The 57,671-nt window shown below is 68.3% G+C and carries 44 protein-coding genes and 1 pseudogene (1 of these 45 running past the window's edge); 27 read left to right on the top strand and 18 right to left on the bottom strand.

The genetic code is table 11. The features are described from left to right. The 14 genes from Q664_RS44490 to Q664_RS44425 all read left to right on the top strand — a co-directional run. Positions 1 to 841, top strand: the 3' portion of a protein-coding gene (locus Q664_RS44490; protein ID WP_043411162.1) for a type VI secretion system protein IglI family protein. The gene continues 179 nt to the left of window position 1, outside the view; only the last 841 of its 1,020 coding nucleotides appear in the window; its start codon lies off the left edge, out of view; its stop codon occupies positions 839 to 841. A gap of 4 nt (positions 842 to 845) precedes the next feature. Next, on the top strand, positions 846 to 1,715 hold the full coding sequence (locus Q664_RS44485; protein ID WP_043411159.1) for a hypothetical protein: 870 nt from the start codon (positions 846 to 848) through the stop codon (positions 1,713 to 1,715). Positions 1,716 to 1,855: 140 nt separating this feature from the next. Further along, complete coding sequence (gene tssB, locus Q664_RS44480; protein WP_043411157.1) at positions 1,856 to 2,431, top strand: type VI secretion system contractile sheath small subunit; 576 nt, start codon at positions 1,856 to 1,858, stop codon at positions 2,429 to 2,431. Between the two features lie 42 nt (positions 2,432 to 2,473). After that, the gene (gene tssC, locus Q664_RS44475; protein WP_043411153.1) at positions 2,474 to 3,967 is read left to right on the top strand and encodes a type VI secretion system contractile sheath large subunit; all 1,494 of its coding nucleotides are present in this window, start codon (positions 2,474 to 2,476) and stop codon (positions 3,965 to 3,967) included. Positions 3,968 to 4,041: 74 nt separating this feature from the next. Next, positions 4,042 to 4,590, top strand: coding sequence for a hypothetical protein (locus Q664_RS44470; RefSeq protein WP_235217123.1), 549 nt, complete (start codon positions 4,042 to 4,044; stop codon positions 4,588 to 4,590). Positions 4,591 to 4,844: 254 nt separating this feature from the next. Further along, the gene (gene tssK / locus Q664_RS44465) at positions 4,845 to 6,098 is read left to right on the top strand and encodes a type VI secretion system baseplate subunit TssK (protein WP_043411148.1); all 1,254 of its coding nucleotides are present in this window, start codon (positions 4,845 to 4,847) and stop codon (positions 6,096 to 6,098) included. Between the two features lies 1 nt (position 6,099). Next, entirely contained in the window at positions 6,100 to 6,492 is a 393-nt protein-coding gene (locus Q664_RS44460) for a GPW/gp25 family protein (protein ID WP_043411144.1), read from the top strand. Beyond that, a complete protein-coding gene (locus Q664_RS44455; protein ID WP_235217122.1) occupies positions 6,489 to 8,144 on the top strand; it encodes a hypothetical protein in 1,656 nt (551 codons plus the stop codon). Before Q664_RS44460 ends, Q664_RS44455 begins: the two co-directional genes overlap by 4 nt. Positions 8,145 to 8,186: 42 nt before the next feature. Continuing rightward, positions 8,187 to 8,789: a hypothetical protein gene (locus tag Q664_RS44450; RefSeq protein WP_043411139.1), complete on the top strand. Its 603-nt coding sequence runs from the start codon at positions 8,187 to 8,189 to the stop codon at positions 8,787 to 8,789. A gap of 10 nt (positions 8,790 to 8,799) precedes the next feature. Beyond that, the gene (locus Q664_RS44445) at positions 8,800 to 10,449 is read left to right on the top strand and encodes a type VI secretion system baseplate subunit TssF (RefSeq protein ID WP_043411136.1); all 1,650 of its coding nucleotides are present in this window, start codon (positions 8,800 to 8,802) and stop codon (positions 10,447 to 10,449) included. Then, complete coding sequence (locus tag Q664_RS44440; RefSeq protein WP_043411134.1) at positions 10,446 to 11,084, top strand: DotU family type IV/VI secretion system protein; 639 nt, start codon at positions 10,446 to 10,448, stop codon at positions 11,082 to 11,084. Before Q664_RS44445 ends, Q664_RS44440 begins: the two co-directional genes overlap by 4 nt. Then, complete coding sequence (locus Q664_RS44435) at positions 11,081 to 11,392, top strand: hypothetical protein (protein ID WP_043411132.1); 312 nt, start codon at positions 11,081 to 11,083, stop codon at positions 11,390 to 11,392. The genes Q664_RS44440 and Q664_RS44435 overlap by 4 nt, the downstream gene beginning before the upstream one ends. 3 nt (positions 11,393 to 11,395) lie before the next feature. After that, positions 11,396 to 15,250 (top strand): type VI secretion protein IcmF/TssM N-terminal domain-containing protein, encoded by a 3,855-nt coding sequence (locus Q664_RS44430; RefSeq protein WP_043411130.1) that lies wholly within the window; start codon positions 11,396 to 11,398, stop codon positions 15,248 to 15,250. Continuing rightward, positions 15,247 to 15,774: a hypothetical protein gene (locus tag Q664_RS44425; RefSeq protein ID WP_235217121.1), complete on the top strand. Its 528-nt coding sequence runs from the start codon at positions 15,247 to 15,249 to the stop codon at positions 15,772 to 15,774. Before Q664_RS44430 ends, Q664_RS44425 begins: the two co-directional genes overlap by 4 nt. Before the next feature lies 1 nt (position 15,775). Here Q664_RS44425 and Q664_RS44420 read toward each other — a convergent pair whose 3' ends face one another. The 6 genes from Q664_RS44420 to Q664_RS44395 form a co-directional block, all read right to left on the bottom strand. Next, the gene (locus Q664_RS44420; RefSeq protein ID WP_043411128.1) at positions 15,776 to 18,211 is read right to left on the bottom strand and encodes an apolipoprotein A-IV repeat region-like domain-containing protein; all 2,436 of its coding nucleotides are present in this window, start codon (positions 18,209 to 18,211) and stop codon (positions 15,776 to 15,778) included. Continuing rightward, on the bottom strand, positions 18,212 to 18,436 hold the full coding sequence (locus Q664_RS44415) for a hypothetical protein (protein WP_043411126.1): 225 nt from the start codon (positions 18,434 to 18,436) through the stop codon (positions 18,212 to 18,214). A 28-nt stretch (positions 18,437 to 18,464) separates the two neighbouring features. Next, positions 18,465 to 20,393 carry a hypothetical protein gene (locus Q664_RS44410; RefSeq protein ID WP_043411123.1) on the bottom strand — a complete coding sequence of 643 codons (1,929 nt, stop codon included), beginning with the start codon at positions 20,391 to 20,393 and terminating at the stop codon, positions 18,465 to 18,467. A gap of 115 nt (positions 20,394 to 20,508) precedes the next feature. Beyond that, positions 20,509 to 21,912: a type VI secretion system contractile sheath domain-containing protein gene (locus Q664_RS44405; RefSeq protein WP_043411121.1), complete on the bottom strand. Its 1,404-nt coding sequence runs from the start codon at positions 21,910 to 21,912 to the stop codon at positions 20,509 to 20,511. Positions 21,913 to 21,922: 10 nt separating this feature from the next. Beyond that, positions 21,923 to 24,193, bottom strand: coding sequence for a sensor histidine kinase (locus Q664_RS44400; protein WP_084610882.1), 2,271 nt, complete (start codon positions 24,191 to 24,193; stop codon positions 21,923 to 21,925). 17 nt (positions 24,194 to 24,210) lie between these two features. Next, positions 24,211 to 27,009, bottom strand: coding sequence for a YncE family protein (locus tag Q664_RS44395; RefSeq protein ID WP_043411119.1), 2,799 nt, complete (start codon positions 27,007 to 27,009; stop codon positions 24,211 to 24,213). Between the two features lie 175 nt (positions 27,010 to 27,184). Here Q664_RS44395 and Q664_RS63095 point away from each other — a divergent pair. Both Q664_RS63095 and Q664_RS61795 read left to right on the top strand, forming a co-directional pair. Next, a pseudogene (locus tag Q664_RS63095) lies at positions 27,185 to 27,418 on the top strand (hypothetical protein); the annotation flags it as partial. 58 nt (positions 27,419 to 27,476) lie between these two features. Beyond that, positions 27,477 to 27,575 carry a glyoxalase/bleomycin resistance/dioxygenase family protein gene (locus tag Q664_RS61795; protein ID WP_235217120.1) on the top strand — a complete coding sequence of 33 codons (99 nt, stop codon included), beginning with the start codon at positions 27,477 to 27,479 and terminating at the stop codon, positions 27,573 to 27,575. 1 nt (position 27,576) lies between these two features. Here Q664_RS61795 and Q664_RS44385 read toward each other — a convergent pair whose 3' ends face one another. Both Q664_RS44385 and Q664_RS44380 read right to left on the bottom strand, forming a co-directional pair. Continuing rightward, a complete protein-coding gene (locus Q664_RS44385) occupies positions 27,577 to 30,006 on the bottom strand; it encodes an efflux RND transporter permease subunit (RefSeq protein ID WP_063934873.1) in 2,430 nt (809 codons plus the stop codon). A 144-nt stretch (positions 30,007 to 30,150) separates the two neighbouring features. Further along, positions 30,151 to 31,293 carry an energy transducer TonB family protein gene (locus Q664_RS44380; RefSeq protein ID WP_152622694.1) on the bottom strand — a complete coding sequence of 381 codons (1,143 nt, stop codon included), beginning with the start codon at positions 31,291 to 31,293 and terminating at the stop codon, positions 30,151 to 30,153. Between the two features lie 335 nt (positions 31,294 to 31,628). On the opposite strand from Q664_RS44380, the gene Q664_RS62455 reads away from it, so the two are divergent. The 3 genes from Q664_RS62455 (at position 31,629) to dusA (ending at position 33,465) form a co-directional block, all read left to right on the top strand. Then, complete coding sequence (locus tag Q664_RS62455; RefSeq protein WP_268811451.1) at positions 31,629 to 31,763, top strand: hypothetical protein; 135 nt, start codon at positions 31,629 to 31,631, stop codon at positions 31,761 to 31,763. Then, positions 31,760 to 32,335, top strand: coding sequence for a hypothetical protein (locus tag Q664_RS44370; protein ID WP_200883855.1), 576 nt, complete (start codon positions 31,760 to 31,762; stop codon positions 32,333 to 32,335). Before Q664_RS62455 ends, Q664_RS44370 begins: the two co-directional genes overlap by 4 nt. A gap of 89 nt (positions 32,336 to 32,424) precedes the next feature. Next, positions 32,425 to 33,465: a tRNA dihydrouridine(20/20a) synthase DusA gene (gene dusA / locus Q664_RS44365; protein WP_235217119.1), complete on the top strand. Its 1,041-nt coding sequence runs from the start codon at positions 32,425 to 32,427 to the stop codon at positions 33,463 to 33,465. Between the two features lie 7 nt (positions 33,466 to 33,472). On the opposite strand, the gene mltG is transcribed toward dusA, so the two are convergent. Continuing rightward, the gene (gene mltG / locus Q664_RS44360) at positions 33,473 to 34,489 is read right to left on the bottom strand and encodes an endolytic transglycosylase MltG (protein WP_043411111.1); all 1,017 of its coding nucleotides are present in this window, start codon (positions 34,487 to 34,489) and stop codon (positions 33,473 to 33,475) included. 140 nt (positions 34,490 to 34,629) lie between these two features. Here mltG and Q664_RS44355 point away from each other — a divergent pair, with 140 nt between their 5' ends. Continuing rightward, on the top strand, positions 34,630 to 35,946 hold the full coding sequence (locus Q664_RS44355) for a M24 family metallopeptidase (protein ID WP_043411108.1): 1,317 nt from the start codon (positions 34,630 to 34,632) through the stop codon (positions 35,944 to 35,946). Between the two features lie 27 nt (positions 35,947 to 35,973). On the opposite strand, the gene Q664_RS44350 is transcribed toward Q664_RS44355, so the two are convergent. Genes Q664_RS44350 through Q664_RS44340 form a run of 3 tightly spaced genes read right to left on the bottom strand, consistent with a single transcriptional unit; the run spans position 35,974 to position 39,074 of the window. Next, entirely contained in the window at positions 35,974 to 37,065 is a 1,092-nt protein-coding gene (locus Q664_RS44350) for a DUF2891 domain-containing protein (protein ID WP_043411106.1), read from the bottom strand. Positions 37,066 to 37,071: 6 nt separating this feature from the next. Then, a complete protein-coding gene (locus tag Q664_RS44345; protein ID WP_052519461.1) occupies positions 37,072 to 38,718 on the bottom strand; it encodes a sensor histidine kinase in 1,647 nt (548 codons plus the stop codon). 41 nt (positions 38,719 to 38,759) lie between these two features. Next, positions 38,760 to 39,074, bottom strand: coding sequence for a PadR family transcriptional regulator (locus Q664_RS44340; protein WP_043411103.1), 315 nt, complete (start codon positions 39,072 to 39,074; stop codon positions 38,760 to 38,762). A 274-nt stretch (positions 39,075 to 39,348) separates the two neighbouring features. Between Q664_RS44340 and Q664_RS44335 the strand changes: the two genes are divergently transcribed. Then, positions 39,349 to 41,130: a thiamine pyrophosphate-requiring protein gene (locus tag Q664_RS44335; protein WP_043411101.1), complete on the top strand. Its 1,782-nt coding sequence runs from the start codon at positions 39,349 to 39,351 to the stop codon at positions 41,128 to 41,130. 55 nt (positions 41,131 to 41,185) lie between these two features. Here Q664_RS44335 and Q664_RS44330 read toward each other — a convergent pair whose 3' ends face one another. The 6 genes from Q664_RS44330 to Q664_RS44305 all read right to left on the bottom strand — a co-directional run bounded on the left by Q664_RS44330 (position 41,186) and on the right by Q664_RS44305 (position 50,072). Beyond that, complete coding sequence (locus Q664_RS44330) at positions 41,186 to 41,635, bottom strand: hypothetical protein (RefSeq protein ID WP_043411099.1); 450 nt, start codon at positions 41,633 to 41,635, stop codon at positions 41,186 to 41,188. 220 nt (positions 41,636 to 41,855) lie between these two features. Then, positions 41,856 to 43,889: a hypothetical protein gene (locus Q664_RS44325; RefSeq protein WP_043411097.1), complete on the bottom strand. Its 2,034-nt coding sequence runs from the start codon at positions 43,887 to 43,889 to the stop codon at positions 41,856 to 41,858. Next, a complete protein-coding gene (locus Q664_RS44320; RefSeq protein ID WP_043411094.1) occupies positions 43,886 to 45,010 on the bottom strand; it encodes a VWA domain-containing protein in 1,125 nt (374 codons plus the stop codon). The genes Q664_RS44325 and Q664_RS44320 overlap by 4 nt, the downstream gene beginning before the upstream one ends. Further along, a complete protein-coding gene (locus Q664_RS44315; protein ID WP_043411187.1) occupies positions 45,007 to 47,319 on the bottom strand; it encodes a DUF5682 family protein in 2,313 nt (770 codons plus the stop codon). The genes Q664_RS44320 and Q664_RS44315 overlap by 4 nt, the downstream gene beginning before the upstream one ends. 10 nt (positions 47,320 to 47,329) lie before the next feature. Further along, a complete protein-coding gene (locus Q664_RS44310) occupies positions 47,330 to 48,466 on the bottom strand; it encodes an AAA family ATPase (RefSeq protein WP_043411092.1) in 1,137 nt (378 codons plus the stop codon). A gap of 43 nt (positions 48,467 to 48,509) precedes the next feature. Then, positions 48,510 to 50,072 (bottom strand): sensor histidine kinase, encoded by a 1,563-nt coding sequence (locus tag Q664_RS44305; protein WP_052519460.1) that lies wholly within the window; start codon positions 50,070 to 50,072, stop codon positions 48,510 to 48,512. A gap of 330 nt (positions 50,073 to 50,402) precedes the next feature. On the opposite strand from Q664_RS44305, the gene Q664_RS44300 reads away from it, so the two are divergent. From Q664_RS44300 to tnpA, 6 genes are all read left to right on the top strand, one after another. Continuing rightward, positions 50,403 to 51,380: a HEAT repeat domain-containing protein gene (locus Q664_RS44300; RefSeq protein ID WP_043411088.1), complete on the top strand. Its 978-nt coding sequence runs from the start codon at positions 50,403 to 50,405 to the stop codon at positions 51,378 to 51,380. Positions 51,381 to 51,727: 347 nt separating this feature from the next. After that, positions 51,728 to 53,272, top strand: coding sequence for an IS21 family transposase (gene istA / locus Q664_RS44295; RefSeq protein WP_043411086.1), 1,545 nt, complete (start codon positions 51,728 to 51,730; stop codon positions 53,270 to 53,272). A 127-nt stretch (positions 53,273 to 53,399) separates the two neighbouring features. Beyond that, positions 53,400 to 54,002: an ATP-binding protein gene (locus Q664_RS44290; protein WP_052519459.1), complete on the top strand. Its 603-nt coding sequence runs from the start codon at positions 53,400 to 53,402 to the stop codon at positions 54,000 to 54,002. A 572-nt stretch (positions 54,003 to 54,574) separates the two neighbouring features. After that, a complete protein-coding gene (locus tag Q664_RS55765; protein WP_075207684.1) occupies positions 54,575 to 55,735 on the top strand; it encodes a S8 family serine peptidase in 1,161 nt (386 codons plus the stop codon). Positions 55,736 to 55,757: 22 nt separating this feature from the next. After that, entirely contained in the window at positions 55,758 to 56,846 is a 1,089-nt protein-coding gene (locus tag Q664_RS58550) for a hypothetical protein (protein ID WP_152622692.1), read from the top strand. Positions 56,847 to 57,197: 351 nt separating this feature from the next. Beyond that, the gene (gene tnpA / locus Q664_RS44285) at positions 57,198 to 57,575 is read left to right on the top strand and encodes an IS66 family insertion sequence element accessory protein TnpA (RefSeq protein WP_052519458.1); all 378 of its coding nucleotides are present in this window, start codon (positions 57,198 to 57,200) and stop codon (positions 57,573 to 57,575) included. The last annotated feature ends 96 nt before the right edge of the window (positions 57,576 to 57,671 follow it).

The following is a 57,671-nucleotide window of genomic DNA, read 5'->3' as shown; positions in this document are numbered from 1 at the left end:
CCAGGGCCTCTACGACGTGCGGCTCGTGGGCCCCTACCTCCTCGGCCTCTTCATCGAGGGGGGACTGGAGGCGATGCCCACCGTCTTCCAGGGGCTCTCCCGTACGCTGCTGATCAACTGGCAGTACTTCGGGCCCCGTGATCGCAGGGACGTCTTCGCCGATGGAGGCCTGCGCTGGATGCTCAAGGTGCTCAACAAGCACCTCGAGCACCACGAGCGCCTCAAGGACGAGACGTGGCAGCGTTGGAGCGCCCCCACCAACCGCGAGTCCCTGGAGCAGGCCCTCACGCTCAGCGAGGAGATCTTCTCCGCGTTCGGCAGGGTGATGCCGCGCAACGGCTGTGAAGCCCCGTTCCGCCGCCTCACCCAGTGGCTGGAGAACCACCTGCGGTCGCTGCCCGCCCCGGAATCGTTGGAAGAGCCCGAGCCGGAGCCCGCCGACGAGCCCGAGGAGGAGGAGCCCGAGGCGCAGTCGCGGCCCGCCGCGTCCGCGCGCTCCGTGTCCGCGTCCGCCGGTCCCACCATGCCGGTGTCACCCGCGCTGGCCCAGTTGATGCTCAAGCTGGCCGCGTTCGACACCCTCGTCGCGCGCCAGGACTTCCAGCGTGCCAGCGTGGTGGCGGCCGACGTGCTGAACGTGGTGGAGCACTTCGATCCGCGCGTGTATCTGCCCGCGATCTTCTCCCGATTCTTCGCTGGGCTGAGCATGAACGCGGAGCAGGTGGAGCCCATGTTGCAGAGCACCGAGACGCTGTCCTTCCGCGCGCTGGAGCAGCTCTACAGGGTGGACCTGGAGGCCTTCCTCGCGCAGGGGGAGGGGCCGGAAGGGGAAGGGGAGTAGCGCCATGGACGTGGCGCTCGAGCGGCGCATCCGCGAGCGCATCCGCGGCTTCGATGTCCCGGCGCTGCTGGACGTGCTGAGTGCGTCCGGCTACGGCGACGCGGAGATCGAATACCGCAGTCATCGCACCACCGTGTACCAGTCCCACCTGGTGCACGACATCCAGTTCATCCACCAGCCGCGCAAGCGCATCGTCATCACGGTGAACGTGGGACTGCTCAGCGCGCAATCCCCGCTGCCGTCCTTCATGATGCAGACGATGGATCAGCTCGATCATGATCGGCTCGAGCGCTTCATCGGCTTCTTCGATCACCAGTTGTTGCGTGAGTGCTTCGCCGGGCTGTACCCGGAGCGCGAGGGGGCCCTGCTGCCCGGGTGGCCGGAGGCGGCGAAGGACCGGTTGCGCCTGCTGCGCCCCACCTGTCAGAGCACCCTGCATTGGCTCTTCCGCAAGGTCTTCCCCGAGCCGGAGGTGTCGGTGCGCCGCGACGTGCGCCAGCAGAAGGTCGCCGCGCCCGAGATGCGGCTGGGCGCCAGCGCGCTCGGTGAGGGCGGGGCCATGGGTGGCTTCGCTTCCATCCCCACCGGTGGGATGGAGGTGAAGATCTTCTGCGACGAGCCCATCTGCAGCAGCGGCGTCCCCTGGGCCATCGAGGCCCGCCGCCGCCTCGAGACGGAGCTGCTGCCGCTGCTCTCCGAGACGGTGCTGATGCTCACCGTCATTCTCGTGCTGCGAGATCAAGAGGGTTTCCTGCGCATCGAGAATCAGAGCCATCTCGGCTACGATCCCCTACACGGCGCTCCAGTCGAGACCCGACACGTCCTCTTGTTTTCGGGAGACACGTCGCGTTCTTCGTCGCCTGGCAGCTCTTGACGCGGGGGGCACCTCCCTTGACCCTTGTAATCGCTTCTTTCTAAACTGTCGGACTAGAACGCAGTCGGCTGTGTCCTGCGGTGGTGGGGGAGTCGCAGGGGCTTCCAGAGGACGCAGATCGCTCGGTGTAAGGAGAAGCCGTGCCCATTCAGGACAAGCTGCCCAAGTCTCGCATCACGCTCGTCTATCGTACCAAGATCAACGGCCAGCAGGAGGACGTGAAGCTGCCCTTCCGCGTCGTGGTCCTGGGTGATTTCTCGCAGGGGAGCTCCAAGGATCGGCAGCTGGACCTGGAAGAGCGCACCATGCGCTCGGTCACCGGCTCCAACATCAACGAGCTGATGAAGGACATGGGGATGTCCATCTCGTTCGAGGTGGACGACAAGATCAGCGCGGACGGCGAGGGGAAGATGCAGATCGCGCTGCCCATCGATCGCATGAAGTCCTTCCACCCGGACGAGATCGTCCACCAGGTGCCCAAGCTCAAGGCCCTGCTGCTGCTGCGCAAGCTCCTGATGGAGATGCAGTCGGACATCGACAACCGCAAGGAGCTGCGGCGCACGCTCTACGAGCTGTTCTCCAACAAGGAGCAGCTGCAGAAGGTGCTCGAGAGCGACCAGCTCAAGAGCTACGCGTCCATGCGCCTGCCCAAGCAAGCCCTGCCGAAGTCCGATCAGCCCGCGCTCGCCGCTGGCACCTCGGCCGCCAAGGCCTGAGTTCTCCACGCACCCTTCTCCACGCCGAGGAACCTTCTTCCCATGGCCGTCGAAAAAAACTACCTGAATGAGCTGTTCAAGGTCCGCGGGCTCGACATGCCCACCAGCGCCCAGCCGATGATTGGCACCGGCCTGGTCCCTGTCTCCTTCAATGAGGTGCAGGTCCCGGGTGACGAGCGCTTCATGTCCTCCCTGGCGGCGCTGCTCTACAACGTCGAGCCCGTCCAGGACGAGGCGGGGCAGATCCGCTTCGACAAGGGCGAGGTGCTCAAGGCCGTCGCGCACATCGACGAGCTCATCGAGGGGCAGCTCAACGAGATCCTCCATCACGAGAAGTTCCAGCAGCTGGAGTCCGTCTGGCGCGGTCTCGAGGATCTCGTCAACAACACCAACTTCCAGGCCGACATCACCATCGACATCCTGGATGTGGCCAAGGACGAGCTGGCCGAGGACTTCGAGAAGAACTCGAGCAGCCTCTTCTCCAGCGCCCTGTTCGACAAGATCTACATCAAGGAGTACGACCAGTTCGGTGGCCGTCCCTACGGCGTCATGCTGGGTCTGTACGACTTCACCGCCTCGCGCTCGGACCTCACCTGGCTGGAGCGCATGGGCACGGTGGCCAACGCCGCGCACTGCCCGTTCATCGCCTCCGCCAGCCCCAAGTTCTTCGACTGCGACACCGTCGAGCAGCTCGAGTCGCTCAAGAACCTGGACGGCGTGCTGAGCCACCCGCGCTACAGCAAGTGGCACGAGCTGCGCGACAAGGAGGAGGCCGCCTACATCGGGCTGACGCTGCCGCGCTACGTGGTGCGCCTGCCGTGGGATCCCGAGCGCAACCCCTGCGACGTGCTCAACTTCAAGGAGCAGGCCCAGGGCGACTCGAAGAAGTACCTGTGGGGCAACACGGCCTATCTCATGGGCCGTAACCTGGTGAAGGCCTTCGAGCTGTCCGGCTGGTGCCAGTCCATCCGCGGCCCCAAGAGCGGCGGTCTCGTCACGGGCCTGCCGGTGGACAGCTTCACCATGCGCGGGCAGAACATGATCCAGGCGCCGGTGGAGATCGCCATCCCCGACTACCGGGAGTACGAGTTCGCCCGTAACGGCTTCATCCCCCTGGTGTACCGCAAGTCCACCGGCGAGGCGGCCTTCTTCAGCACCCAGTCCATCAAGCAGGCCAAGAAGTTCAAGGACCCCAAGGACTCGGAGAACGCGCAGCTCGTCACCAACCTGGCCTACACCTTCTCCATCACCCGGCTCGCCCACTACGTGAAGAGCATCCAGCGCGACAACATCGGCAGCACCGCCGATGCGGGCTACGTGCAGCGGCAGCTGGAGTCCTGGCTGACGGGGTACGTCACCACGGTGACGAACCCGGACGATGTGACGCTGCGGCGCTTCCCCTTCAAGGCGATCAACGTGCAAGTCGAAGCACGCGCCGGGGAGATTGGGTGGTATGATTGCAAGGTGGCCGTGCTGCCGCACATCCAGTTCGAGGGTCTCAACGTGGAGTTGATGTTGGAGTCGCGCCTGGGATGACCGGGTTTCCATCGTAGTCCCCATCCAAGAAAGAGGGAAAAATGTCTGGAACTACCTTTTCGCGTTCCCTGGACGTGTCTCAGGGCTTCAACTTCAGCAAGACCGAGCAGGCCTCGGTGGGCTTCGTCACCAAGCTGAAGCTGGGCGATGTCGAGCTGAACGCCGATCAGGCGAGCATCAAGGATCCGGAGCAGCCGGGGCAGAACATCGGCAGCAAGGTGGTTGGCGTGCTCAGCCACTACATGTGGGAGACGCGCACCACGGACTCCATGTACCTGTCGATGCAGGTCTCCGAGGCGAACAAGAACGAGCTCTCCGCGAAGCTGCTCTCCGACTGGACCAACATGGAGGTCGTGTTCAGCTACGTGATCTACGAGTACGACCCGAAGGCCAAGAAGTACTTCAAGTCCAACTGGAGCGAGCCCGAGCTCAAGGGCATCCTCGAGAAGAACGGGCGGTCGCTGAACCTGACGGTGGGCAACGAGCCGTCCTCCGAGGTGCAGTCTCCGGAGAACTTCACCCTCCAGGTCGGCATCAAGCCGCAGCCCGAGGAGCAGACGGTGCACCTGGCCACCGCCGCCGCCAAGAACGTCTCCAAGCTGTGGGGCATCACCAACGAGTAGTGCCGGGCGTCGCACCCCAGCCATTCTTCGAGCTCCTGGCAGCGGGGAAGCCCGCTGCGGGGGCAGTGCCGATGTGGGGCACACGTTGAACTCCCGCTCCGGGAGCAGCGGGTGCCCCTCATCGTCTCCGAGCAGTCAAGCGGATGCTGGAGCAGGTGTTTCACCCGTTCAGGGGCCAGACCCGGAACGTCGCCAGGCCGTGGGGGGCATCACCGGGACGCCCTCCTGGCTACTTCACACCAGGAATCGATGCCATGCAGCGCCACAAGCTCGCCAGGGTCCGGTGGCAGGTCGGCCAGACGATCCTTCCCGAGCACTTTCGCGCCCAGGACGAAGCCCTCTCGGCTGAGGCGAAGCTGCATGCCGAACTCTCCGGGCTGCCTCAGATCGGTATTGCTTCCCTGGCCTGGAGCGAGGCCCTCCTGGCGGAAGGCAGTCTCTCCATCTCGTCGTTGACCGCCGTCATGCCGGGAGGCTTCCTGGTGGACGTGCCGGGCAATGCGTCTCTCTCCTCCCTGTCGCTGGAGGCCACCGGCCGCGCGGAGGCCACCGTCTTCCTCCACCTGCTGGAGGACACGCGGGGCACCGAGGGCGTGCCGCTCTACGCGGATGAGCCGCCCAACGTGCAGCGCGTGCTGCGCCGGTTGCAGCTCTCCAGCGAGCAGTCCGTGGACCGGGCCCTCTCCTCCATGGAGCTGGTGGCCTTCTCCAAGGATCTCCGGGGCGCCTGGCGTCCCTCGTCCCGGAAGGTTCCGCCGTTGTTGCTGGTGGGTCCCAACCCCTTCCTCAACGAGCTGCTCTTCGAGCTGGACTCGTTGCTGGAGAAGGCCCATGGCCAGCTGCGCACGCTCCTGCTGGACAGCTACCAGCGCAGCGAGCGGCTCGCCAGCGCCCGCCGGACGCTGCTCGAGGTGCGGCGCCTTCAGGCCATGCGCGACGACATGCGCGTGGGCATCTGCCCCCACCCGTACCACTTCTTCGACGCCCTGCGCCGGTTCTACTTCGAGGTCTGCTGCTACCTGGAGCTGGAGCCCGCGGACTCCATGCCCACCTACAGCCATGACAACCTGGGCGAGGGGCTGTGGGGCTGGATGCAGCTGCTCAACCGCGCGTTCCGTCCCGAGGACACGCGGCTCACGTACAAGCCGTTCGATTGCCGGGAAGGGCAGTTCATCCTCACCCCCCTGCCCACGTTGGAGGAGGGGATGCAGAGCGAGATGTACCTGCTGGTGCGCAGCGAGGACCCCAGCCAGCCACCCAGCCTGGAGGGGGTGAAGGTGGCGAGCCCCTCCCGTCTGCCCGTGGTGCGCCGGATGGCGCTGCGCGGCATCCCCTTCCAGCACGTGCCGCACCCCGCCTTCCCCCACGCCTTCGGGCCGGAGATCTCCTGGTACAAGCTCACGCTCGGCGAGGAGTGGCAGTACGCCCTGCGCGACAACGGCATCGCCTTCTACGTCACCCCGGCGCTTCAGGGCACGCAGGTCTTCCTCTTCTGGCGCAGGGCTTGAGATGGCTCCCTCCTCCTTCCTCGACAAGTTCACCCCCGCGTGGCAGCGCTCGGGCTCCCAGAGCGAGCTGGCCCAGGTGCGGCAGAACCTGGAGGCCGTGCTCAACACCAAGGAGGGTTACGGCTACTTCGTCCAGGGCTTCGGGGTGGGCAACTACCTGGAGAAGCTCGGCACCCGGCAGTTGATGACCACCCTCAACGACGAGCTGCTGCACACCGTGGTGCGGTTCGAGCCGCGCCTGCGGGAGCCGGAGTTGAAGCTGCGCGGCCGGGACTCGGGGCTGTGGCTGCACTTCGTGCTCACCGGTGAGCTCAATGGCGAGCCCTGTTCGCTGCGTATCCTCTTCCACACCGTGAGCGGCCGCGTGCGGGTGGAAGAGGATGAGGAGGGATGATGGAGCGCACCTTCGACGAGCGGTTGACCGTGTTGCTCACCCTCACCATCGGGGGAAAGTCCCATAAGATCGTCGCCGGCAACATCAAACGCTTCGCACTGGACCTGTGGAGCTGGGGCCTGGAAGGCGAGGTGGAGTTCCTGCTGACGGACAACCAGGCTCGTGGTGGCAAGGAAAAGGACGCCCTGCTGGCGGACTTCCTCAAGCCGGACCTGGTCGAGGTGTCGCTCGAGGTGAAGGCCGTCCTCGCGGAGGCCTCGAGCCGGCCCTCCTATACCTCGCTGAAGGTCAAGGGCTTCGTCTCCGACAAGACGCTCGTCGAGGAGGTCATCCCCACCCAGGGCGCGAGCGATGTCATCCTCCACCGCCGTTATGGCATCCGCTTCCAGGACGCCGCGCGGCTGCTGTGGCGGCAGCACTACCCCTGTGCCCTCTACACCTCGAAGACGGTCCAGGACGTGCTGGACGCGCACAAGGGCGACAAGATCAGCCTCGCCTATGACTGGTCCGCGGGCCTGGGCACCACGCACCCCATCCTCTTCGTGGGGTTGGATCCCGCGGCGCCGGCCAGCTTCTACGACTGGGTGCTGTGGTACGTGCACGGCCACGCGGGCGTGTTCACCTACGACTACGCCACGCAGGGCTACAAGTTCGCGGGCGCCAAGGACGCCTCGGGCACGCCGCTGGAGCTGGAGAAGGACAACCTGGCGGGGTTGGAGATGGTGTTTCCCGAGATCATCCGCCACGACGTGACGGTGCTCAACGCCACGGCCGAGAGCCCCCAGACCCAGCCCGTGACGCAGAAGCAGGCCGTTGCCGGCATCCGCCAGGACGTGCTGCTGTGCACCCCCATCTCGGACGACGTGCAGGCCCGGGTGGAGCTGGAGACCGGGCGGCTGAAGTGGCGCGGCCCGGAGATGGATCTCGTCTGGCGCTCCTTCCCCGAGAAGGCCTTCGCCCCGGGCGCCCTGGTGAAGCTGCCGTCCAACGAGGCCTGGGGCGCCGCGGGCGTGGCGAAGGACCAGGTCCTCCGCGTCCGCGAGCTGCACCTGTCCGGCGAGGTGCTGGACGAGCAGGGCTCGGAAGAGGTGTACAACGATCCGGATGCGCTCTTCTCCTTCAGCATGAGCACCCGGCTGGAGCCCAAGGACGAGCCCCACGTGGATCTGCCCGCCTGGCAGCCTCCGGCCTGGCCCCGCTACGTGGAGGGCTTCATCGTCAGCGAGCAGGGCGCCGACAAGGACGAGACCTGGCAGGCCTATACCGACTCGAAGACGTCCCTGGACGGGTACAAGGTGAAGATCCCTCTCTTCGCCGATCAGATCATCCCCGCTCCCTTCAACCCCAATCTGCTGCCCGGCCACTTCTACTTTCCCGCCTACAAGGGCGAGCGGGTCCTGGTGGGGCTCGACTTCCAGCGCGCGTGGATCAAGCGCTTCCTGGACTGGCGCACCGGCGCGCGCATGCCGCAGGATGGGCAGGGCGTGCAGCTGCTGGTGGGCAAGACGCCCGAGAATGGCACCGCGATCAAGCATTTCTACACGGACGACAAGCCCGTGTTGCTCATGCAGCGCACCAGTGCCAAGGACACGCAGAAGATCCAACTAGACGAGGGCACGCTTCTCATCCAGGTGAAGGAAGAGAAGTCGTGAAGCCGCGGGGGCCTCGGCTCCCCACCAGGAAGGCGAGGAACCATGGGCAAGCTCGTCTGCACCGTTGAGCTGGACAAGGAGAAAGGCGTCACCGTAAAGGTGGAGAACGCCGATGATCAGATCACCCAGACGGTGGTGATGGACGGTACCAGCATCACCATCACCGTGAAGGGCTCCGAGGAGACGAGCACCTACGTCCAGAAGCAGGACAGCGTCACCATCACGTGCAAGGATTTCACCGTGGACGCCACTGGGACGCTCACCCTCAAGTCAGCGAAGGCCTCGAGCTGGGCGAGTCAGGACATCCTCAAGGTCGAGAGCACCAAGGACATGACCTTCACCTCCAGCGCGAAGCTCACCCAGAGCGCCACGCAGGACGCCGCGCTGTCCTCCAACGCCAAGGTGGCCATCGAGGCCGCCACCAACCTCGATCTCAAGGGCATGCAGACCAGCTTCACGGCCTCCGGCGGCGACAACAAGATCGAGGGCGTCAACCTGAAGATGTCCGGCAAGGCCCAGGCGGAGCTGGCCGCGCCCATGATCAAGGTGGCCGCCCAGGCCAAGCTCGGCCTCGAGTCCTCGGGCATGGCCGATCTCAAGGGCTCGATGACCTCCGTCGGCGGCTCGCTCGTGAAACTGGGATGATGAGGGCGCGGTGAGCGATTCGTCGGACCGGATCTACCTGGACTACCTCAACGAGCTGGATGCGCTCGAGCGCTTCCGGCAGCGTTTCCTGGGCTCGTACCCCACCGTGCCCATGGACCGGGAGGACCCGCACGTCCGGCGCCTCATCGAGTCCATGGCCTTCTTCTCGGTGCAGACGCGCCTGGCCACGCAGCACAACCTGCGCTCCACCTGGCTGCGGCTGTTCTCCTCCTTCTTCGACTTCCTGCTGCAGCCGCTGCCCGCGGTGGCCCTGGTGCAGGCGCTGCCGGCGGAGAAGATGACCGAGACGCTGTCGCTCCCGCGCGGCACCGAGCTGCGGCTGTCTCCCAGTCAGGGCGTCGCCGGCACCTTCCGCACCCGGCACCACCTGCGCATCCTCCCCATCTCCCAGGCGGGCACCGAGGTGGTGCGCCTGCCGGACGGACGCTGGCGCCTCATCCTCCGCTACGAGTCCAGCTTTCCGCGCAGGGATCCGGTGGGCCTCTTCAGCCTGCTCGTGCGCCACCTGGATGAGTTCCGCCCCTCGCTGGCCGTCTTCCACGCGCTGCGCCAGCACCTCACGCAGGTGGGCGTGGTGTACGACGCGCAGGCCAACGACTCCTCCCAGCCACTCCCGTGTGAGTTCTCCCTGGGCACCGCCCCCGCCGAGCTGGATGACGCGGGCGCCTACGCGCACCCGCTGCAGCGCGTGCGCGCCTTCTTCCAGATGCCGGATCAGGGCCTCTTCCTCCATGTCTCGGTGCCCTCGCACCGCAAGGAGTGGAGCCGCTTCAGCCTGTGCCTGGACCTGGACAGATCCTGGTCCGTGGGCCGCTCGACGTACCCGGACTTCCTCCACCCCTTCGTCGTGCCGGTGGAGAACCTCAAGGCCGAGCCCGCCCAGCCCATCACCACCGACGGCACCCGCTCCGAGCATCCCATTCGCGGCATGACCGCCGGGCGCGATCTGCAGCTGCACTCCGTCACCGGCGTGTACGTGCTGGACAAGTCGGGGCGCACGCCCATGCGTCCGGCCTTCCTCCCTGGCGAGGGGCCCAGCTACGAGCTGGACGAGTCGCTCGACGAGGAGCTGCGCGCGCGCCACAGCCTGCTGGTGCGCATGCCCGAGGCCTTCCTCGAGCCGCGCAAGCTGCTCGTCGAGGCGCTCTGGTACCAGCCCCAGTTCGTCTCCGAGGCCATCGGCCGCGTGAGCATCTCCACCCCGGGCCGGCACGTCGAGGGGTTGGGATGGCAATTGGTGGGCCGGCTCGAGGCGCACCGCGACAGCACGCTGCGCAGTGATGTGGCGGGTTTGACCCGGTTGCTGGCCTGGAAGGTCAAGTCCACGCTCGAGCGCAACGAGCTGGTCGCGTTGTTGAACTACCTCGGCACCCCCGCCGAGGAGCCCTTCCGCCGCGTCATCCCCTGGGTGCGCGAGCTCAAGGCCACCGTGGCCCCCGATGGGGCGCTGCGTGGATCAGGCCTGTTGCACATCTACGAGCTGCTGCTGGAGCCTTTCGAGCCTGGCGCCGAGCCCCTGGTCGCCTGCTTCCTCGAACAGGTGCAGCAGCTGCTGGAAGCATGGAATGGTGAGGCCTCCGTGGTGCTGCGTCCCACCGTGGCCGGGGCAGGGCCATTCCAGTTCAAGGTATCCTCATGAAACTCGAGCACTGGCAGAACATCCTCCGGACGCACCGGCAGGTCCGTTCGTTGTTGGATCAGTTCCTGCCCGCCGAGCCGGTCGCGGGGGGAGAGCGCACCCAGGTGCGGGTGGGCGCCATGGGCCTGGCCCAGCTCCAGCAGCTCCTCCTGGCCGATGTGGCGGGTCTCCAGAAGACCCTGGGCGGCACGTACCGCGACGAGGAGATCGACGAGGCGATGCGCCCCTTCGTCTACCTCGTGGATGAGCTGGTGCTGCGCCGGCTCGCGGACATGGAGCAGTCGGAGTGGCCCCTTTTGCAGTACAAACTGTACGGCATCGACTCGGGCGGTGACCGCTTCTACGAGCAGGCCGACGAGAAGCTGGTCCAGCGTGGGGCCTCGCCGCTCGTCTTCGAGCTGCTGCACTTCTGCCTCACCGCGGGCTTCGAGGGCCGCTACGCGGGCAACACGGCCCGGCTGCGCGAGTACAAGGAGCGCCTGGCCGCTCGCATCCCCACGCCCGAGGCCATGCCCGCTCTCCCGCCCGCCGTGTCCCAGCAGCCCCTCGTTCACGCCTTCCCGTGGCGTTATTACGCGGTGTCCGGATTCGTGGTGGTGACCGTCCCGGTGCTACTGTGGTGGCTATCGCGATGAGGGCCGAAGCGCAGATCATCAAGGACCTCCAGGGGGCTCGGACACAGTTGGGCCGCCTGGAGAAGCTCATCCAGTCCGAGCTGGGGGGACTGAGTGCGGGCGTGGAGCCCCTGCTGGGAGAGGTGCGCGCGGGCGTGGCGGCGCTGTTCCCGGAGCCCGGGGGCACGCGGCTGGCGCCCAAGGAGCACGAGGCCCGGCACGAGAAGCTCCTGCAGTCGCTGGATGAGCTGGAAGACGTGGTGGAGGCACTCCAATTGGCCGCGCGCTCTGGCCGCTCCAAGGCGGGCGCCGCCCGCGGGGGGAGATGAGCCGTGGGGCCGCAGCTGCTGAAGGTTGTGACGGCACAGGTGCCGGATCCGACGAAGGCATTGAGCGCGGGAGTCAAGACGCTCGATGGGGGCGCCAAGTCCGTCAAGGCGAGTGCGACGACGCTCGGCAAGCTCTGGGCGATGGTGAGCCCGTACATCGTCTGGATCCTGGCGATCGTCCTCGTGGCGTTCCTCGTGTACGCCACGGTGAAGTGGCTCGTGCCGTGGTGGCGCCGCCGGCGCGCGGGAGCTCCGGCCTCCAGCGGCCCGCCGCCCATGGACTCCAACCGGCTGCTGCGGGTGCGCCAGGCCTTCCTCTCCGGGCTGCCCTGGGCCAACCGCGCCGCCGTGGTGGATCTGCCCACCGTAGTGGTGCTCGGGCCCGCCGGTAGCGGCAAGACGGAGCTGATTGGCCTGGATGTGGACTGGCAGCGCCAGGCCCGCCAGTTCCTCCCCAGCTACACCGCGGACGCGCTGCTTCAGGTGTACCTGGGGCCCGACTGCGTGGTGCAGGAGGTGTCGGCCCCGCTGCTGGAGGATGAGTCGCTCGCGGCCCGTGGCGCCCTGCGCAAGATGTGGCGCAAGTGCTTCAGCCACCGGCAGAAGGGCCTGTCCGTCATCGCCCTGGACGTGCGCTGGCTGGCGGACACCCCGCCCGACGAGCAGCGCCGCATGGCCCAACTGCTGCGCGGCAAGCTCAACATCATGTCCGAGACGCGCGGGGCTCCGGTGGAGACCCGCCTGTGCCTGACGCACATGGACGGGCTGGAGGGCTTCGAGGACTTCGCCCGGCTGCTGAAGAAGCACGGCGTGCCGCTCTCCTTCGAGATCCCCAGGGAGGGACAGGAGGGCCAGCTGGCGTCGCTGCTGGAGGGGCAGGAGCAGTACCTGGCCCTGGGCCTCACCTCGCTGCCGGTGGACGACTTCGAGCGCCTGGAGCACTTCTACTCCCAGGGCGGACGCTCGTTCTCCGCGCTCGGACGCTTCGTCTCCGCGCTGCTGGAGGGCGACACGCTCTCCTACAAGCCCCGGCTCACCCGGGTGTACTTCTCCTCCCGCACGCCCGAGGCGCGCGCCAGCGACACCCTGTCGGTGTTCGTCGAGGAGAGCTCCACCCAGTCGCTGCGCCAGCACTACCTGCGCACCCACATGCACCGCGCCGCGCTGATCGCCGCGGTGGGCTGTCTGCCGGTGGTCGCCGCGTACACCCATTTCTACTCGCTGCTGGGTGAGGCGCAGGAGGAGTTGCAGCGCTTCGAGAATACGGTCACCGAGCTGCGCGAGCAGGGGCTGGAGGGCAGGGGAGAGGTCGTCGAGCAACAGGTGAACGAGGCGGCGGAAGCGCTGCTGCATCTCAACCAGGCCACGCGCTGGTGGCCGCCGCTCAGCACCAGCTTCCCGGATGAGATGCTGGATCTGCGTCAGCGGCTGGCCCGTGGCATCCGCGAGAGCCACCTGCGGCCCGCCCTCACGCAGTGCCGCAAGCGGCCCCAGGACTGCCGCCCCGAGCAGGTGCTCTACCTGCTGGCCACCCTGCACGCGTCCAGTGGGGACAGCCTGGGCACCTTCGTGAGCTCCAGCGTCCAGCCCCAGCACACGCGCCTGTTGCGCCAGCTTCGCGATGGCGAGGACGGCACCACGGCCTCCTCCAGCATGGAGAAGCGCCGCACGTGGATCTCCGCGCTGGATCTGCGCGAGCCCCTGGTGGCCACCTACGTCCTCGCCAGTGACGAGCCCTGGGAGCGCTCTCCGCCCTGCCGCCGCGGGGCCGTGCAGCTCTCCAACAACGCGGACGAGGACTGGTCCTGCTGGCCCTACACGCAGCGGCTGACGTTCGAGAGCCAGCTCAAGCCCTGGGTGGATCACTTCCTGTTCCTGCGGCAGACCCTGGAGTCCGGGCCCAAGGGGCTGGCGGATCTGGAGCTGCGCCGCGAGGAGCGCGAGCGGCTGCAGGCGCAGCTCGCGGACCTGGACGTCTATGTCGCGCTGCCCACCGTGCTCAACCTCTTCGATGCCTCGGCGGTGCAGGTCAACACGCGCCAGTTCGAGGGCATCGAGACCACCGTGCAGGTGCTCGACTGGCTGAGGACGAACCGGGACACGCTCGCCGCCGTGCTGCGCATGGAGGAAGAGGCCTACGCGGGCTTCCAGGCCGTGGAGAAGATGACGCCCTCCGAGCTGCTCACCCGCGATGGCCTCTGGCTGACGGGCGAGAACAAGGGCCCGTACCGCATCGAGCTGCTCCAGCAGTCCTTCGAGTTCCGCCCGCCCCAGCTCTCGCGGGATCTCCTGCAGGCCCTGCTCGACTCCTACGAGAAGAGCGGCCGGCTGTCGGTCGCCGCCCATGCCTCCGTGCGCGATGGGCAGATGGTGCTGACCCGGACGCCCTTCGAGGCGGATCTCAAGCCGCTGGTGGATGACTTCACCCAGCGCCTGAAGAACGCCCAGCTCCCGATGGAGGAGGCCGCCAAGCGCGAGGCCTACGTGCAGAAGCGGGTGAACATGTTCTCCCAGGGCTACCGCGACGGGCTCTTCCACACCATCCGCGGCTACCACTTCAACGTGCCGCGCAGGCAACTGATCGACTCGCTGGCCCGGCTCACCCAGCCCTCGTCGGAGCAGGTGGACATGCTGCGCGACGTGGCCACCCGGGCCAACCTCGAGCCGCTCGAGGGGCCGTACTACGAGCCGCTGCGCAATTCCGTGGCGCCCTTCCGGCCCATCGTCCAGCTCATGACGGCGGACAAGAGCGGCTTCTATGCCGCGCTCGCCCCGTACCAGGCGCTGGTGGCGCAGATGAACGACGAGCTGGACGCCGTGTCCAGGAAGCCCGGCCAGGACAAGGCCGCGGGCGGTGACAAGGCGGCGGCTGGTGCCGCGGCGGCCCCCGCCAAGGACAAGAAGGCCCCGGCCGGGGAGGGAGAGGGAGAGGGAGACGCGGCGCCGCAGGACGGCACCGCGGAGCTCGCGGACATGATCACCCCGCTGGAGAAGGTGGCCCTGTCCATGCTGCTCGAGGAGGAGGGCTCCTACCTGCGCAAGGCCCAGGAGTGGCTGGACACGCAGGGCATCACCGGCGAGCTGCGCCAGCCCTTCCTCGAGCCCTTCCTCCAGGTGCAGAAGCTGGGCAAGCAGGAGCTGGAGGCCACCCTGGCGCGCCAGTGGGAAGAGGCCACCGGGCGCATGCTGCGGCCCATGCTGGAGCGCTACCCCTTCAACCCCGATTCCAAGGAGGACGTGGATCCGGGCGAGCTGGAGGTGCTGCGCCGCAAGGACGGTGCCTTCTGGCACTTCGTGGACCAGATGTTCTCCCGCGTCGCCATGGAGCGGGGCACCCAGTGGTCCCTGCGCGGCCCCCTGCGCGAGAAGCTCACCATGCCGGACGAGCTGCTGCTGTCCCTCAGCCGCCTGTCCCGCCTGTCCAAGCTGCTGTGGGACGAGGAGGGCCGGCCCCGGCCGCTCATGTTGAAGGTGCAGCCCCAGCCCCTGCCCGCGCCGCCCATCACCGGCGTCTTCGTCACCATGTCCTCCCTCAAGTGTGGGAAGACGACCGCCTATGGCTTCAACCAGAGCCCCACCTGGCAGGAGTTCCCCTTGAGCTGGTGGGATCAGCAGGTGTCCTCCATCGTGCTGGAGATGCGCTCGCCCGCGCGCGACGCGCCCCAGTACCTGTCCTTGCCGTGGAACCGCTCGGCCTGGAGCTGCTTCCGCCTCTTCGAGGAGGCCACCCTCACCAGCGATCAGCGCCGCCAGTGGAGCCTCGCCCTGCAGGGCAACGGCGTGGGCAAGCGCGGGTTGGAGATCAGCTTCGGCCTCAAGGGAGACCCCTGGGTGCCTTTCCGGGAGGTGCCGCGATGAGCGCACGCATGTATCGGCTGACGGCCCTGGCGGCACTGGCCCTGCTCAGTGGCTGTGGGGCCAGCAGGATCAACCTCAACGTCAAGTCGCCTCCCGGTACCAACCTGGGCCGGCCCATGTACATGCTCGTCCGGCAGGTGGACCCCAAGCAGTACGCCAACGAGGCCTACTCCGAGGTGGCCTCCAAGGTGGGCGCCCCGGACAACACCGTGCTGCAGACGTCCGTCATCTATCCGGGCACCATCCAGCGCTTCCAGGTGAAGGCGCCGGCCGAGGGGGCGTTGGCCGTCTCCTTCCTCTTCACCGCGCCGGACGGCAACTGGCAGTTGCTGCTCAGCCCGCCGGTGACGAGCTCGGTGGACATCGAGCTGACCGTGAGCCGCATCCTCAGCGACTCCAGCCCTCCCGCGCTGCCTCAGGATCAGCAGGCCGCCGCGCCCGAGGCGAAGCCGCCCGAGGGCCCCAAGCTGCCGGAGCTGCCCAAGGAGATGCCCAAGCTGCCCGGCCTCCCCGGCGGCAAGTAGCTCAGGCGGCCAACGCGCGCACCTGGGCGTCGAGCCCGTCCATCAGCTTCTCCACCCAGGTGCGGGCCTGATTCAACGGCTCCTCGAAGAGGGTGGTCTCCGCCAGGGACTGCTCGATCTTGTCCATCGGCGCGAGCAGCTGCTCCCGGGCCGCGTCCACCCGGCCGGCCATGGCGTCGATCTGCTTCGCCGCCTCGTCCATCAGCGTCCCGGCCTGCGTCGTGAGGGGAGAGAGCAGCTGATCCACCCGCTGGGACAGCTCGGTCTCGATGCGCTCGCGGGCCTTGTGCACCTCGCCGAGCGCCTGCTCCACCGACGTCCGGGCCGTGTCGAGCCCTGTCTTCATCTGCTCGCGGGCCGCCGCCACCTGCTGCTCGACCGCCTCGCCCACCTTCTTCATCTGCGCGGCGGCTTGTGTCACTCCCGCCTCGAGGTTGTCCTGGAGGAGCGTGAGCTTCTCCTTCACCTGCGTCTTCAGCTCCTCCACGCGCGCGGAGACCTTCTCCACCATCGCCTCCACCTGCTTCACCACCTGATCCCGGGCGGTGGCGATCTGCGCCGTCACCTGCACCACGAGCTGCTCCACCTGCGTGACGGCCTGATCGATGGTGCTCCGCACCGACTCCAGCAGGGTGCTGATCTGCTGCACGAGCTGATCCTGCAGGGCCTGCACCTGTGTGACGGCCTGCGTCTGGAGCTGCTCCACCTGGGTGATGAGCTGATCCTGCAGCGTCGTGATCTGCTGCCCCACCTGGTTGGAGATGGTCGTGAGCTGGGTGGAGATCTGTGACACCACCTTGCCAATGGCCTGCATGGCCGGGTCCACCAGCGGCTTGGGCAGATCCGAGGCGGGGATGGCCTCCAGCATCTGCACGGCCTTGGCCAGCACGGACTCCAGCGTGCCCACCAGCGTCTTGTAGAGCGTCTGCAACTGCTCGAGCTTCTCGGGCAGCAGGGCGAAGAGCGCCGACAGCTGCTTCTCCAGCTGGGCGATGGTCTCCATCAGCTGATCCAACACCGAGAAGGCGGTGTCGATCGTCTGCTGCACGGGCTTCTGGATGGACTCGAAGGTGGCGAGCGCCGTTTGCATCAAGGTGTCGATGGCCTGGCTGCCCTGGGTGATGAGCGTGTCGATCTGCTGCTGGATCTGCTCGATGAACTGCTCCACGGCCTTGATGCCGTTGGCCAGTTGTTGCACCTGGTCGGCCAGGGCCTTCTCGAGGGTGTCGAGCACCTGGTTGAGCTGATCCCTCCCGGTCGCGAGGGTGCCGCCGACAGTGGTTTCCAGCACCTGGAGGAGCTGATCGGCCGTCTCGGTGGCGCTCTTCATCGTGGTGCGGACCGGCTCCAGTCCCGCGCGCACCTGCCCGATGAGCCGCCGGGCCTCTTCCTTCGAGGACTCGCTCGTCGCGTGCACCGTGTCGTGCAGCCGTTGCAGGGCCGTGGAGGGCTGGGCGATCACCGTGTCGATGGCCTTGTCGAGCCGCTCGGCCTCCTGGCCCACCAGCTTGCGGACCTGCACGGCCGGGGCGAGCACCAGCGTCGTCACGCTCTCCAGCTTCGTGGCCACGCCCTTCAGCTCCTCGCTCACGCGGGTGCGGACCTTGTCGAACTCCTCCTGGAGCTGTTTCTCGCGGGCCTCGAGCTCCTTGATCGGCTTCTCCAGCTCCTGCTCCGCCTGGGTGCGCAGCTTCTGGTAGTCCTCCTGGAGCTGCTTCTCGCGCTCCTCGAGCTTCTTCGTCTGCTGCTGCACCTGATCGCGCAGCTTCTGGATCTGCTCCTGGAGCTGCTTCTCGCGGGCATCCAGCTGCGCGGTGGCCTTCTTCACCTGCTCATCCACCTGCGCGCGCAGCTTCTGGAGCTCCTCCTGGATCTGCTTCTCGCGGGCCTCCAGCCGCGCGGCCGCGCCCGGATCCGTCTGCGGCGCCTGGGCCCGCAGCTTCTGGAGCTCCTCCTGGAGCTTCTTCTCCTGGGCGTCGAGCCCGGCGGTGAGCTTCTTCACCTCCTGCTCGGCCACGGCCCGCAGCTTCTGGAGCTCCTCCTGGAGTCTCTTCTCCTGGGCCTCGAGCTCGGCGGTGATCTTCTTCACCTCCGCTTCCACCTGGTCGCGCAGCTTTTGGTACTCGCCCTCGAGCTGCTTCAAGCGCTCGTCGAGCTTCGCCTCGAGGGCGTCCTTGCGCTTCTTCAGCGTGGCGAGCAGCTCGGTGGAGAGGGACTGGCAGCGCGTCACCACGTCCTGCCCCAGCGAGTCGAGCTGCTGCACGAAGGACTGCTCCTTGTCCTTCACCGTGTTCTCCAGCGCCTGGAAACGGGAGGAGACCGCGGGCTCGATGGCCTTCACGGAGCCGCGCACCCGGCCTCCGGAGGACTCGAGCTTCTCGCGCAGGGCGAGCACGTCATCCGCCGCCTTGTCGAACCTGGACCACAGGGCCTTCACTCAGGGCTCCATCTGCGCCAGCTCGGCGTCCAGTGCATCGATCTGAGTCGAGAGCTCGCCACCGAACGCCTCCACCTCGGGACGCAGCGAGCCGATGGCCGCTTCCACCTTGCCCGTGAGGGCCTCGACCTCCGTGCGGATCGGCTCCAGGCGGGCCACCACGCCCGTGCTGAAGGACTCCAGCTCTCCGCGAAGCTCCGCTACCTTGCCGATCAGTTGCTTCATGGGTCCGCTCCGTCCCCCGGATCCTTGCTCACCGCAGCTTCTCGAGGGCAGCCTTGGCCTGCTCCGCCGCGCTCCCCAACTCGCTCACACCCTGGGACAGCCGGGAGGTGGCTCCCTGCAGCCCGCTCTTCGCCTCGGCCACCTTGGCGCCCACCTCCGTGCGCGCCCCGGTGAGCGCCGCCTTGGCCTCGGCCTGGGCACTCTTCATCTTCGCACGCACCGAGGTCATCGCGCCCTGGTAGGCGGCGGACGTCTCGCCGATGGCCCCTCCCACCGCCGTCGTGAGGTCCCCCTTGGCGGCCTCCACCTGAGGGGAGACATCGTAGGTGGGGGTGGGGGCCGCGCCGCTCTGCGACTCCTTCACCTGGATGAAGAGGTTGCCCTCCTTCATGCGAATGACCTGGGTGTCGCCCCCATTGGTGCGGAGCATGCGCCACACCGGCTTGTCTTCCTGGAAGTCGTGGGTGAAGGCCGTCTGGCTCGACTTGTTCCAGCCCAGGAGGATCTGATCGCCCTGTCCGTCCTGGGGCGTACGCACGCCTTCCTTCCAGTCGAGGAAGCGATCGAACTCGGCATGCGCGAAGTGCAGCGCCACCAGCACCCGCGTGTTCTTGTACGGCGGGAAGAAGAACTGGCCCGGGAAGTGGATGGGCTCGGCGGGCACGCTCACCGTCTGGTTCCACAGCGGCACCGTCATCCGGAACCAGGCCAGTGATGTCTTCTCGTCCTCGACGATGAGGTAGCGCCTGTCCTGGGGCTCGCCGCCGGGGCTGTGCACCAGGGCCTCCACGTGGATGGGGTAGTGCGGCGCGCGGAAGGCGGGCAGGGTGACCAGCGGCTCCGAGGCGGACTCCAGCCGCGCCGACATCGTCATCTGGTACTGGGCCTGGAGCGTCTGCTGGTTGTCGTGCTGGCCCTCGCTCGTGGCATGGGCCTCCAGCTCCAGCTCCAGCACCCGGTGGTCCTCGTCGAGCCCCGTCATCGTCGCGGGCCACAGCGGGCCCTCCATGCGCACCAGCGCGCCGGGATGGACGGGCACCGAGGGGAAGTCCTTGAAGGACAGGTGCAGCTGACGCTGGCGCACCTGCAGGCGGGTCTTCTCCAGCTTCTGCCGCTGCTCGACCTGGGAGGTGATGGGGTTGCGCAGCATCACGTCATGGGACACGCCCGTGATGGCCTGCGGCTGCTCGATGGGCGTGGTGGTGGGCCCGTTGGCCAGGGCGTTGAGCACGCGGGTGCCGTGGCGGATGGGCGGCGGCAGCTTCGTCTCCACGTGCGCCACCTGGTGCCGGTCGAGCGGAGCCGCCGTGCCCGAGGGCTTGCTGTCGGCCAGCAGGTACTCGCTCTTCTGGGTGTCGTAGGCGAAGACGCCGTGGTGCGCGTGCACGTACCAGAGGACGAAGTCGTAGAAGCTCACCCCGGGGGCATCCGCGCCCACCGCGAGGCACAGCATCTCCTGCTTCTGCCGCAGCGCCGCCCAGTCGTAGGAGAGCTGGAGGCTGGCCTTGTGGGCCTCGAGCACCTCCTGCATGGACATGTCCGTGTGCAGCTCCACGGGGCGGTGCTGGCGCCAGAGCACCTGGGCGGCGTCGGCGAACTCGAAGGTGTAGCGGCGGAAGACGCGCTCGGACTTCTTGTCCTTGCCATGGGGCTCGGCGATGAGCCGGCGGCTGCGGGCGAGGCCCTGCACCACGAGCGGCGCGGGCGGCGTGTCGAGCGCGTGATCCACCGCGGCCACGGCCAGCCGCACCTGGACGAGGTCCGGCTTCTGGAAGGCGGTGAAGAGCGGCGCGTCCTTCTTCTCCATCGAGGTCCAGAAGGTGACCGAGGCGGTGAAGCCATGGCTGGCCAGGCGCACGGCGAGGTGCGTGAGCTGGCCCCCGGGGATGGAGAACGACTTGCCGCCGATGGTGAGCGTCAGCTCGGGCTTGAGCTCCTCCTGGAATGCCGTCCTCACCGGGTGGTCTCCTCCCCTCGAGCAGGGTGCCTGGGCCCATCATCGCACATCCCCGCCACATCCGTCAGGACCTCACCGAGGGCCTGCCCTGGGCGGGCTGAGCCCCGGGTCCGACTCAGCCGCGCAGCGGCAGGGTGAACTCGAGCTGCACGTGCGTGCCCGCGAGCTCGGGCCGTAGCGCGGCGAATACCTGGACGGCGCGCCCGCCGTTCCCCGCGGGCACCACCTTCCCCTGGAGCTGACAGGCCCGCCCGGCACCTCCCGTGGGGAGGAACGCCTCGGCGGCCCGGGTGAAGACGGCGGACACCGCGTCCTGGTTGGCGCCCGCGGGGAGACGCTCGGCGATCTCCTCGGCGAGGCGGACGATGCGGCCGGTGAGCAGTTGAGCGGGCAGCGGCGTGGCATCCCGGCCGCCGTACACGGTGGGCGCCGCCGCCAGCAGCACGGCGTTCGAGTCCCACCAACCTCCCACTCCCCCCACGCCCCGCGCGGCCAGTTGCTGCTGTTCCCGCAGGGAGAGGCCCACCTCGGTCGCCACCGGCGAGCGTCCTCCGGGCCGCCACACGGCGGGGGCCCGCGTCCCGCTGCCCGGTCCCACCAGCCGGCCGAAGGTGCGCGTGTCTCGGAAGCTCGCAGCCAGCAGGGCCGCCAGGGCGAGCGCGGGGCTGGTGAAGCATTCGCGCCGCACCTCCCCGTGCTGCTCGGCCATCATCACCACGGGATTCTGGGCGGCGCACAGCCAGCGGGAGGTTTCGTCCGCGCGCAGCCGGTTCCACGCCTCCGACGCGGGTGCCTCGCGGACCGCCACCACCATGGGCAGACAGGCCTGCTCTCCCAGCGCCGCGAGACGATGCAGGGTCTCCACGTCGTCGAGGGTGTCCAGGAGGAAGCACGCATCGGGGCGCTGAAGGGCGGGCACGTCGATGCACCGCGTGAGCGCGTCCACCACCTGGTGGGGCTCCACGTCGAGCACCTCGATGTCCATGCCCGAGGAAGTGGGGCAGTGCGCCCACAGCCAGTGCAGCCCGCGCCAGGCGGACTCCAGCCGCGCCACCCGGGGGTGCTGGAGGATGTCCCGCGCGGTGCCGAAGAGGGCCTCCTCGATGACGGCGAGCGCGGCGTCGCGGGCCTCCTGGGGCGAGTCCGTGTTCCGGAGGGCCTCGGCCAGCGCGGAGGACAGCAGGCCCGGGCCCAGGCCCTGCTCGAGGCGGGCGGCGTCCTGGGGACCCAGGCCCCTGGCGTTGGAGAGCGCCTCGCGGACGGCGTGCAGGGTGCGCAGATCCGGCAGGGCGTCGATGACGGCGGAGAGCTGGAAGGCCTCCAGCCCGTCGAAGGTGAGGGTATGGGAGCACGCGTCGCCGGAGCCGAGGCGATCCCGGATCGTGACGCTCAACCCGCTCCCGGCGTGTCCGAGCTGCTCGGTGAAGGAGGCCTCGGTGAGGAGGAACCGGCGGCCCGAAGGGGAGGGGAGGAACGCCCCGGCGACGAGCCAGCGCACACGTACAGGGGTTGCGTCCATGAGACCTCCGCTACGCGCTCGCCCGCTCACTCCGCTGCTCGGGGACGAGGGGCAGCTCCAGCGTGAACGTGGCCCCCTGGCCCGGTCCAGGGCTGTTCGCCCTCAGCGAGCCCCCCAGCTCCTGGGCCGCCAGGGCACTGGAGTGCAGGCCGAAGCCGTGCCCCTCGCTTCGGGTGGTGAAGCCATATTGGAAGATGCGCGTGAGCATCTCCGGCGCGATGCCCACGCCATTGTCCCGCACCTCGATGTGGATCCGCCCGGGTGTCGAGCTCGCCAGGCTCACCGTCAGGAGCCGCTGCGCCGGGGGCACCGGGTCCATGGCGTACTTGGCGTTGCTGATCAGGTTCACCAGGATCATCAACACCTTGTGCTTCTCGGTCTCCACGGGAGGCACCTCCGCCAGGTGGCGCTCCACCTGGACGGAGTGGCGGCCGAGCGCGGCCTGGTTGATGCGCAGGGCGTCCTCCACCAGCTCCCCCAGCTGCACCGGCTCGAACATCTGCTGGGGCGTCCGGGCGTAGCGCTGCTGCAGCTTGACGATGGCGCCAATGTGCTCGGTGTGCCGGCTGATGTCGCCCAGCAGCGTCTGGAGCTCCTGGCGCTCCTCCTCCATGTGCTTGCCCAGCCGGATGAGGAAGGGAAGCGTGTTCTTCCCGCGCTCGTCCTGGGTGAGGAAGGCGGAGAGATCGGAGCGGTGAGACTCGAGCAGCTCCGACAGCTTCTGCAAGCTCTCGAGCTTCAGCGAGGCCAGCCGCTCCCGGGCCAGCAGCGTCGAGGTGAGGACGCTGTTGAGCACGTTGCCCACGTTGTGCAGCACGTTGGTGGCGATCTCCGCCCGGCCCACCTGCCGCGCGGTCTCCACCAGTTGCCGGTGCACGTCCTGGAGCTCCCGGGTGCGCTCGTCCACCCGCTGCTCCAGTCCCTCGTTGGCCTGGCGCAGTGCCTCCTCGCGCCGGTGGATCTCCCCGGCCATCCGTTGGAAGGCGTTCGCCAGCTGTCCCAGCTCGTCGCCGCGCGTGGTCTCCAGCTGGACATCGAAGTCACCGGCCTCCAGCCGGGCGGTGGCCCGGGTGAAGCCGAGCAGCGGGCGGGTGATCTGCTGCTTCAGCACCCAGTACATGATGGCCAGCTCCAGCAGCAGCGACGCCACGCCGAACCCCAGGACGTAGCGTGCCGCCTGGAACGCGCCCGCGGACACCACCTGCTCGGACAGCACCGTGACCATGAACCACTCCGGGCCCTTCAGCCGGTCCACGGCGAGCAGCTCGTCGTACTTCGGGAACTCCAGCACGGACTGGTCCCGAGGATGTTTCTTCACCCCCTCGAAGATGGCGTGCAGGTGGGCCCGCTGTCCCGGGGTGCCCACGTACGCCGCGGCGTCCTCCGGAGTCCCGGTGTTCTTCTGGATGTCGTAGACGCCCTCTCCGCTCCTCATCTTCATCTCGGGGTGGGCGATGAGCTGGCCATCGTCGCGGAAGAGGATGTTGTAGGCCCCGGGCATGTGGTTGTTGATGGTGCGGGCCATCAGATCGTTGAGGAGCAGATCATGGGTGATGGTCGCCACGTGGCGGCCGTCCACGTCCAGCGGGGTGGCGAGCGTGACCATCCAGGTCTGGGTGGGGGGATCCTCGTAGATGCTCGTCCAGGCGGACACCCGCCGCGGGTTGTTCTCAGGCAACCCGAGCGTGTAGTACTCGAAGTCCTTGAGCGAGAAGGTGGCGTCGAGGTCCTGGAAGTAGTTGGCCCCCTCCGGCCAGTACCCCGCGATGGCTCCCTCCGTCAGGATGACGCCCGTGGTGGAGAAGCGGACGTGGAAGGCGGGGGCGTACTCGGCCGTCACCTCGTAGGCGGCCACGAGCCGGCGGCGGAAGTCGGCATCCACCTTCACGCCCGGGGGCACGAAGACGCCCGGCATCCGCGTGCCATCGAAGCGCTCGGGGCGGTTGCGGATCGTCCCATCGGGGCGGAGGGCGAACAGGCTGGCGAACCGGGTGTCCACCTCCTCCTGACTCAGGGTCTGGAGCCGCTCCGCCAGGGCCTTCTTCATGGCGGCGTGGTTGTCCTCCGCCAGCACGAAGAGGGCCTGCTCCCGTTGGCTGCGCTCCGTGACGTTGCGCTTCAACTGCGCGAGGGCTTCCTCGCGCAGGGTGTAGAAGATGTGGAGATAGCTGAAGAAGGTGGTCAGCGCGATGATCACCGCGATGCGCACCCCCATGCTGATGAGCGTCGAGCGGGCCAGGGAGGACCGGGCGGGGAGGAGGGACTCGTGCTGTCTGGCCATGGGGGTGCTCGGCCTGCTCAGGGGGTACTGAGGGGATCGGCCGGGTTGCTTCCCGCCGCCCGCTCGTCGCCGTCGAGGAAGCCGTCCAGATCGCGATCGATGCCGATTCGCCGGCCCGAGCCCGGTGGCGTACAGGTGAAGGTCAGCGCCGAGTCAGCCGTGGACACCTGCAGGCGAAGGGCCGAGTCCGTCAGCAGTGCCGTGAGCTTCCGGTCGGGTTTGAAGTAGCCCCCCTGGTAGAAGAAGCCCACCTCGCGCAGGGCGATCCGCCCCTTGGCCACCAGGTCGCACTCGCCAGCGTTCGCGCGTGCCACCAGCAGAGCGATTCGCGGGGCCACCACGGACGCGTTGTTGAGTGTGAGCGTCACCTGCTGGCCGACGATCGGCGCCAGGTTGCTGTCGAAGGCCAGCAGGAACTGCTCCATGTCCAGCTTGGCCTGGCGGCCCGCGGGCGTGTCCGGGATGCCCACCGAGTTGAAGATCGGGTGGAAGTCGAAGCCGCTGTTGAAGCGGAACAGCGTGTCGAGGGAGCCGTCGCTGTTGAAGCCGAAGCCGCGGATCTGATCACCCAGGAAGCCATCCGCCGGGATGAAGCCGAAGTCGTAGCCCACGCCGAACATGCCGATCTTCTGGTACATGTTCCGCAGGTGCGGCGTCTTGGGGAAGATCGCCGTCGCGACGAAGGCCGGGCGGCCGTCCGTGCCGAAGAAGCCCTTGCCCACCGGGCCCTCGCCCGGGTTGGCGTTGGGATCCAGCGTGTGGCAGGAGTTGCACGAGCCGTGGAAGAAGCTCGTGGTGTTGAAGAAGAAGTCCCGCCCGGCCTGCTGCGCCGGCGTGAGCGAGTTGTCCAGGTTGCGCACCGGGTTGGGCGGGTACCTCACCTGGAGCATGAAGTCGGTGAACTGCTGCATCTCCGCGGGCGAGAGCTGCGCGTTCCTGCCGAGCAGATCCACGAACGCCGGGTTGAACTGCTTGAAGGCCTCGGCCTCGTTGAAGGCGCCGCTGTCCGGCTGGGTGCTCGGCGCGGTGTAGCCGCCGGTGCGATCCCCGCGCCAGTGCATGGGCCCGTGGTTCGCCATGCCGCGCAGGCTCTGCGTGGAGAGCGGCCCCTTGATGGGGTGGAAGTTGGGATCCTGGCCAAAGGTGGGATCGTTGCCGAACTCGGGCGGCACCGGGATGATCGGGTTCGGGTTGACCTTGTAGAGGCCATCCGGGTTGCCGAGGTTCCACACCAGGCTGTCGAAGTCACCGAAGATGTGGCAGCTCGCGCAGGACGAGTCGCCGTGGCTCGAGCTGTTCTTCGCGTCGTAGAGGAACGGGCGTCCCGCCACCACGCTGGCCGGCTCGGGGTTGTACATCTTCAGGTGGGCGATCTCCTGGCGCGTGGTGGTGTTGATGACGGAGATGCCGTTGTCGAAGCGCGTCAGCACGTACATGCGCCCGCTGCTCTCATCCAACACCATGCCCGTGGGCCCTCCACCACTCACGGAGATCTGGTTCGTGGTGCTCGGCACGAAGGTGTCCGCCTCGAGCGCGGCGGTGGAATAGACGCCGATCTTCGAGGAGCCGAACGCGGCCACGTACAGCGTGGTGCCGTTGGAGCTCACCGCCATGCCGAGCGGCTGCGCGAGGCTCTTGTCGTTCTCCGCGTTGGGAAGGGCGGCGCAGCAGGCGGCGTAGTTGATGTGCTTGTTGAGGTGCCGCGGAGCGACGCCCGTGGAGCTCAGCACGGAGATGCGGCTCTCGTGCAGGTGGCCTCGGAGCGTCTCGCCCGCGAATGTGCCGGGGCCCTCGAAGCGCAGATCATTCCGGGCCTCGGTGTTGCTGACGTACACCTTCCCGTTCACCGGGTTGACGGCCATGTTGAAGAGGATGGTGCCCACGCCGGTGTAGAAGCCGGCCGTGCCCGCGAGCTGCGCCGGCGGGTTGGCGTTGGCGTCGATGACGAACACGTCCTTGTCCGGCAGGGAGAACTTCACCTGGTCCGTCCACGAGCGGCCCAGGCTGTCCACCCAGTCCGTGCCGTTGAAATGGACGATCACGGAGGACTCGGGCGCCGGCTTGCCCTCGGCGTTGACGTTGGGCCCCGGGACACCGCCGTCCGCCTCGCCCCCGTTGGGCACGAGGATCTCATGCACCACGGTGGAGCGGTTTCCGGAGTGGAACGCGGCCGCGTAGACGCGCGAGCCATCCGGCGTCGCCGCGAGCGCGCGTGGGGTGTCACTGAAGAGCGTGATGATCTTCAGCGGGTTGCCGGCCAGCGAGGTGCCCAGGTTGTTGGAGTCGAAGACCCAGACGTCGGCGCGGCCCACGCCCGGCGTGGTGAACTGCGGATCGAACGGGACGTTCTGCCCACGGTGGGCGGCCGTGATGAAGGCGCGGCCCTTCGACGGTCCGGCGAAGACGATGTCGCGTGGCTCGTCACCGACGAGCAGCGTCCGCGCCACGTAGCCGGCGCGCCCGTACGCGTTGTGCCGCACGATGCTCACGCTGTCGGACAGGTGATTGACGACCCAGACCTCGCCGTCGCTCCGCGCCGCCACCGCCACGGGCTCGAGCCCCACGGGCACCGAGGAGACATGAGAGAGGGCTCCGGCCGTCACCTTGAAGATCTCCAGGCGGTTGTCCGGAGTGTTGACGGCGTAGAGGAACCCTCCATTGGGAGACAGCGCGAGCGGCCGCACCTGTCCACTCTCGAAGAGGGTGAACGATGAGGCGGACGCCTCGTGACCCGCCACCGCTCCCCCCAGGAGCACCATCGCGACGAGAGCTGCTCTCAGACGATTCCTGCGTGATGCCAGACGGTTGGCTTCCATGACTTCCCCCTACAGGTGGACTGAAAGAATCCTTTCCAACAGGAACCCGCTCGACGTCAAGTCAGGTTACCAGAGCACACTTGACAGCGCCTGTGTCCCTTGAGACCCGGGAGTGAGATGACCCGGGGGAACCCGTCATGGGCACATTGGAGGGCGCGGGCTAGCCTCGGCGCGCATGAGCGCCCGGCGCATGTTTCCCATGCTGTCCACCGAGAACCTGGAGCACGCCCTGGGCTTCTACCGGGGGCTGCTCGGTGGCACCGAGACGTACCGCTTCCCCGAGGACGGGCCACCGGCGTTCGTCGTGCTGAGACTGGGCGAGTCGGACATCGGACTGGGAGCGATGTCCCCGGACAGCCGGCCCCTGCATGGCCAGGCCCAGCGCCCGGCCCTGGGTCACCGCATCGAGTTGTGCGTCTACGTGGACGACGTGGATGCCACCGTCGAGCGCATGAGGGCGGGGGGGGGTGCCCATCCTGCTCGAGCCCATGGAGCAGCCGTGGGGCGAGCGGGTGGCCTACGTGAGCGACCCGGACGGCAACCTGGTGATGCTCACCCGCGAATAGCTCACGCCGAGCGCCGGGGCTCCTCGTCCGAGGGAAGGGGCAGGGGCTCCTCCTGCTCCGGGAGGCCCGGCGCGCGGCGCTCGAGCAACGCGAGCACGGCCGGGAACAGCACCGTCGTGCCCAGCGAGGCGCACACCACCCCCAGCAGGGCGATCTCCCCGATGGAGCGCAGCCCCGGGTGACGGGCGGTGAGCAGCGCCCCGTAGCCCGCGGCATTGGACAGCGTGGCCACCACCGCCGCGACGCCCGTGGTGCGCACCACGTGGGACAGCGAGCCTGGCCCCTCCTCGCGGTAGCGGTGGTAGAGATGCACCGCGTTATCCACGGCGATGGCCAGCAGGTTGGGCAGCACCACCGCGTTGATGAAGTTGAGCTTGAGCCCGTACAGGTGCATGGCCGCCGGCAGACACGCGAGCCCGAGGTACAGCGGCCCGGCCACCAGCGCCGCCCGGCGCACGCCGCGCAGGCTCAGCGCCATCATCGCGAACACCGCGAGCGCGGCGGCCAGCAGCAGCCAGGGGCCATCCACCCGCACCAGCTCGAAGATGCGGTAGGCGATGAGGTTCGGGTCGAGCACCTGCACCACCAGGCCCCGGGCCTTCGCCACCTCGCGCAGCTCGTCCATCTGCACGCCGAAGCGGTGCAGCGCGTCCGTGTCGGAGAGGGACTCCCGCTTGAAGGCGAGCACGAAGGTGCCCTCGCCATCCAGCGCGGTGAAGCGGCGGCGCACCTCGGCGGGCAGCTCCTCCACGCCGTAGGGGCGGGCATTGAGCAGGGACTCCAGGCGGCGCAGCCCCGGGCCCACCCGCTCCGAGTCCCAGGCACTCACGGGAATCCGCTCGAGGAACGCGCGCAGCGCGGCGCGCTCCGCCTCCACGTCCTCGCCCGTGCGCGGCAGGAAGTCGCTGAGCGACACCACCTCCGCGAAGGTGCGCTCCGCGCCATGGCGGGCCTCGAGCTCACGCAGGGCGGCGGCGAGCTGGCCGGCGCGCGAGACGTCCTCGGCGAGGAAGATGGTGGGCGAGTGGCGCCGTCCCAACTGGGCGATGATGTGATCGTCCAGGCGGGTGGCGGCGAACTCCCCGCGCAGCTTGCGCATGTCGGGCTCGAAGCCGATGGAGCCCACCACCGAGGCGGACCAGGCGGCCAGCGCGCAGACGCCCACGACGATGCTCACCAGCACGGCGCGGGACAGGTGCGGGGCCTCGCGGCGGGGCCGGGCCGGCAGGGGCAGCTCCGCGCGTCCGGGCCGCAGCCGCTCCGTGAGGGCGATGAGCGCGGGGCCGCTCAGGTACGTGGCCAGCACGGTGAACATCACCCCCGCGGCGGCGATCCACCCGAACTGGGCGAAGGCCTGGAACTGCGCGAGCGTGAGCGCGGCGAAGGCCGCGGCGTTGGTGCAGGCCGACGTCAGCGCGCCCTTCCACGTGCCCAGCACGGCCTCGACGAGCGCCTGCGCTGCGGGGTGCTGACGGCGCTCCTCGCCATAGCGCATGGCCAGGTGCAGGCCGTACTCGATGCCCAACCCGATGAGGATGGCCACGAGGAAGCCGGTGATGATGTTGAGGTAGCCGATGGTCTGCTGCGCCATCGCGAAGGTGACGAGCAACCCCACGCCCACGGGCGCTCCCACCACCAGGAGCGAGGAGAGCCGCCGGCAGGACAGGACGACGATGAGCGCCGCGATGGCGCACGAGAGCATCGAGGCGCGCGTGAGATCCGCGCGCATCCTCCGGTCCTCCTCGAGCCGCAGCACGTGCGCGCCCGTGGCGTCCGTCTGGACCCCGGGGAAGTCCCGCGCCACCCCGGCGCTCGTCTCCCGCACCCGCGTCACCAGGCGCTGGGCGAAGGGGAGATCCGCCGCGACACCCGAGGGCTTCACGAAGAGGTACAGCTCGCTGCCGTCCGCGGGGCTCAGGTACTCGCGCACGGCGGCGGCGCGGGGCGCGTAGCGGCGGGCGAGCTGTTCGATCGAGGGCGGCGGGGTCGCGTCCTCGGGTTCCGTGAGCACGGACATGGCGGCGCGCCGCTCCGCCCGGAGCATGGCCTCGAGATCCCCACGCAGGGCCCGCAGCTGCTCGGCGGGGAGCAGGAGCAGGGCGCGCTCCTCGAAGAAGCGCGTGTCGTAGTGGAACTCGACGTAGCGGACCTCCTCCAGGGCCTCCAGCCGCGGCGCCAGCGCGTGGGCGAAGCGGCGCAGCGTCTCCGGACTGCCACCGCGGGCCCGCAGCACCAGGTAGCCGTCACCGCCGGCCTTCTGGGACACGGCCTCCAGCTCGCGCACCTCCTGGGTGTGGGCCGGGAGCAGCTCCACGAAGGAGCCCCGGAAGACGAGCCGCGAGGCGAGCACGCCCGAGAGCAGCGCCGCCACCACCACGCACGCGAGCACGAGCCCGGGCCGCCGGTACGACAGCCGGGTGAATCGCTCCATTCCACTGTTGAAATCCAGACGCACGTGCAAGGACCCTCACTACCCCCCGGCATCCGCCCGCGTGTGTCTCACGAATGCGGGGCGAGCCCAAGCGTCGCGAGCGCCCTGAAACGATTTGGAGGGGGACGCGGTGCAGCAGCGTTCTCAGTAATACGCCAGCAGTGTGACACTCACCTTGGTCCTGGCGGCGAAGGTGGGCAGGGCGTCATCGACACCGGTGACGGGATCGAACGTGCCGGAGACGCCCATCCCCGGGCCTCCCACGGTCCGGAGCAGCTCGAACTTCCACTCACTCACCACCGAGTCGCGGCCCATGAGGACCTCCGGCGGAAGAGAGGGCAGCTCCTCGCCGAGCTCCTCCACGGCGGTGACGGCGGCTCGATCCAGCCCCCCGTTGCCCGAGGGCTCGAGGAGCTCCGTGGAGAGGACGTTCCCGCCGGGGTCCTGGGTGAGACGCACCACCGCGGCGCCCTCGCTGTGCGTCCATCTCGTCGGCAGCATATAGGCCAGCCGCTCCTGGGCCTCCTCCAGCATGGGGTGGGAGGCCGGTCCGGCCGCGAGCGGATCGACGCGGCGGGGGTGTTTCATCGGATCCTCCATCTCTCCGGAGCGGGAGAGCACGCTGCCCACGTCGTTCGCCTTCCGGGCCACCTTCTCCTTCGTCGTCTGTTCGCCCTCCACGTCCGCATGGCTCTGTTGGAAGTGCCGCGTGAGCACCTTGCCCATGTCACCGAAGTACGAGTGGCTCAGGCCGCTCTCGGCGCGCCGCCGGGCGATGGTGTCGCGAGCCGTCTCGGTGGCGAGCTCCTGGGGGGAGGCGAGGGGCTCGGGGGCACGAAGACGGGTACCCGGAGGCCCCGGCTCGGGTGGCGGCACGGGAAAGTCTCCACCGGGCTGGAGCGCCAGTGTGTCGGCGCCCGGCAGGAGCGAGGGTTTCTCCGGGCGCGGCTCGGCCCGGGGCACGTCACTGGCCAGGGGGGCGGGTGCCGGCGGTGGTGGGGCCTCGGAGGGCGGGGCCGTGCGAGAGCTGTCCCCCTTGCGTCCCCCCTGGGGCTGGCGCGTCTCCGGACCCTGGCGCGGTGGGTTCAGGGTGGGTGGCGGAGCGGGGGCGGGACGGGCAGGGGGAATATCGACAACGATCACCTCCACCGGCTCCTGGGTGGAGTGCGCGGAGACGGAGGATGGCCTTGGAGGAAGGGGGATGCGCTGCCACCACCACAGCAGCACCAGGTGCAGCACGAGGCTGAAGGCCAGGGCGAGCTGCAAGACACGGGATGGGTGCCTCATGTGCCCAGGCCCTCATGGTCCGCCGCCGCATGGGGCACTCCCCACGAAAACGGGCTCCGGACAAAGGGTAGGCACGAGCCATGGCGGTGGGATCTCTGGAGGGGATGCGAGGAGCCAGGCCTCCGATTGCATGCCCCGGATGATCGGGTCTGGTCGGTAGGGTCGCGGGAGCCCAGGCTGTTGACACCACGTGGCGACCAAGGGAGCGCTATATTGATGGAATGGACCAGGATACTGATCCCGGACAGCGTGAGCGGTACTTCGAACTGCTTCGAGCCTTGTCTCCGGCGGAGCGCCTTCGAAAGGCAGCGGATCTAACGCAGACGGTCCGATGGATGGCGGAGGTCGGTATCCGCCAGCGCTTCCCCCAGGCGGATGAGACCGAGGTGCGGGTGCGGCTGGCCGAGCGCCTCTATGGCCGTGAGGTGGCCCGGCGCCTCTTCGGTGAGCATCCCGCGCTCCTGTCATGAATGAGCCAAGCGTTCTCCTGGTGGCGCTTCAGTGCGCCGAGGCGTTCGAGCAGGTAGGAGTGGGCTATTTCCTCGGCGGCAGCCTGGCCAGCTCCCTTCAAGGTGAGCCACGTGCAACCAACGACATCGACTTCGTGGTGGACCTGGAGCCGTCTCGAGCAGAGTCACTGGCGCAAGCGCTGGGAAGTGACTTCGATGTTGATGTCGAGGCGCTGCGACAGGCCGCCACGCGCCGGGGCTCCTGGAACATCTTCCACCAACCGACGGTGACCAAGGTGGACCTCTTTCTGCTGCGTCCAGGAGCGTTCGACAGAAGTGAGTTCTCGCGCCGCCGCCGGGTGGTGCTGACGCCCGAGGGCCGAGGTCTCTACATCAAGAGCCCAGAGGACTCCGTGCTGCGCAAGCTATTGTGGTTCCGGGAGGGTGGAGAGGTTTCCAGCACCCAGTGGCGTGATGTCGTGCAGATCCTCCGTCTTGCGGCTGGAACGCTCGATGAGTCGTATCTGCGGGAGTGGGCAGGTCGACTCGGCGTGCAGGAGCTGTTCGAACGGGCCATGGCCAATGCCAGGTGAGCAGACGCCACCCCGGAGAGGGAACCGGCGGAGGAGCGCTGCCTCTCGCGTCTCAGTCGACCTGCTTGCATGGAGACCCGATCCCCGGCATGGATGACCCGATGACTGCCCGCTCGCTCCACCGACTCTCCGTCGCGCCCATGATGGACTGGACGGATCGCCACGACCGCTACTTCCTGCGCCTCATCTCCAAGCGCACGCGGCTGTACACCGAGATGGTCACCATTGGCGCCATCCTCCACGGCGACAAGGCGCGGCACCTCGACTTCTCCCAGGAAGAGCACCCCGTCGCGCTCCAGCTCGGCGGCAGTGATCCGGCGCAGCTCGCCGAGTGTGCCCGCATCGCCGAGCAGTGGGGCTATGACGAGGTGAACCTCAACGTGGGCTGCCCCTCGGACCGCGTGCAGAACGGCATGTTCGGCGCGTGTCTCATGGCGAAGCCCGAGCTCGTGGCCCGCTGTGTCGAGGCCATGCGCGGTGCCACCCGCCTGCCCGTCACCGTCAAGCACCGGCTCGGCATCGATGACCTCGACTCGTACGAGCTCCTGACGCACTTCGTGCGGACCATCCACGGCGCGGGCTGTGACACCTTCATCGTGCACGCGCGCAAGGCCTGGCTCCAGGGGCTCAGCCCCAAGGAGAACCGCGAGATTCCTCCGCTGCGCTACGAGGCCGTCCGCCAGCTCAAGACGGACTTCCCCCACCTGACCGTCGTGCTCAACGGTGGCGTGAAGTCCCTGGAGGCCGCTCGCGAGCACCTGGCGTGGGCCGATGGCGTGATGATCGGCCGCGAGGCCTACCAGAACCCGTACATGCTCGCGCTCGCGGATGGTCTGCTGTTCGGCGACGAGCGCCCCGCGCCCACCCGGCGTCAGGTGGTCGAGGCGTTGATGCCGTACGTGGAGGAGTTGCTGGCGCGCGACGGGCACCTGTCGCGCGTCACCCGCCACATCCTGGGGCTCTTCGCGGGGCAGCCGGGAGCGCGTGGCTGGCGGCGCGTGCTGAGCGAGCGCGCCTGCCGGCCCGGGGCGGGGATGGAGGTGCTCCGGGATGCGCTCGCCCAGGTGCCGGATCGCGTCCTGGACGAGCCCCCTGGCGCCGAGCCGGCTCCGCTGGCCGCCTCGGCGTGAGTCAGCGTCAGTAGACGTTGTACTTGCGGCGCAGCGCCTCGTGCTCGTCGGCGTTGCGCGAGGGGTGCAGGCGCCGCTCGGCGTCGTGGAGGTAGTACCAGAACTCGCTCGGCTTGGGCTTGAGCGAGGCCTGGAGCGACTCCACGGTGGGCGCGCCGATGGGACCCGGCGGCAGGCCCTTGCGGTGCCGCGTGTTCCACGGGTCCGCCTGGTCGCGCAGGCGCTTGAGGAAGGCCACCCGATCATTCCACTCGGCCAGCTCGTAGCGGGACGTCGCGTCCACGCCCAGCGGGAAGCCCTTGTCCACGCGCTTCCAGAGGATGCCCGCCACCAGCGGACGCTGTGCCGGCACCGGCTCCTCGCGCTCCAGCATCGAGGCCATCACCACCACCTCGTGCAGGCTGCGGCCGCTGCTCTCGAGGGCCGCGCGGTTCGGCGTGTAGAAGCGCTCGGCGAAGGTGTCCAACTGGCGCTGGATGAGCTCCTGGACGTTGAAGGCGCCGGGCACCACCCGGTACGTCTCCGGGTAGAGGTAGCCCTCGAGCGTGGCGCGCGGGAGCGGGAAGGCCGCGGTGTAGCGGCCAGGCTCGCTGGCGGCGGCGATGTAGGCACCGGGCTTGATGAGGCCCGCGGCGGCGAGCGCCTCGTCCGTATCCCGCAGGCGCCAGCCCTCGATGACGACGAAGGGGACGTCCTCGGGGATGGGGCTGCCCTCGAGCGCGGTGGACAGCTCCGCCATGGTCATGGACGGGCTCACCATGTGGCGGCCCGCCTTGGGGGCGAACTTGCCGCGGCGGTAGAGGTGCCAGCGCCAGATGCGGACGTCGCGGAGCAGCCCCTGGGCGGCGAGCTGGGTACCCAGGCCACGGCCCGTGGTGCCCTTGGGCACGGTGAATTCCACCATGGGGGCGCCCGGCGGAGCCACGGCGCGTTGGACCTCGCGCTCCGCCCAGAAGAACGTGCCAGCAACCGCGCCCACCGCGAGGACGAAAATCCCAACCAGGACGAGAAGAATGCGCTTCATTCGGCCGCGCACCTTAGCACCCGCCAGCCCGGCCCCCAGGAGATGTTGAGGGGCCGGATGCCCTCCGGGCGCCCTTCTGCCCGCCCGCTGACCTTTCGGGAGTATGGCAGCATGGGCCTCCCCCTGGAGGCCCCACTTCGATGCGTCGTGCCCTGATCTCCGCCCTGCTGCTTCTCACGGCCCTGCCCGCCAGCGCCGCCGAATCCGCCTCCCAGAGCTCCTGGCCCCGCATCCGCAAGGCCCGCATCCAGCAACTGCTCCCGCGAGCCATGGAGTTGGCGCAGGTGGATGCCTGGGTCGTCATCTGCCGCGAGAACGACAACGATCCCCTGGCCAGGCACGTGGGTTGTGAGAACACGGGTGCCCAGGCGGCCTTCCTCTTCCTGAAGCAGAAGGACGGGGTGCGCTCGCTCGCGCTGTCTCCGGCGGGTGAGGCCAGGGCCCTCCAGGACGTGGGCCCGTTCGACCAGGTGCTCTCCCTGGAGCGCGGCACGGACGTGTTCGCCCGGGTGGCCACGGCGCTCGCCGAGGCGAAACCCCAGCGCATCGCGGTGAACTCCTCGAGCAAACTCACGGTGGCGGATGGGCTGTCGGCCACCCAGCGTCAGCGGCTCGAGGCGGCACTGTCTCCCTCGCTGCGCCGCCGCGTCGTGTCCTCCGAGGAGCTCGTCTTCGAGTGGCTGTCCGTGAAGCTCCCCGAGGAGGTGGAGATCATGCGGCGCGCCGCGGCGCTGACGGCGTCGCTCCAGGAAGAGGCCTACCGCACCGTCGTCCCGGGCAAGACGCGCGACTCGGACGTGGCGCGCTTCCTCAAGAAGCGCATGGCCGAGCTGGGCGTGGAAGACGGTTGGCAGCCCGACCAGAACCCCAACGTGAACTCCGGTCCGGACCGGGGCCACTCGCACGCCACGGATCGAGTCATCCAGCCGGGTGACTTCATCCAGATGGATTTCGGCATCAAGGTGGAGGGCGTGTGGTGCACCGACATCCAGCGCTTCGCCTATGTGCTCGCCCCGGGCGAGACGCAGCCTCCCGCCGACGCGCTGGCGAAGTGGGAGAAGTCGAAGAAGGGCAGCCGCGTGGCGCTCGCGGCGATGAAGCCCGGGGTGCGCGGCTACGACGTGGACAAGGCCCAGCGGGACTTGATGCGCGAGGCGGGCTCGGAGCCGGTGATGTGGGGCACGGGACATCCCGTGGGCTACTGGGCGCACGACGTGGGCCCGGCGCTCTCGGGCGCGCAGAAGGGCAAGCCCCCCGAGGGCTGGGCGCTCCGGCCGCTCCGTCCCGGTCAGGTCTTCGGCTTCGATGGCTTCTTCGCCTGGAAGCTCCCGACTCCCGGCGAGACGAAGACGCTCTCCGTCGAGGAGATGGCCGTGGTAACGGAGAAGGGCGCGGAGTACCTCATCCCGCCGCAGGAATCGCTCATCCTCATCCCCTCGCCGGCCGAGCCCCGCTAAGCCCACGAAGCAGGTCCGTTCAGGGCGTCATGGCTCGCGCAGGCCCCTGCCCGTGACGAGGTACACGGCGAAGCTGCCCAGCCAGTGTCCGCCCTCGTAGTGGGCTCCCGTCACCGCCCGGAGCCCCGCCTCACGGTGGAGCTTCGCCGTTGCCCGCAGCGCGCGCAGCCGTTTGTCCGCGGGCGGCAGTCCGGACACGATTCCCTCCAGCATCCACGCCCGGCTCAGGTTCAGGCCGTCCAGGTGCGCCAGCTTTGGATCGCTCGGGTCCGTCACCACCGCCGGGGCGAGCCAGGCCGTGGAGCCATCCGTGGGAATCTGCGGCAGGAAGCCGCGCAGCCACGTGGCGAAGCGCGCCGGAGGGAGGAGCCGCCGCATCAGGTCCGCCTCTCCCAGGCACGGCGAGAGGAAGTCCTGCCCCGAGGGCTCGTACGCGAGCGGGCCCCGGACGTCCTTCCCGTAGTAGGTCTCCACCCGCGACGTCAGCAGTTGCTCCATCGCGCGATCCTCCGCCCGCCGCGCCCAGTCGAGGATGAGCCCGAAGGAGAAGGCCGTCTGATCATGCTCGCCCTCGCGGATGGGCCGCGAGAGCTTGGGCAGCCACTCCCGGAGCCGATCGGCCGCGCGCGTCTCCAACGGCTTCAGCGTGGCCGACCACTCGCGCGCCTGGGGATCGTCCCACTCCCGCAGCTCCGCCGCGAGCTGGAGCAGCCACGCCAGTCCATAGGGGCGCTCGAATGACACCCGGCCCGGGGCGCTCAGGTAGCGCACCTCCGCCTCGATGTTCGCGGGCGTCAGGCTCTTCGCCAGCGCCTCCCGGGCGCGCGCGGCGAAGGGCGCCTCCGGGAAGGTCCGCGCCAGCCGCACCAGCAGCCAGTGCCCGTGGACGGCCGAGTGCCAGTCGTAGCACCCGTAGAAGGCCGGAGTGAGCTCGCGAGGCGGGCGCACGTCCGCGTCGCCCGCCATCACGTGAGCGATCTTGTTCGGGTACTCCTTGTGGACGCAGGCGAGTGCCAGCTCCGCGAAGCGCGTCGCGGCCTCGGCGCCGAACTCCGGGGACGGGGGCGTGTTGGAGGTGAGCGTGGTCACGAGGATCGTCAGCAGGAGAGGGGAGCTCATGGCGTTTCAGCGCGGCTTCGCTCGAGGCACGACAGGCACGGTGAAGGAGAACGTGCTGCCACGGCCCGGCTCGCTCTCCACCTGGAGCGTGCCCCCGTGCGCCTCGACGATGCCCCTGGCGATGGACAGCCCGAGGCCCGCCCCTCGGCGATCCGTCCGGTTCGCCTGCCAGAAGCGATCGAAGATGTGCGCGAGCGACTCGGGAGGAATCCCCGGACCGGTATCGCGCACATGGAAGCGGACCTGCTCGCCCTCCACGCGCGCGCCCACCCGGATCTCCCCTCCCTCTGGCGTGAACTTCAACGCGTTGCCCAGCAGGTTGGAGAAGACCTGGAGCAGCCGGTCTCGATCGGCCAGGACGTGAGGTGTCTCCTCGGAAGCGTCCAGGTGCAGCTGGTGCCCCGTGGCCTCGGGACCGGCCGAATCGATGGCTTCCCGGAGCAGACTGGCGGGGGTCTGGGGGCTCACGTTCAAAGACAGCCGGCCCGCCTCCAGCCGCGCCACGTCCAGGAGATCCTGGATGAGCCGGCCCATGCGCCTGCACGAGGAGGCAATGGATCTCACCGGCTCCTGGCTCCGGGTCTGGAGGTCCGCCGAGCCCAGCTTCTGGATCTGCCGCTCGACCACCTGGAGCCACAGGGAGATGGAGTTGAGTGGGCTGCGCAGATCATGGGCCACGATGCCCAGCACCTCGTCGCGGACCTTCGTCGCGCGCTGGGCGGCCTGATAGAGCCGGGCATTCTCCATCGACAGGCTGGCGAGCCGTGCCAGCCCCTGGGCGAACTCCACGTCCGCCGCGCCATAGCCGCGCCCCGGGCGGGTCGAGATGAAGACCAGCGCTCCCAGCAGCCGCTCATCGGTCAGGAGGGGCACGCCCATGAGCGAGCGCGGCTCGAGCCGCCGCAGCAGCGACAGGTGCTCGCCGCCCTGGGCCATGGACTCCAGCGCCTCGGGGGTGACGACGGGCATGAGCAGGGGCTCGCGCCGCACCAGCACCTCGCGCGCGAGGAAGGGCTGGCTCATGTCGATGCGGAACTCGCGCAGCGCCGTGGCCAGCGCCTGCTGTCCGGGCTCGTGGTGGGCCACCTCCAGCAGGCGCACCTGCTCGCCCTCGGTGACGTACACCAGGCACCAGTCCGCCAGGGACTCCACCGTGAGCCGGGCCACCTCGGCCAGGGTGCGCTCGGCGTCCAACGAGCTGGAGAGCGTCTCCCCGGCCCGCGCCAGGAAGCGGTGCTCCGCCTCCACCTGCTTCTGCAGCGAGACGTCCCGCAGGATGGCCGTCAGCACCCGCTCGCCCTCCACCTCCATCCGGGAGATGGCGGCCTCGGCGGGGAACTCCTCTCCGTTCTTCCTCCGGCCGAAGATGGGTTGGCGCTCGGCCATCCTCCGGGAAACCACGGGCCCCTTCCCGAAGGTCTCGAGGTGTCCGGGGTGGCCGCCCCGGAATCGCTCGGGGAGGAGCAACTCCAGCGGCTGGCCGAGGATCTCCCGGGCGCTGTAGCCGAAGATCTGCTCCGCCCCGGAGTTGAAGAGGGTGATGCGTCCCTGGCCATCCACGGAGATGATGGCATCCGCGGCCAGGGAGATGATGCCCGCGAGCCGGGCATCCGAGGTGCGCAGGGCGTGCTCCGTGTTCCGCTCCGCCGTCATGTCACCGCTTCATACCGCATAAACGAGCACGCGGTGGCTACTCAGAACGCTCCCACGGGCCTGAGCAGTCCTCCGGACACCGCCCGTTTCTGCTCGAGCGCGGCGCGCCGGCCCTCGCCTGTCAGCTCGTAGTAGCGCCTCGGCCGGCCCCCCCGCTCCGCGAGGGGCTCTCCCTCGAAGCTGCGCACCAGACCCTCGCGCTCCAGCGCCTTGAGGGCGGGGTACACCGAGCCCTCATCCAGGACGATCTTCCCCTCGGTCCGCGCACGAACCTTCTCGATGATCTCCAGTCCGAAACTCCTGTCCTGTACCAGCACGGTCAGGATCGCGGTCCGGGTCGAGAGCGGAGTGTCCATGGGGCGCGGAGACTACCTCGGACTTCGAGGATTACAACCCCACGTCATGGGTATGCCCGCCAGTGACCATTTGAAGGTGGCGTGGGCCGCATGTCGGATTCCCGCACGGAGGTGAAACCACGCATCGGCCCCGGGCTGGACGCTCGCCCGGTCGTCCTCGGACGGAGGGGAAGAGGGCCTCCCGGGATGTTTCTCCCCGAATGGGTTCCGAACGATGCCGGCAGGACCCCAAGTTGCCCGGTGCGGCTTCACCGCATGGAGGATGGGAACCCAGATGAGCGCCACCGTCAGCGATTACCTGCTCTATCGCCTCTCACAGTGGGGCGTCCGCCGCATCTACGGGTATCCGGGGGATGGCATCAACGGCATCCTCGGAGCGCTGGGCCGCAACTCCGAGTTCCAGTTCATCCAGACGCGCCACGAGGAGATGGCGGCCTTCATGGCGTGCGCCCATGCCAAGTTCACCGGCGAGCCCGGCGTGTGTCTGGCCACCTCGGGCCCAGGGGCCATCCATCTGCTCAACGGCCTCTATGACGCGAAGCTGGATCACCAGCCCGTGGTGGCCATCGTGGGCCAGCAGAAGAGCATGGGGCTGGGTGGCCACTACCAGCAGGAGGTGGACCTGCCGGTGCTCTTCAAGGACGTGGCGTCCGAGTACATCACCATGGTGACGCACCCCTCGGCGGTGCGCCATGCGGTGGACCGGGCCCTGCGCATCGCCCGCGCCGAGCGCACGGTCACGTGCGTCATCATCCCCAACGACATCCAGGAGGAGCCCTACCAGCCGCCTCCTCGCGTGCACGGCTCCATCCACTCCAGCGTGGGTTACTGCGAGCCGCGCGTGGTTCCCCAGGAGAAGGACCTCAAGCGCGCCGCCGAGGTGCTCAACGCCGGCAAGAAGGTGGCGATGCTGGTGGGCGCGGGCGCCCTGCGCGCGGCGGATGAGCTCATCGAGGTGGCGGACCTGCTGGGCGCCGGCGTGGCCAAGGCGCTGCTGGGCAAGGCGGTGCTGCCGGACTCGCTGCCCTTCGTCACCGGCGCCATCGGCCTGCTGGGCACCCGGCCCAGCTGGGACATGATGATGGAGTGCGACACCCTGCTCATGGTGGGCACCAGCTTCCCCTACTCGGAGTTCCTCCCGCCCGAGGGCCAGGCGCGCGGGGTGCAGATCGATCTCGACGGCCGGATGCTCGCCATCCGCTACCCCATGGAGGTGCCTCTCACAGGGGACTCCCAGGAGACGCTGCGCGCCCTCATTCCGCTGCTCGAGCGCAAGGAGGACCGGAGCTGGCGCGATGGCCTCGAGAAGAGCATCCGCCAGTGGTGGAAGGCGTCGGAGGGAATGGCGATGAAGGACGCCAACCCCATCAACCCGCAGCGCGTCTTCTGGGAGCTGTCGCCGAAGCTGCCGGAGGGCGTCATCCTCTCGGCGGACTCGGGCTCGGCGGCCAACTGGTTCGCGCGCGACCTGAAGATTCGCAGGGGGATGATGGCGTCCCTGTCGGGCAACCTGGCCACCATGGGCTGCGGCGTGCCGTATGCCATTGGCGCCAAGTTCGCCTACCCGGACCGGCCCGTCATCGCCCTGGTGGGCGACGGCGCCATGCAGATGAACGGCAACGCCGAGCTCATCACCGTGGCCAAATACTGGAAGGAGTGGAAGGACCCGCGCTTCATCGTGCTGGTGCTCAACAACCGCGATCTCAACCAGGTGACGTGGGAGCAGCGCGTGCTCGCGGGGGACCCGAAGCTGCCGGCCACGCAGGATCTACCCGACTTCCCCTATGCCCGGTACGCCGAGTCCATCGGCCTGCGCGGCATCCGCGTGGACAAGCCGGAGCAGCTCGCCCGCGCGTGGGATCAGGCGCTGGGCTCGGACCGGCCGGTGGTGCTCGAGGCGTACACCGATCCGGACGTGCCGCCACTGCCGCCGCACATCACCCTCGAGCAGGCGAAGCACTTCGCCCAGTCCATGATGAAGGGGGACGTGAACACGGGCGGCATCCTCAAGCAGTCCATCAAGGGCCTGGTCGAGCAGCTCAAGCCCCACAAGTAGGGACCAGGCACTCGAAGACGGGCAGGGCCATAAGGCCCCGCCCGGGGCTCGGGTGCTACTCGTGGCCCTGCCCGTTGTTGCCGGTGCTCACCGTCTCCGTCCCGATGAGCGCGTGGACGCCGTCCTGCGCCGTGTGGGCGCTGACCCAGAAGAGGGTGGAGAGGATCCTCATCTGGATCCTCCACTTCGGCTGTCCCGCCCTCACCATCCGTTGGAGCATCTCCAACGCATCACCCAGCTCCTCGGCGTTGATGCGCTGGGGCAGGTGCACGCCCATGGCATCGAAGAGCCGCCGGGCCTCCAGCAGCAGCTCCGACTGTTCCGGGGGCCGCGCCAGGACCGCGCGTCGTGCCGCTTCCTTCCTGGCGGGGGCAACGGATGGCACGGAGGCGCGGAGGGGGACGTAGGTGGCCCCCAGCACGTTCCGGCGCGAGCCCGTGAGCCCATCCTCGAGCGCGAACCACTCATCCCCGTATGTGGACTCCGGCTTGTGCTCGTCGTTCATCGGAACACCTCCGTGGGATGCAACAGGTTGAGCCATGTAACGACATGAAGAGAGATCTGCCCGTGGTTACCCTCCCGAATGCCGACGGCTCCCACGTGCACGGCCCATGTGGGTTTGCCGGTGCTTTCGTGGGATACACGGTACCTCGATAATTGAGGTTTGCAAATGAAACTTTCCAATTTCAACAGATTGTTTGAATCTTGACGGTCGTGGAGCGGGCCTACGCCCCGAGCTGCTCAAGCCCCACGGTGACGCGGAGGGCGGCATCGGCCCAGGCGGCCGCGAGCGCCGCCTCGTCCCCGGGGAGGCCGGAGACACGGGCCGCGTCCAGCTTCTTGGAGAGCGCTCCCAGCTCCTCCGCCAGGCGCTTCATCCCGAGCTCCTGGACTCGCGAGGCCACCGCGGAGAGCCGGGTGCCCCAGGCGGGGACGACGTGGCGCAGACCCTGGTGCACCGCGTCCGCGAGACAGCCTTCCAGCTCGGCCAGGGCCGCCGGGAGGGGCTCCAGGGGCGGCCTGTCCTCGGCGGTGCGCAGCGGCCCCGTCGCGGCGGCGGGTTGCATGTCGAGCACCACCACCCCCGTGCCCTCGCAGGACAGCGCGAGCGGCTCGACGACGAGCCCCCGGGCCGTCCTCCGCACCTCACCCGAGAGGTAGCGAAGCGCCCCGCGTTTCCCCCCCAGCCCCTCGGCGAGCGCGTCCAGTGCCCCGGGCGCCACGCGGCGGTGGGACAGCTCCACGAGGAAGCCGTGTCCGCCCGCGTCCTCCAGCTCCGCGCGCACCAACTGGGCGCCCGGTGAGTAGGCCACGTCCACCACGCGGGAGACCTCGAAGGCGTGCACGTTCTCGGCGAGCTGCCGTGGCCGCAGGAAACGCGGAGGCCGGGCCCGCAGGGAGGCCTCCAGCGCGGAGACGTCCTTCACGAGCAGTGGTGCCGGCAGCAGGCTCCAGTCCCCGGACTGGGGCGTCACCGAGGTGCGCTGCAGCCCGCGCGTGGAGAACACCACGAGGCGATCCGGCAGGCGCGTGGCGCCCGAGGTCACCACCTGGCCCCGCGAGAGGGCCTCGAGGGTCGCACCGGGAGCGCCCTGGCGGCGTCCGAGCTCGGCGCCGTCCTCGGGAGTCTGATCCTCCGCGTAGGTGAAGGCCCGGCGCACCACGAGGAGGCTCGCGCTGGCCGGATCCGCGAGCACCAGCTCCGCGCGGCGTTCCCGGCCATCGGCGAACAGCCGCGCCCCGAGCGACACCAGCCGGACGTAGTCGAGCTTCGTCTCGGGGGCCTCGTCCATGCCCAGCACCGCGCGGGGCGGGACGGCGCCCGAGGTGCGGGCGGCACGCAGCCGGGCGAACAGCTCCGCCAGCGTGGCCGAGAGTTTCGCCGGGGTGTAGCGGGCCCCTCGGGCCACATAGGCCTCGAGCAGATCCTCGAGCTCATCCAGCGCCGCGAGCGGCCAGGCCATCTTCACGTCCGCGAGGCTCGAGCGCGCCACCGCGAAGCGCCCCGCGAGCCCGGTGCTGGCGTGTTGGGCCCCCTCCAACAGGAGGAAGCTGGCCAGGTCGCTCGCCGCGTCCATCGCCGGCCCGCCCTCGTGCGAGGCGACGTGCTCGCGCGCCACCTCGACGGAGAGCTCACGGCTCGTGGGATCCCTGGCGTCGGCGGCGCGGAAGGCCCAGATGGCGAGCGGCAGGTGCTCGCAGCCCGTGCCCACCGCGCAGTCGCAGCGCGCGTAACCCAGGTTCCGGGGCACGAGGAAGCGCACCGTGCACGTGGCGAGCGACACGGTGGGGATGTCCTCGCCCACGAACGTCCCCCGGCGCACCTGGGCGAGGTAACCGCGCTGGCGGAGGGACTCGGCGCGCTCCAAGGAGCGGCGGGGGATCATCTCCTCCAGCGCCTTGTCCTCCACCGAGCCCGGGGACCAGGGCGGCTCCGGTGCGGCCTCCTCGGCCTTCTCCGGGGCGGGCGCCGTGCTCGAGGCGCTGGCGAACGCCGGGTAGGCGAGTGCCACGGCCACGCGGTGCCGGCACACGGTGGTGGAATCGCACGAGCAGGGGCTGTCCTTCAGGCTCTTGCCCGGAAGCAGCCGGGCCGTGTTGCCATCCTCGAAGGTGCCCACCACCGTGCCGTCGGCCAGCTCCTCCAGCCGGGGAGCCTTGCCCTGCTCGATCTCCTTCTGGGCGCGCTTCACCAGGCCCAGGTTGGACACGCTCGCGATGGCCTGCGGGGTGAGGGCGAGGAGATCCGCACGGCTCATGCGCGCACCTTCTCGGCGATCCACGCCGCGAGCTGGCCGGGCGTCATCGCTCCCACGTGGGCGCCCACGTCCACCAGCCGCCGGGCCAGGTCCCGGTCGTAGTTGGGGGTCGCGTCCGGCTCGAGCGCCGCGAGCCCCAGCACCTTCGTCCCCTGGGCGCACAGCTCCTTCACGCGGCGCACGAGCAGCTCGGGGCCGCCGCCCTCGTAGAAGTCCGTGATGAGGACGACGATGCTCCGCCGGGGGGACTCGATGAGCCCCGCGCCGTAGGCCACGGCCTTCTGGATGTCCGTGCCGCCTCCGAGCTGCACCTTCATCAGCAGCTCCACGGGGTCGGTCACCTCGCGGGTGAGATCCACCACGGTGGTGTCGAAGGCCACCAGGTGCGTCTGGATACCGGGCAGCCCCCACAGACAGGCCGCGGTGACGGCCGAGTGGATGACGGACGACGTCATGCTGCCGGATTGATCCACCAGGAGGATGACCTGCCAGCGCTCGGTGTGCTTCCGGGTGCGCGAGAAGAACGAGGCGTGCTCGATGGCGATCTTGCGCTCGGTGGGGGAGTAGCGGTCCAGGTTCTCGCGCAGCGTGCGCCGGAAGTCGAAGTTGCGCGCCACCTTCAGCGGCGAGCGGCGGCGCCGGTCGAGCACGCCCGAGAACGTCTGGCGCACCTCCTTGCTCAGCTTCTCCATGAGGTCGCGCACCACCTTCTCGACGATGCGGCGGGCCACCGCGAGCACCTCGGGATTCATGAGGTGCTTGGTGCGCAGCACGGCGCGCAGCAGCGTCTCGTTGGGCTCCACGCGCGAGAGCACGTCGGCGCGCGTCACCACCTCGTCGATCTTGTAGCGCTCGACGGCATCGCGCTCGAGGCGCTCGATGGTCTCCTTGGGGAAGAGGCTGTGGACCTCGTTGATCCAATCCGGGACGGAGAGCGAGGACGGGCCCGTTCCTCCCTGTCGTCCCCGGACATCACGGTCCGCGAGGTCTCCCTCGCGCCCGTACAGCCACTCGAGCGCCGCGTCCATGCCGCGGCCCCGGGCGTCCAGGCTGTTGCCGAGCGCTCCCTCCGCCGCTTCACCGAGCACGAGACGCCAGCGCGCCAGGGGATCCATCGTCATCGCGCACCTCCCTCGTGGGGCCGCAGCAGCCCGTAGCGGGCCAGCACCTGCTCCACCTCCTCGTCCAGCGCGGTGCCCGCGGCGACGAGCGCCGGATCCACCTTGAGGCGGAGCAGGTTCCGCGCCCCCGCGGGATCCTTGCCGTGCAGCGTGAGGATCGACCGGGCGATGTCCTCCTTCTCCCGGGGCGGGAAGAAACCGAAGGCCAGGCGCAGGGCCGGGACGGCGACGAGGAAGTCCTCCTGGGGCAGCTCGCGGAGCACCTCGTCCAGCACCGCGGTGACGGGTGGCGCGCGCACCACCTGCTCCCGGGCGAGCCGGAACAGGCCGGCCAGGAAGTCACCCAGGATGGCGGGACGTGCCGCGGCCCGGGTCGCGCGGATGGCGGCGGCCTCGGCGCTGGCCTCGTCGGAGAAGCGGGACAGGGACCAGAGCGCTCCGAGCGCGGCGCCTCGCACGGCGGGTGGGGCGCGGAGATCGGCCAGACGGCGCTCGAACACGGCGGCGGCGTGCGTCTCGTCGAGCGAGAGCGCCCGGCCCGCGAAGCGGAGCGTGTCGCGCAGCGCGGCCACGGCGCGGAGGTGTCCCTCGTCCGCGGGAAGCGCGGGCCCGTCGAGCTGCTCGAGCAACCACAGTCCCCGATCGAAGGCCGCCGCGATGACGGTGCCCACCTCGGCCGAGCCCTGGGCGCCGAGCAGTACGTCGTATCGCCAGACGGAGAGGAGCCGCTCCAGGGCCAGGCCCAGTCGGGTGAGAGCCGGCTCGTGCAGGGCCTGCGCGGCCACGGACTCGAGCACACGTTGCGCCAGGCCCTTCGCGCCGATGAAGAGGCTCTCGGCGAGCAGCAGGGCGAGCCTGCCCAGGTCCGGCCCCGCAGTGGTGAGCGCTTCCTCGAGCCGTCCGGTGGCCGCCACCTCCAGCGAGGGGCCCCAGCCCGAGGCCTCGATGACCCAGGAGATGAAGTCCTCCGTGGGGGCCACCGTCCAGGACTCCTGGAGCACGGGCTCGGTGGGGAAGGTGGGGCCCGCGTCCCGGGTGAAGCCGGGGATGCCGAGCACCCGCAGCCGGTGCAGCGCGCGGCTGCGCTCCAGGTGCGCGGGCTCGCGCAACTCCACGCCCACCTTCCGGGCACGTTCCCGCGGCCGGAGATCGTGTGCGGTCAGGACGCGCTCCACGTCTGCCAGCAGCGGGGGCCTCGGGGTGGAGTCGCTGAGCCGGCCCGTGCGGTCGCCCGAGAAGGCGCGCAACACCTCGGCGAGGAGCGGATCCGTGTCCGGGGAGAGGACACCGCGCATCGTCCACGGTAGCGCCACGTCGAGCGCGTCCTTCACCAGGGCGGCGGCCATTCCGTCGAGCAGGTCCGAGCGCGTCAGGGCCGTATGGGCGCGCAGACGTCCGAGCCCCTCGGCCATGACGGAGGCGGCGATGAGATCCGCCGAGGAGATGTGCTGTCCCCGGCCGCGCAACCGCGTGACGGCGGCGCGGAGCATGTGCTCCGGAGCCTTCTCGGGGCCGAGCTCCCATACCGCCTGGTAGAAGGCGGGGGAGGGCATGCCGGACTCGTAGCCGGTGAAGGAGTCCAGGCGGCGGAAGCTGTACGGCACGAGGTAGCTGCGCGCGGACGGGTGACTCGGCGTCTCGGGGAAGGGGGCGCCCGGTTTGCCCGTGGCCCGCGCGAGCACGGGCGCGTGGAAGCCACCGCACACCACCACCACGGGGCCATCTCCCAGGGCCAGCGCGGCCTCCACGTGTGCCAACATGAAGGCCTCGCGCCGGTGGTCGCTCCCGGTGGCCTCCTCCTCTGCGCGGAATGAGTCGAAGTAGACGCGCAGCCGCTCCGCCAGGGTGTCCAGCTCGCACGGCTGCTCGAAGAGGTGATCCCAGAGGGCATCCATCCCCTCCAGGCCCAGCTTGCGGCAGAGCGTCTCGATGAGCCGGGCGGTGCGGCGCTCGCCGTCCGAGTAGCGGTTGCGCACGCCGTGGAAGGACTTGTCCCAGGCGGGCAGGTCCATGAAGCGCACCTGCGCTCCGGCCGCCATCCCCTCCGTCAGGGCCACCCATTCGGGCGAGTAGGCGCAGAAGGGCGTCCACGAGGCATGGGTCCGCTCCTCGTCGCGGTAGCTGCTGAAGACGGCCAGCGGCAGCTCGTGCGGCAGGAGCAGCTCGTCCAGGCGGGCGTTCATGTCCGCCGGGCCCTCGATGAGCACGTGGCGGGGCTTCACCTTCCGCAGCGTGTGCGCCACGACACGGGCACACGCCGGGCTGTGGTGGCGCACGCCGACGACATGGAGGCCCGGAGTCCCCTGCATGCCCACGGTGTCAGCCCGGCAGGAGGTGGCGGGCCTCGTACAGGGCGCGCCATTGGGGTCCATTGCGGCGCGCCACCCGCTGCTCCAGGTACGCGCGCAGACGCTTGAGGTCCTCGGGGCTGTCCTTCGCCGCGGTGCCAGCCAACGTCTCCACCAGGTCCGCCGCCGAGCCTCCATCCCCACGCAGGTAGTAACCGCGTACGCCCACCGCGTGGGCCACCGACACGGCCTCCGCCGTGGAGAGCACCGCCGTCAGCCGCTCCATCGCCTGGCCGTCGCTCGTCTCGCCGGCCCGCAGCTCGCGGAACGTGGTGACGAGCACCTCCAGCAAGTCCTCCGAGGGCGTCACCGGTACGCCCGAGCGCTCCAGCAGCCGCTTCGTCTCGTTGCGCACCAGGGACAGCTCGGTGTTGAAGTCGCCGATGGGGAACACCGTCTCGAAGTTGAAGCGCCGCTTGAGCGCCGCGCTCATCTCGTTGACGCCCCGGTCGCGCGTGTTCGCGGTGGCGATGACGTTGAAGCCGTCCCGCGCGAACACCATGGCGTCCTCGTCCCGCAGCTCCGGCACCGCGAGCACCCGGTCCGACAGCATGGAGAGCAGCGAGTCCTGCACCTCGAGGGGACAGCGGGTGATCTCCTCGAAGCGCACCACCTTGCCCTCCTTCATGCCCGTGTAGAGCGGGGCGGGCACGAGCGCGCGAGGCGTGGGGCCCTCGGACACGAGGAGCGCATAGTTCCACGAGTATTTGATCTGATCCTCCGTGACGGACGCGCCGCCCTGGATGGTCAGCGTGGAGGTGCCGGAGATGGCGGCGGCGAGCAGCTCGGACAGGAGGCTCTTGGCCGTGCCGGGCTCGCCCACGAGCATCAGTCCGCGGTTGGTGGCCAGCGTCACCATGGCCCGGTCCACGAGGCTCGGGTTGCCCACGAACTTGCGCTGCACGCCGAGCGACTCGTCTCCGAGGATGAAGCGGCGCACCGCGTGCAGGGACATGCTCCAGCCCGGAGGCTTCGGCGCGTCATCGTGGGCGCGCAGCTTCTCGAGCTCCTCCGCGTGGAGGGTCTCCGCGGGAGGCCGCTGGACGTCCTTCGCCGGACCGCTGCCGGCCGGGGTGGGGGCGGTGTTCTTCTTCCGGGTCGTCGCCATCGGGAGCACTCGTACCCAAGTGCGGCGGGACGCGCCAGCACCTTTACAGAACCCCTGGAGATGGAGACCGAGGCTGCCGGGGCAGGAGCAGGACGAAGCTCGCGCCGAGGCCCATGCCCGGGCTGTGCGCCGAGACCTGGCCCCCGTGCAGCTCGACGAGGTGGTGCACGATGGCCAGCCCCAGCCCGAGCCCGCCATGGGCCCGGCGGCTGCTGCTGTCCTGCTGGCGGAAGCGCTCGAACAAATGGGGCAGGAAGGCCGGGGAGATGCCCATGCCGGTGTCCGTCACCCGCAGCTCCACCGAGCCGTCCAGTGGGCGCAGCTGGACGGTGACGAGGCCTCCCTGGGGGGTGAACTTGATGGCGTTGCTCAGCAGGTTCCACACCACCTGCTGGAGCCGTCCGGCGTCGCCCCACATGGGCAGGGGCTCCGAGACCGTCTCCAACTCCAGCTTCACGCCCTTGGCATCGGCGAGCGGCCGCGTGGACTCGAGCGCCGCGTCCACCACGTTCCGCATGTCCAGGGGCCCGGGCTCGAGGCGGAGCTTGCCGGTGATGATGCGCGAGATGTCCAGCAGGTCCTCGATGACCTGGGCCTGGACGCGGGCGTTGCGCTCTATCGTCTCCAGGGCGCGGGCGCGCTTCTCCTCGGACAGGCTCCGGGTGCGCAGGATTTGAAGCCAGCCGAGCATCGCCGTCAGCGGCGTGCGCAGCTCGTGGGACACGGTGGCGAGGAAGTCATCCTTGAGCCGGTTGGCCTCCTCGGCCGCCGCGTGGGCCGCCTGCACGCGCCGCAGCAGCTCCAGACGTTCCTGGCCGGCGCGCCGTTGCTCGTCGATGTCGGTACAGGAGCCGATCCACCGCAGGAGGGTGCCGTCCGCGGAGCGCGCGGGCTGGGCTCGGGCGATGAACCACCGCCAGGCCCCATCGCTGGCCCGGCGCAGCCGGAGTTCGGCCTCGTGGCCGTTGAGGGTGTCCCGCGTCCGCTGCCAGTGCGCCAGGATGCGCGGCAGGTCCTCCGGGTGTATCGCGCGCGTCCAACCGCCCCCGAGGGACTCCTCCATCGAGAGGCCGGTGTACATGCACCAGGGCTGGTTGACGTACTCACAGGTGCCATCGGGCCGGGACATCCAGGCGAGGTGGGGAAGGGTGTCGGCCAGGAGCTGGAACTGCCGCACCTGCTCGGCCCGGTCCTCCTCGGTGCGATTGCGTGCGGAGATGTCATGCACCACCAGCGCCGCGCCCATGATGCGCCCCTCGGCGAGGATGGGCGCGTTGGAGCAGTAGACGGGGATGAACAAGCCGTCGCGGTGGATGAAGAAGTCCTCGTGGCCCTGGACGGGCCGTCCCTCGCGCATCACCAGCCCGAGGGGGCAGGTGTCCATGGGAAAGGGACTGCCATCGGGGTGGTGGTGATGGACGAGGTCGTGGAGGACCTGTCCGAGCATCTCCTGCCGGCTCCAGCCGAACATCCGCTCGGCGGCGGGGTTGACGTAGGTGAGGCGCCCCTGGGCGTCCATCATGAAGAACGCCTCGACGGTATGGCTGGCGAGCAGGTGGACGAGCTGACCCTCATCCTCCCAGGGGGCCTTGGTGGAGTGGCTCATCGCCGCCCCTGGCGAGGAGGGGACGCGGAAGGGCACCTGGGAAGCGCCAGTGCTGGAGAAGAGGGGCGAGCCATCTGCACCATGTCGCAGCGCCCGCCACCGGGGAATCCCGGGGGCATTGGGGGGATGGCGCTGGCGGCGCTGGCCGTATAGCAGGGCAGCGGGGAGATGATCGCGAGACCTGCGCGTCCTGTTGGCCGCAAGACGCTGGAGGGTGGCTCCTCTCAGGAGGGCCACAGCGCTTCGAGGGCACGCACCATCGCGATAGCCTCCACGGCGGTATGTGCCTCCCGGAGTTCAATACCCATCGCCTGGATTCTGGAGCGCCACATGGCACGGGAAATCGATCTGACACAATGGCAGTCAGAGCTGGTTGATGCCTTCCGCTGGGGAGAGCAGGAAAGGGCACGAGCCCTGGTGATGACATTGCGCGAGGCGCAGCCTGGAAGAGTCCACGGCGTTCTGGAGCAGATGCTCCAGTCTCCCGATGAGAAGGTGCGCCAGGCAGCGGTCTTTGCCTTGGGGGAGCTGGGTGGTCCTACGAGCGCCAGGCGCTTGGAACAACAACTCCTTCTGGAGGAATCGCGAGGAGACCCCGATGCCTCGTCCGTCGTGCAGGTCATTACCCAGGCACTCAGTCAGCTCAAGAGTGCCAGCTTGAGGGCAACCCTCATACGCAGGCTGAACCGGTTGGGTGCTGGCATGCCAGAGGGCTCCGATGTGGATGACGTGGTCTACGCACTCTGGCGCAAGCGGCATCCAGAGTTGATTCCTCCTGTTCGCGGGGCACTGGAGCGGCTCTCCCCACCCGTGTCCGAGGGCCTGCGGGCCCTCCTTCGCTTGCTGGAGAGTTCTCCGCAAGAGCTGCGGGTGTGGATTGAAGATGGATCGGTGCCCGTCGAGCAGAAGACCAAAGTCCTGACCGTGTTGGATGAGGAAGTGCCAGATGAACTGGCTCCTGTGCTTCCGTCATTCATTTTCCTGGCCGGGTCGATGATTGAAATGGCATCCAGGAAGAAAGGGCAGGAGAGGCGCTTCTGTGATCGCCTGTTCACCCTCCTGCTCCTGCACCGCGAGCGCCTTTTTCCCACACTCCCATCCAATGCTCGCTCCATATTGCGCGAGGTGGCTCGAAGAATGATTGCGGCCCCGGAGGCTGTTCGCATCATCAAGGCCGCGAACCTCCTCGAGTACGTGGGACGGCGGGAGGACGCCGACCTGCTGGAGGAACACAAGCCCCAGGACGAGGTGCTTGGCAGGGTGTACGAGGAGGCCGTAGAGATCCTGCGCAAGCTCCCCCATGCTTGATGTGGTGATGTGTATCCGTCCGGCGGACGACGTGCTGCGGCTGCTTGAGGGCGGATGTGGGTCGTGCTCGGCGACGGTCGCGAGTTGGCTGAAGGCGATAAGCAGGGTGGGCTGCGAACGCGAGAGTGCGCGCGTCGGCCCATCGTGATCAGCGAGATCGGCGCATCGTGATCACCGGGATCGGCCATCGTGATCAGCGGGCCAAGGGGCCCGAGGACTACGCTGGAGGTCAGGTGGTTCGCCCTACGGGGCCCGTCGGCTGGTAGCAACCGGACGCGGGAGGGCGGGCGAGCCGAGCGAGCACGCTGGACGGCGCAATCGTCGACGGCCCTCCGGGAGGAGGGCCGATGGCCACGGAGCGACTGTCCATGCGTCACATACGAGAAGTGCTACGGCAGAAGTGGGTGCAGAAGAGGAGCCACCGGGAGGTGGCCAGCAGCCTGGGAATCAGCGCGGGGGCGGTGGGGAGCGTGCTGGCGCGCGCCACGGCGGCGAAGCTGAGCTGGGAGCAGGTGGAGCAGATGAGGGAGGAGGAGTTGGAGGAGCGGCTCTATGGCGCCGCGCCGAAGCCCGCGGCCCAGCGGCCGCTGCCCGACCCGGTGTACATCCACACGGAGAGAAAGAAGCCCGGCGTCACGCTGGAACTGTTGCACCTGGAGTACCTGGAGAAGCATCCGGACGGGTACCGCTACACGCAGTTCTGCGAGTACTACCGGCAGTGGCTGGCCAGACACCGGCTCACCATGAGGCAGGAGCACCGGGCGGGAGAGAAGCTCTTCGTCGACTACTCGGGAAACAAGCCGCACCTGGTGGACGCGACAACGGGCGAGCGAGTGGAGGTGGAGCTGTTCGTGGCGGTGCTGGGGGCCTCCAACTACACGTACGCGGAGGCCACACGCACGCAGCGTGGGCCGGACTTCATCGCCAGCCACCAGCGCTGCTTCGTGTACCTCGGTGGCGTGCCGGGCGCGCTGGTACCCGACCAGCTCAAGAGCGGGGTGACGCGCGCGTGCCGCTACGAGCCGGGAGTACAGCGCACGTACGAGGAATTCGCGCGGCACTGCGGCACGGTGGTGTTGCCAGCGCGCCCGCGCTCGCCCCGGGACAAGGCGAAGGTAGAGGTGGGCGTGCTGGTGGTGCAGCGCTGGCTGCTGGCGCGGCTGCGCCACCACACCTTCTTCTCGCTGGAGGCGCTCAACGAGCGCATTGGCGAGCTGCTGGAGGACATCAATAACCGGAAGATGAGGCTGTACGACGCGAGCAGGCGCGAGCTCTTCGAGCGTCTGGACAAGCCGGCGCTGCGGCCGCTGCCGGTCGAGGCCTTCACCTACGGCGAGTGGAAGCAGGTGCGAGTCAACATCGACTACCACGTGCAGGTGCACCACCACTTCTACTCGGTACCGTACGCGCTGGTGCAGCAGGTGCTGGAGGCGCGGGTGACGGCCACCACGGTGGAGCTGTACCAGCGCGGTGAGCGAGTGGCGAGCCACGTGCGCAGCGACGAGCGCGGCCGGCACACCACGCAGCCCGAGCACATGCCCAAGGCGCACCAGAAGCACCTGGAGTGGACGCCCTCACGGCTGGTGCACTGGGCCGGCACCATCGGCCCCAACACCCGGAAGCTGGTGGAGAGCATCCTGTCTGAACGTCCCCACCCGGAGCTGGGTTACCGCTCGTGCCTGGGGATACTCCGGCTGGCCAGGCGCTACGGCAACGAGCGGCTGGAGGCTGCTTGTGCGCGAGCCCTGGCCGTGAGCGCCCGCTCCTTCCGGCATGTCGATTCCATCCTCCAGAACGGCCTGGACCGGCTCGCCCCGCCAACGGACGAAGTGCAGCCGGAGCCCGTCGCGCAGACGCACGAGAACGTGCGTGGCGGCGACTACTACCACTGACCCTCACGCCACCCGCGAGCCTCGTGCGTGAGGGGCGCGCCGTCGCACTGCGTGCGCCGGCGCGCGACGACGAGGCTCTCCAACACCGCGGCACCCGATCAGGTGCCGTACACCCGAGGAGAAGCACATGCTGAACGAACCGACGATGCAGAAACTGCACTCCCTGAAGCTCTCCGCCCTGGCCTCCGAGTGGGAGCGGCAGCAGAAGGACACCGAGCTGGCGAAGCTGTCCTTCGACGAGCGGCTGGGGATGCTGGTGGATGCCGAGTGGCTGCACCGGGAGAACGCGCGCACGGCGCGCTGCCTGCGCGAGGCGAAGCTGCGGCTGAGCAGCGCGAGCCTGGAGGACATCGACTACGCACCCAAGCGCGAGCTGGACAAGAGTCTGGTGCGCCAGCTGGGCTCGTGCCGCTGGGTGGCCGAGCACCAGAACGTGGTGATTACGGGCGCCACGGGCACCGGCAAGACGTACCTGGCATGCGCGCTGGCGCAGACCGCGTGCCGCAAGGGTTACAAGGCGCTCTACCGCAGGGCGCCCCGGCTCTTCGATGAGCTGACGCTGGCGCACGCGGACGGCTCGTACGCGCGCGTGCTGGCGCGTCTGGCCAAGGTGGACGTGCTGGTCATCGACGACTGGGGGCTGGCGCCGCTCAAGGAGCAGGAGCGCAGGGACATGCTGGAGATTCTCGAGGACAGGTACTGCTACATAACTCCCATCGGGTCGTGCTAAAGGGCCCCTCCCGCAGGAAGGAGGAATCTGCGGAGAAGTAGGTCCCCGGTCAGCGTCGCTTCGCTCCGATCACGATGACCGATCCAGGTGATCACGATCGACCGATCTGGGTGATCACGATGGCCGGAATACGCAATGTGGCTCAGCGTCCCTCCCTTCTCCGGCGCCTCCAACACCATCTCCCTCTTATGAGGGCGCGGGAGGCGAGCAGCGCGCAACCGAAGGGCGCACGACGTACGCCCTCTTGAACTCCAAGCGAGTGGCGGGCTACCCTGGTGTCCAGAATTCAACGATTTCGCTCGCCGAGCAAAATGATGAACCAACCCCTCTGCAAAACCTCATCCCTCCCCCTCTCGAATCAATCAACCATGACCGCTTACAATCGAGACATAGAGAGGAAAGCTCGGCCCCTGGTGTTGAGTTTTACGCTCGCTAGTTTCTTAATCTACCCAACGTGGGCAACTGCGCAGTCCAACACCATTCCAGCCATCACTCCGGTCAAAGCCGATGCGGATGGCCAGCCCCCCCGACTGGGTCTTCCTACGGGAGATGACGTCACGCAAACGCGGGGTATGGCTGTGCTTGGGCTTTCTCCGCAGCAGCATTTGGTTCAAATAAAGCGTGCCCCGCTTTCCGCCGCATCCATTGACGAGCCCAAGCAGATAGCGCCGTCCACTCGAGTCGTGGAGGCCCGAAATGCGTTCAAGGTCAATGGAGCGGGAACCGCCGTCGCGATCCTGGATTCAGGTCTCAATCTTGCTCATTTTGACTTCGCAGGACGTATCCGTGCCCCAGTGAATCTTGTGTCTGAAGAGGGGTTTGTTCAAGATGTCACAGACCCCGTAGGGCATGGCAGCAACGTCGCTGGCATCGTGGTTGGAAACGGTCTTCACATCGGGATCGCTACTGGGGCCTACGTCGTCCCTGTCAAAATCCTCGATAGAAACAAAAACACGACACCTCAGCGACTGACGGCTGCTCTCGACTGGGTTCTGGAAAATGCCGAAAAAGCAAAAATCCGGGTGGTTTCACTTGCAATTTCGGATCGAAAAAACTACACCACCGTCAGCTCTGCAATCGAGGCAGGAGGTCAAAGCTATCAGGCAATCATAGATAAAATTCTCGCGCTGCGAAAGAGGGGGATTCTGGTGGTTACGCCAGCCGGCAATGAATACGCCTTGGTTCGTAGCCCCGGAATGGGGTTCCCCGGGATTGCTCCAGGTGTTATTGCCGTCGGCGCAGCGTTTGACTCAAGCATAAGCCCATTGCCATTCGACTTTTTCCCAGCCAAAGCTTTTCGGGCCAAGGTCGACCAAATCGCTCCCTTCAGCCAAAGATTGTCACCGAATCTCGTAGGTCGCGGAACCGACCTGTTCGCGCCAGGTGTCCAGGTCGCATCCGCCGGAGCGGATCTTGGAGACCCCTATTGCGAATCGATTGCCTCGGGAACGAGTCACAGTGTTCCAGTCGTCGCGGGTGCGATTCTCCTGCTTCAACAATTCTTTTTTGACCGGCTCCAACGATGGCCAACAGCGGAAGAGTTGGAATTCCTCTTGAAGTCAACGGCCAGGGAAATTCCAGAGCCAACGAGTGACGATGATGACGTGCCTCATCCGGAGCCTATGGCGAAATACAAGAGCTTGGATATCTACAACCTACTTGCGGCGGCAGACACTCTCCTGAAGGAGCAACGTGCGGTGGTTGCTCCTCAATCCCAGCCTGTCAAGAACTAGAGGATAGGATTAATTCGCGGCCATGAACATGAACATGAACATGAGTAGGAACATGAAAAGGCTTCTATACTTTGCGGCAATGGTCATAGCACTGCGTGCTACGGTCGCGGTAGCTCAGACCTTGACTCCTGCGCAGCCAGGGGTTGACACGCCGCAACCATCTTCACAGCCCCCCGAGGTGGCATATTCTTCTGCGTTGAGCCCGGAAACCCTTCGTGTCTTTGTTGATAGAAATCCTATCGAAAAAACGGACTGCGCGCGCGACAATGCCACAGGGACTGTAACACTCAAGCTCCACGCGGATGGTACTCAACTCTGCAATCTGGACGAACTTCCGCAAAACTACAGAGCCATTGTCAAGGTATACACTCCATACGACTGGGCTCACCGCTGTAACCTAGGGGCAGTGGAGGGGAAAAGGCTTGATGCGGTGATGGTGCGTGGCAGTTATGCTGATGCTAAGAGCGCCTTTTCAGCCGCGTCTGTTCCAGAGGACTTCGTGGCGCCTGACTTCTATCTGGCCCGAACGTTTGGCCCCTTCAGGAGCGAAGATGTGACGTTTTCGCTTGAGTGCAAAGAGGCCAAGGTTGACGCAAGCCTGAAATTCTCTGTTGAACCTTTGTATCAGGTGAATGTCAGTGCGGTCGCACTCGCAGGCAAGAGTCGACAGTCATTTGGTATCAGTGAGGGAGTGATTACGGAGGCGACAGATTCAACGCCCGTGGATTATTTTGTCGGTGCAACGGTTTATCCAGCGGCTTGGCGAAGAATAAATGACCAATGGACATACGGACGCTATTTTGTTTCGGATCTCCGTCGTTTCCAAGACCGTATCGGCGTAACGGCGGGCTTCAGTCTATCTTCGCCAAGAGATCAACTGTTCCTTGGAGCCTCTGTGGAAGTCGTCACAGGGCTTGCGGTGACCGTGGCCTGGGTCCCACGGCGAATCGAGCGGTTGACGGCAGACAGTGATGGCCGCCAGTATCAAGTCGGCGATGCTTTTGAAGGCACTTCGGCTCCGACTCAGAAGCATTGGGACTTCAACTCGTTTGGAGTTGGTCTCGCGGCGGATGCGACGATCATGAAGTCTATCATTCAGTTGTTCAAATGAGTTACCAGGATTGGTACTGATCGACGACTCGACTTTCGTCAATTCAAACCGGATCGAGGGCCATATCCATGCGGCCTTCGCCCGGAATGGAGGACTGGAGAGGCAGAGGAACACGTTACCAAGAACTAATACTACTTGGTCAGATGCGAGAAGGACCGAGAGGTGGGGCGCGACTGTCGACGTGACGCAGGCAGAGTGAGCAGTGGCCAATGCGCTGCAGCAGCAGGTGCTGTAGACGTCTACGCACTTGCGGCAGCGTCCAAGGCGTAGTCCTCAGGGTAAGCGCTCGGCGGACCACACCTTCCGCGTGAGGGAGGAGGCGTTCAGCGTCGCGTTCCAGGAGGAGTCGACATGGGACGCAACACGGAAAGAGTGGACGCCAGGCTGGCGAGGGCCGCGGCAAGCAACTACTGGACGGAGGCCGAGGCGCAGGCAGTGCTGGAAGCCTGTGAGGCGAGCGGGTTGTCGGTGGCGGAGTTCGCCCGCCGCCATGGGCTGGGTCCACAGCGGCTGAGGTGGTGGAAGAAGCGGCGGGCCGAGGAGGCGGCCCCGGCGCTCGCGTTTGTGCCGGTGCACGTCGCGGCGCCGCCGTCGCCAGAAGCACAGCGGGCAGCGGGCGCCGTCAGCATGGAGGTGCTGCTGGCCAGAGGGCGGAGAATCCGGGTGGAGCCCGGCTTCGATGCGGGGGAGGTGGCGCGGTTGGTGAGGGCGCTGGAGGAAGCATGCTGACGCTGCCCGCCTCGGTGAGAATCCACCTGGCGAGCCAGCCGGTGGACATGCGCAAGTCCTTCGACGGGCTGTCCGCGCTGGCGCGGCAGGTACTGA

This window comes from Archangium violaceum Cb vi76, assembly GCF_000733295.1.
In the GTDB taxonomy this organism is placed as follows: Bacteria; Myxococcota; Myxococcia; order Myxococcales; family Myxococcaceae; genus Archangium; species Archangium violaceum.
This window is presented reverse-complemented; position numbering and strand designations above follow the sequence as displayed.

Excerpts from the sequence above, each read along its gene's own strand:
- Q664_RS44485 (WP_043411159.1), top strand. The coding sequence starts at position 846 with ATGGACGTGGCGCTCGAGCGGCGCATCCGCGAGCGCATCCGCGGCTTC.
- tssC (WP_043411153.1), top strand. The coding sequence starts at position 2,474 with ATGGCCGTCGAAAAAAACTACCTGAATGAGCTGTTCAAGGTCCGCGGG.
- tssK (WP_043411148.1), top strand. The coding sequence starts at position 4,845 with ATGCAGCGCCACAAGCTCGCCAGGGTCCGGTGGCAGGTCGGCCAGACG.
- Q664_RS44460 (WP_043411144.1), top strand. The coding sequence starts at position 6,100 with ATGGCTCCCTCCTCCTTCCTCGACAAGTTCACCCCCGCGTGGCAGCGC.
- Q664_RS44455 (WP_235217122.1), top strand. The coding sequence starts at position 6,489 with ATGATGGAGCGCACCTTCGACGAGCGGTTGACCGTGTTGCTCACCCTC.
- Q664_RS44450 (WP_043411139.1), top strand. The coding sequence starts at position 8,187 with ATGGGCAAGCTCGTCTGCACCGTTGAGCTGGACAAGGAGAAAGGCGTC.
- Q664_RS44440 (WP_043411134.1), top strand. The coding sequence starts at position 10,446 with ATGAAACTCGAGCACTGGCAGAACATCCTCCGGACGCACCGGCAGGTC.
- Q664_RS44435 (WP_043411132.1), top strand. The coding sequence starts at position 11,081 with ATGAGGGCCGAAGCGCAGATCATCAAGGACCTCCAGGGGGCTCGGACA.
- Q664_RS44425 (WP_235217121.1), top strand. The coding sequence starts at position 15,247 with ATGAGCGCACGCATGTATCGGCTGACGGCCCTGGCGGCACTGGCCCTG.
- Q664_RS44415 (WP_043411126.1), bottom strand. The coding sequence starts at position 18,436 with ATGAAGCAACTGATCGGCAAGGTAGCGGAGCTTCGCGGAGAGCTGGAG.
- Q664_RS44405 (WP_043411121.1), bottom strand. The coding sequence starts at position 21,912 with ATGGACGCAACCCCTGTACGTGTGCGCTGGCTCGTCGCCGGGGCGTTC.
- Q664_RS44400 (WP_084610882.1), bottom strand. The coding sequence starts at position 24,193 with ATGGCCAGACAGCACGAGTCCCTCCTCCCCGCCCGGTCCTCCCTGGCC.
- Q664_RS44395 (WP_043411119.1), bottom strand. The coding sequence starts at position 27,009 with ATGGAAGCCAACCGTCTGGCATCACGCAGGAATCGTCTGAGAGCAGCT.
- Q664_RS44385 (WP_063934873.1), bottom strand. The coding sequence starts at position 30,006 with ATGGAGCGATTCACCCGGCTGTCGTACCGGCGGCCCGGGCTCGTGCTC.
- Q664_RS44380 (WP_152622694.1), bottom strand. The coding sequence starts at position 31,293 with ATGAGGCACCCATCCCGTGTCTTGCAGCTCGCCCTGGCCTTCAGCCTC.
- Q664_RS62455 (WP_268811451.1), top strand. The coding sequence starts at position 31,629 with ATGGCGGAGGTCGGTATCCGCCAGCGCTTCCCCCAGGCGGATGAGACC.
- Q664_RS44370 (WP_200883855.1), top strand. The coding sequence starts at position 31,760 with ATGAATGAGCCAAGCGTTCTCCTGGTGGCGCTTCAGTGCGCCGAGGCG.
- dusA (WP_235217119.1), top strand. The coding sequence starts at position 32,425 with ATGGATGACCCGATGACTGCCCGCTCGCTCCACCGACTCTCCGTCGCG.
- mltG (WP_043411111.1), bottom strand. The coding sequence starts at position 34,489 with ATGAAGCGCATTCTTCTCGTCCTGGTTGGGATTTTCGTCCTCGCGGTG.
- Q664_RS44355 (WP_043411108.1), top strand. The coding sequence starts at position 34,630 with ATGCGTCGTGCCCTGATCTCCGCCCTGCTGCTTCTCACGGCCCTGCCC.
- Q664_RS44350 (WP_043411106.1), bottom strand. The coding sequence starts at position 37,065 with ATGAGCTCCCCTCTCCTGCTGACGATCCTCGTGACCACGCTCACCTCC.
- Q664_RS44345 (WP_052519461.1), bottom strand. The coding sequence starts at position 38,718 with ATGACGGCGGAGCGGAACACGGAGCACGCCCTGCGCACCTCGGATGCC.
- Q664_RS44340 (WP_043411103.1), bottom strand. The coding sequence starts at position 39,074 with ATGGACACTCCGCTCTCGACCCGGACCGCGATCCTGACCGTGCTGGTA.
- Q664_RS44335 (WP_043411101.1), top strand. The coding sequence starts at position 39,349 with ATGAGCGCCACCGTCAGCGATTACCTGCTCTATCGCCTCTCACAGTGG.
- Q664_RS44330 (WP_043411099.1), bottom strand. The coding sequence starts at position 41,635 with ATGAACGACGAGCACAAGCCGGAGTCCACATACGGGGATGAGTGGTTC.
- Q664_RS44325 (WP_043411097.1), bottom strand. The coding sequence starts at position 43,889 with ATGAGCCGTGCGGATCTCCTCGCCCTCACCCCGCAGGCCATCGCGAGC.
- Q664_RS44320 (WP_043411094.1), bottom strand. The coding sequence starts at position 45,010 with ATGACGATGGATCCCCTGGCGCGCTGGCGTCTCGTGCTCGGTGAAGCG.
- Q664_RS44315 (WP_043411187.1), bottom strand. The coding sequence starts at position 47,319 with ATGCAGGGGACTCCGGGCCTCCATGTCGTCGGCGTGCGCCACCACAGC.
- Q664_RS44310 (WP_043411092.1), bottom strand. The coding sequence starts at position 48,466 with ATGGCGACGACCCGGAAGAAGAACACCGCCCCCACCCCGGCCGGCAGC.
- Q664_RS44305 (WP_052519460.1), bottom strand. The coding sequence starts at position 50,072 with ATGAGCCACTCCACCAAGGCCCCCTGGGAGGATGAGGGTCAGCTCGTC.
- Q664_RS44300 (WP_043411088.1), top strand. The coding sequence starts at position 50,403 with ATGGCACGGGAAATCGATCTGACACAATGGCAGTCAGAGCTGGTTGAT.
- istA (WP_043411086.1), top strand. The coding sequence starts at position 51,728 with ATGGCCACGGAGCGACTGTCCATGCGTCACATACGAGAAGTGCTACGG.
- Q664_RS44290 (WP_052519459.1), top strand. The coding sequence starts at position 53,400 with ATGCTGAACGAACCGACGATGCAGAAACTGCACTCCCTGAAGCTCTCC.
- Q664_RS55765 (WP_075207684.1), top strand. The coding sequence starts at position 54,575 with ATGGCTGTGCTTGGGCTTTCTCCGCAGCAGCATTTGGTTCAAATAAAG.
- Q664_RS58550 (WP_152622692.1), top strand. The coding sequence starts at position 55,758 with ATGAACATGAACATGAACATGAGTAGGAACATGAAAAGGCTTCTATAC.
- tnpA (WP_052519458.1), top strand. The coding sequence starts at position 57,198 with ATGGGACGCAACACGGAAAGAGTGGACGCCAGGCTGGCGAGGGCCGCG.